The organism is Nocardiopsis nanhaiensis, from assembly GCF_054778635.1.
Window position 1 is genome coordinate 1 of record NZ_BAAGZJ010000012.1, and the last position, 57,671, is coordinate 57,671.

Sequence of the window (57,671 nt, forward strand, 5' to 3'; positions counted from 1 at the left end):
GCAGCGAAGCGGGTCAAGGTGGAGCGCCACTGACGCGCGAAGCGCTCGATGGCGACGACCTTGACGCGCGCAGCGGAGACGGCCACCATCAAGCGGCAGGAAACGGGGAAACCACCCGCACCAGCAGGGAAACCTCCACCCGAGCGGGGCAACCTCCACTCCAGGTGTGGAGCCGGTCCTGGCGGGCGGGGCCCACCGTCTGCGCTGTACTCGCCCTAGCCGGAGCCCTAGCCGGAGCCCTAGCCGGAGCCCTAGCCGGAGCCCGAGCCCGAGCCGGAGCCCTAGCCCGAGCCCTCGGCCACCTGTTCCGCTTCGACGCGGTCGGCTTCGGTGACCACGCGGCGCAGGGCGGGGACGGACAGCGCGAAGGCCACCAGGATCAGCGTCCCGGAGGCGAGGGGTACGTAGTAGAGCTCCACGCGCCCCAACAGCCCGGCCAGGAGCGCGGCGACGGGCCCGAACGCCGTCCCCGACACCGCGACGATTGACATCACCCGGCCCAGCTGGTGGCGGGGCACGATGAGCTGGATGGCGCCGAGCATGACGATGTTGGACGCGGTGATCACGAAGCCGAGAACGACCCAGGCGGCGACGGCGGCGTAGGCGTTGGGTGCCAGGCCGAAGGCGAGGAAGCACAGCCCCGTGAGGGAGAACAGGACCAGTTCCAGCCGGAAGCGGCCGACCCGCACGGCCATCGGACCCGCGGCGGCGGCGCCGAGCACGGCGCCGACCGCGGAGGAGCCGACGAACACGCCGTACAGCGAGGGCGGCACCCCGAAGTGCTCCTGGGCCAGCAGCACCATGACTGCGCTCAGCCCCATGAATCCGGCGTTCAGCGCGATGTTGGGGAGCAGGATGGGACCCAGGGAACTGCCCCGGAAGACGAAGGTGAACCCCGCGCGCAGGTCTGCCAGAGGAGAGGGCCGCGCACCGGGTCCGGCGCCGTCGCCGACGGGGGCCGCGGGGCGGCGCACCGCCAGGGGCAGGCCCAGCAGGACGAGGGCGCCCAGCAGGTAGGCGGCACTGTTGGCGGCTATCGGCAGGGCGGCCGCCACGGCGAACAGCAGACCGGCCAGAGGGCTGCCCGCGAAGTCCTGCGTGACGGTCTTGCCGCCTTCGAGGCGGCCGTTGGCGCGGTCGATGGTCCCGGCGCGGGCCACGGCCGGGAGCACCGCCCGCCCGGCGACGTCGTAGAACACCTCACCGGTCATGACGGCGAACATCACCGCGTACAGCACCCAGATGGTCGCCTGGTCGGCGGCGACGAGCGCGGCCAGCGCGACCATGGCGCCCGCGCGGACGACGTTGGCGCCCACCATCAGGCGGACGCGGTCGAGGCGGTCCGCGATCACCCCGGCGGCCAGCCCGAACAGCAGCCAGGGCAGGTAGCGGGCGGCGATGAGCCCCGACACCAGGAGCGGGTCGTTGGTGAGCATCGCGGCCACCAGAGGTAGCGCGACGATCATCATGCCGTCGGCGAGGTTGCTGGACAGGCTCCCGATCCAGAACCGGTTGAAGTCGCGCCCCATGCCGCGCCCCGTGCCCCGCGCCCAACCCTGCCCCGAGCCCTGTCCCATGCCCCGCCCTGCCGTTGTGTCGGTGCCGCAGGGAGGGACGGCGCTGCCCCTGGGGCTCACGGGTGAACCCCAGGGGTGGGTGATCCTACTGGCCCGCGGGCGCGGTGTCCCTGGAGGCCAGGAACTCCGGTCGGGCGTCGTTGGCGCTGAACGGCTTCGTGCAGGCGTTGTCCACGCTGTTGAACACCACGAACACGTTGGAGCGCGGGTACGGCGTGATGTTGCCGCCGGAGCCGTGCATGCAGTTGGAGTCGAACACGGTCGCGCCGCCGGCCCTGCCGGTGAGCACGTCGATGCCGTGCTGTTCGGCCAGCATCGTCAGGGACGGCTGGTCCGGGGTGCCCACGTGCTGGCTCTTCAGGGAGGAGCGGTAGTGGTCGTCCGGCGTCTCGCCCACGCAAGACACGAAGGTCTTGTGCGACCCCGGCATGATCATCAGGGCGCCGTTGTGGGTGAAGTTGTCGGTGAGCGCGACCGAGAAGCTGACGGCGCGCATGCGGGGCATACCGTCCTCGGCGTGCCAGGTCTCGAAGTCCGAGTGCCAGTAGAACGATCCGCCGCCGAAGCCGGGCTTGTAGTTGACCCGGCTCTGGTGCACGTACACGTCGGAGCCCAGGATCTGGCGGGCGCGGTCGACGAGGCGCGGGTCGTTCACGAGGTCGCGGAAGACCTTGCTCACCTTGTGTACCTCGAACACCGAGCGCACCTCGTCGGAGGCGGGTTCGACGACGACGCGCTCGTCGGCGCGGAGTGCGGGGTCGGTGCTCAGCCGCTTCAGTTCGGCCGTGTAGGCCTCCACCTCCTCGGGGCTGACGATCGACTCGACCTGCGTGTATCCGCGGCGGTCGTAGCCGTCGAGCTGTTCCGGGGTGAAGGGGCCGCCATCGGTGCCGTTCCAGATGACGGGGTCCCTGCGGTAGAGCAGGGCTGGCTCAGGGGCCTTGCGGGTCGGGTACTCGTCCGCGGTAGGAAGGTCCATTTGCAGAGTCATGCCGTTCCCCTCGGTGAGGGTGCTCCTCTCAGGTTCGGGTTTTCTCCGTACGACATGCGAACTTAACAAACTTACCCAGAGGGGATTTGTGGTGACCTTTTCGCCGTGTGTTTACGCGATGGCCGACTGGGTATTACTGCCATACTATATGGGGGAATTATAGGGGGATCGTGGGCGGCCTTTTCGGGTCGCCTTCTGTTGTTCTCCGTGCTCACCTGCGCGGTGTCGCCGAGGGTGACGGGTCGATAATCCAGGGCGCTCTGTTCTGTATCGTCCCAGGTCGTCCCTTTGTGGCAATGGTTAGTCAAGCCTAAGGTGCCCGGTTGGAACTTTTCCTGTGAGCTATTTCACATGAACTCGGTGCGTCCGGCGGTGCAAAGGCTGCGACCTCACAAGCGACCCCGCAGGTGGCTTTGGTGCGGTCCGCCGCACGGGACCCGCAGCCCTCCCCGTGATCCCCGTCGGTGCCCCGGGGCCGCTCTCCGCGCCTATCGCGGTATCCCCGGCTTCACGGGGAATTCTTCTTCCGGGGCTGGCGTAAAAGGGTTGATTACTACACAGTAGTCACGTCCGCTTTCCTCGACCCGCTCAAGAGGAGAAAACGTGCCCCCCTTCCCCCGCGCCCTCACGCGCACGCTGGCCGCGGCCGCCGCGGCCTCCATGGCCGTGGTGCTCGGCTGGTCCGCCCCCGCGTCGGCCGACCACGTCATGCCCCCGAACATCCCCAGCGACTCCGAGGCCCAGTCCCAGCTGGACTCGCTCACCGTCGCACCCAAGGGCCCTCAGGACGGTTACGACCGAAGCCTCTTCCCCCACTGGAACGTGGTGGACAGCCCCTGCACGTCCCGCCAGGTCGTGCTCGAACGGGACGGCCACGACGTCGTCGCCGACGACAACTGCCAGCCCACCTCCGGGAGCTGGTGGAGCGCCTTCGACGACGAGTGGGTGGAGGACGACCCGGCCGACATCAGCGTCGACCACCTGGTGGCCCTGAGTGAGGCATGGAAGACCGGCGCCGCCGACTGGTCCACCGCCCAGCGCACCGAGTTCGCCAACGACGTCAGCTCGTCCCAGCTGTGGCTGGCCACCCCGTCGAGCAACAGCGCCAAGGGCGACTTGGACCCGTCGGAGTGGATGCCCGACAACACCGGCGTGCACTGCGACTACGCCAAGTCCTGGATCGCCGTGAAGTACGACTACGACCTCACCGTCACGTCCGAGGAGGAGTCCTCCCTCCAAAGCACCCTCAGCAGCGCCTGCTAACGGGCGCCGCCTGCGGACGGACGCGGCCCGGCCCCGCAGACGGGACGGGGCCGCGTCCTGCTCCGTTCCGGTCCGTCCTGAACTCCAGCGGCCAGGTAGGCGGCCAGGTAGGCGGTCCGGTCGGAGTTCAGGAGGTGGGGGAGGGGGCCGTGCCGGTCGGGAGCTGGTCCGCGAGCTGTTCTGCGGCGCTGCGCGGTTCGCGGCCGAGAAGCTCGGGCAGGAGCGGGGCGTCTCCCGCGAGGTAGCCGCTGCGGGCGGCCTGGAACAGGGTGAGCGTGAGCCGGGCCGTGAATTCCGGGGTGCCGTTCGCGATCTCCTCGGCGAGCCAGCGCTCGTCGTCCACGACGACGCGTTCGATGGTGCGTCCGGTGAGTTCGGAGGCGATGGCGGCGAAGTCGTCGAGGGTGACGGCCGGTGCGGAGAGTGTCACGGGGCCGTCGAAGGAGCGGTCGCCCGAGAGGATGGCCGCTGTGGCCTCGGCCAGGTCGGCGCGGTCGGTCCACGGGACGGGGCCGTCAGCCGGCTTCGCGATCACGCCGGTCCTGCGCCAGGGGCCGAGCAACTGGTCGAGGCTGCCGAAGAAGCCGTGGCGCAGTGCGGTCCAGGGGACCCCCGATTCGGCGAGGAACGCCTCGGTGGCGGCGTGGACGGCCGCCGGAGGATAGGAGCTGTCTGCCGCTCCCTGCTGGCTGGTGTACAGGATCCGCCGCGCACCGGCCGCGGCGGCGGCCTCGACCGCGGTGCGGTGCTGCGCCGCCACGTCGGCCGCGAAATCGTTGGACGACACCAGGAGTACCTGGTCGGCGCCGGTGAAGCTCTCGCGCAGCGCGACCGGGTCGTCGTAGGAGCCCTGCCGCACGCGCACGCCGCGGTCGGCGAGGTGCTGCGCCTTGGAGGCGTCGCGTGCGCTGACGCCGATCCGTTCGGCGGGCACGCGCTGGAGGAGGTGCTCGACGACGGCGCCGTTGAGGGCTCCGGTGGCTCCGGTGACGACGATCATGCGTGTTCCCTTCCCTGGGCGCCCGCGTCCTTCGTGCGGACCCCGGCCCGGTAGTCCGGTCCGGTAGTGGGGCGCGAGATAAGTTGACCATGCTAGTCAGTTTCGTGTCTGCAACGACTGTAGGTAACCTGACCAGAGGGGTCAAGTTAGGGGCGGGCATAGCGACCAGGGGAGGACACATGGCCGACGCGGCACCTTCGGAACCTCGGCTGCGGGCCGACGCCAAACGCAATACCGAGCAGATCCGCCGTGCCGCGATCGACGCCTTCCGGGGCCGGGGACTGTCCGTGCCGCTGGAGGAGGTGGCCAGCGCGGCGGGGGTGAGCAAAGCCACGGTCTTCAACCGGTTCGGCGGCCGGATCGGCCTCATCGAAGCCGTCATCGAAGAGGTCGTCGCGAACGAGCTGTACGCCATCGTCGACCGCACCCGGAGCATCGACGGCACCGGGGAGCGGATCGCGTACTACATCACCGCGATCCGGGACCTCCAGTACCGCCAGCCCGCCGCCAACGACGTGATGCTGCAGGTGTACCCCCACTCGGAGCACCTCATGGGGATCTGCCGCGCTGCGGGCGCGACCAACGACGAACTCGTCGCGGAGGGCCGGGCCTCAGGCGCACTGCGCCCGGAGTTCACGGCAGACGACCTCCACGCGCTCGTCCACGACAACGCCCTCGCCCTCAAGCACGGGCCCTGTCCCGACCGGAACGACTACGACCGGCGCACCGCCTTCCTCCTCGACGGGATCCGCGGGCGCGGCGGCCCCTCCCGGGGATGACGGGAGGGACGCCGACCGGTGCCCGCACAGGGTTTCTGGCGCGCCGAAAGCCCCTCCGCTTCTCACCCCCGCACAGATGCAGCACTATGGGTGATGGCTACGGCCACAGGGCGGAACCCGTCAGCGCTGTCACGAGGAAGGGCTAGCAGATGACCGGCACCAGGGGCACCCGGGGCGCGACCCGCCTCGCCGTCCGCTACTTCGACGATCGCGTGCTCTTCAGCGACAACGAGGCCTGGGCCTACTTCCGGCTCCCCACGGTGTCCTACGAGTTCACCACCCCCGAGGAACGCCAGGCGCTCGCCACCAACATCACCATCGCGCTCGCGGCCATCCGCATGAACGACGCCGAGGTGCACCTGCGGGTCGCCCACCGCACCTACCCGGCGGCCCAGTGGGCCACCAGGCTGGACGGGACCGCCGACGGCGGGCCGGGCTGGTACGAGTACCTCGACGAGATGTACCGGCACGTGTGGGCCAAGGACTTCTGGACCAAGGAGGTCTACCTCGGCGTCCGGCTCGGCATCCGCAACGCCAGCGTCGGCATGGGCCTGTTCGCCGGGATCTTCGGCGCCTACCAGCGCACCGAGCAGGTCCTCGGGATCAACGACGACTCCATCGACGAGAAGGAGATCGCCCGCTGGACCGACCAGTCCGAGCGGCTGGGCCGCGCCCTCATGGCCAGCTCCCTGCACGCCCGGCACGCCACCTCCGACGAGGTCGCCTGGCTCATCCGGCACGCGGTCAGCGGCACCGCCGAAGAGATCCTCCCCTCCGCCGCCGGCCGCCGCACCTGGGGCCGGGGCGAGATCGAGCAGCTCGTTGACGGGGTCGTCCACAACGGGCGGTCCATGCTGCGGCTGGAGCAGCCCGCCGGGTCCACGTACGTGGCCTTCCTGTCGTTCTCCCGCTTCCCGGACCTCATGCCCTTCCCCGACGGCGAACCGTGGCTGCACCACGCGGACGCGCTGCCGTTCCCCGTCGAGCTCTCCCTCCGCATGAAGCTCGTCCCGCCGGCGAAGGCCTCCAAGGACGTGGGCCGCAAGCTCGCGCACGCCCGCGACATGGACGCCCACATCCGCGAGGCCGGGGTGGAGGCGCCCATCGCGCTGGCCGAGCAGATCGACGCCGCCCGCATGCTGGAGCACGGCATCACCAAGGAGCGCCTGCCGTTCGTGTACGGCTGGCACCGCCTCATGGTGTCGGCGCCCACCGAGCGGCTCCTGGGCCAGCACGTCGAGGCGGTCGTGGAGCACTACCGCGACATCGGCATCGACGTCATCAACTCCACCGGCGACCAGTTCTCCCTGTTCAGCGAGTCGCTGCCGGGCGACCGCATCCGCCTCAACGCCTACGCCCAGCGCCAGCCGCTGCGCACGATCGCGGGCGGGATGCCCACGGCCACCGTCGACGTCGGCGACCGGGTGGACGGCTCGGGCGGCGGCTGGGTCGGCCCCTACGTCGGCGAGACCATCGGCCGGGCCCGCTCCATCGTGCACTTCGACCCCATGGTCGCCGCGGCCCGCAACCGCCCCACCGCCATCGCCATCACGGGTGAGCCCGGCGGCGGCAAGACCACGCTCGCGCTGCTGATGATCTACCAGCTGGCCCTGCGCGGGGTGACGGTCGCCGCCATCGACCCGAAGGGCGACGCGGAGTCCCTCGTGGAGCTGCTCCAGCACCGCGGCCGCAAGGCGCGGATCATGTCCCTGGGGTCGGCGCAGCCCGGCCTCCTGGACCCCTTCGCCTTCGGCGACGACCTCTCCGCCAAGAAGACCATGGCCACCGAGACGCTGCGCCTGCTGCTGCCCCGGATGAGCGAGGAGCGCGAGTCGGCGATGATCCAGGCGGTCGCCACCGTCGCCAACCAGCCCCAGCCGTCCCTGGCCAAGGTCGTCGACCACCTCGTCTCCTCCGACGACGCCGCCTCGCGCAACCTGGGCGCGGTGCTGGGCTCGATGGCGGAGATGCGCCTGGCCTCGCTGTGCTTCGACCCCCAGGGCGAGGCGCGCATCGACACCGAGGGGTGGACCACGGTCTTCACCCTGGGCGGGCTCACCCTGCCCGACTCCGGCGTGCGCCGCGACGACTACTCCTACGAGCAGCGGCTGTCTGTGGCCCTGCTGTACCTGGTCTCCCAGTTCGCCCGGCGCCTGATGAACGGCCTGGACCGGCGCCTGCCCAAGGCGATCTTCCTCGACGAGGCCTGGGCGGTCACCTCCACCCCCGAGGGCGCCAAGCTCGTCCCCGAGGTCTCCCGGATGGGCCGCTCCCGCAACACCGCGCTCATCCTCGTGTCCCAGAACGCGGGCGACATGCTCAACGAGCAGGTCACCAACTGCCTCTCCTCGGTGTTCGCCTTCCGTTCCAGCGAGGCGCACGAGGTCGCCGACGTGATGTCGCTGCTCGGCGTGGACAGCAACGAGGACCACATGGCGGTGCTGCGCAACCTCGGCAACGGCGAGTGCCTCTACCGCGACCTCGACGGCCGCTCCGGGCGGATCGGGGTCGACCTGGTCTCCGAGGGCCTGCTGCGCTGGCTGGACACCAACCCCACCCGCGAGCGGCCCGCCAGCGAGACCCTGGTGTCCCTCGACGGCCGGGGCCGGTAGGGGCCGCTCCGGCAGGGGAGGGCCGGTGGAAGGGGGCCGGCGGTCAGGGCCGGTCCGCTATGGGCCAGACCGTTCCCGTGCAGGTCAGGTGGGATCTTGTCCGAATTTTGGGGACAACGAGGACAAAGCGGTGCTAGGAGTCAGGTTCGGGGCGCGACCAGGATGGGGATCAAGGAGGGTATCGCCTTCCGACCACCTCTCCTCGTCCGCTGACTGACCCCGCACCCCAGGACACCCACCACTCACGAGGGACGCCCATGAGTGAGGACGTCATCCGGCCGCGCCCTGTTGTCGACACCGCTCTCCCCGAGGAACTCCGTGAGGAGATACTCCGGGAGTCCGCCCCCGCCCCCTCCCCGCGCCACGCCCGCCCCGACGCGGAACCCCTGAGCCGTGCCCTGCGCCTGGGAGAGGCCGGGATCCAGTTACTCGGGGTCGGCCTCACCCTGCTCGTCGCCATGGTCATGGTGGGCTGGTACCTGGGCATGGTGGTCGCCAGCATCAGCGTGGTCGCCTATGTCACCGCACTGACCCTGCGCCGCGAGGCCAACCCCGCGGTACGGCTGTTCGGCGCCCTGTTCGGCGGCGCCACGGTCGCGACCGCACCCCTGTGGTTGTTCGACCTGTTGCCGGCCTCCCCGCCCACCGGTGCCCCCTGGCTGCTGTTCGCGCTGCTGGTCGGAACGGTCACCGCGGACACCCTCACCGTCCGGGACCGGCAGAGCCCGGCGGAGCGGTACCGGGACCGGCTCCTGCTGCCCGACGACCTCAGCGCGGCCGACCACGGCCTGCTGGTGAAGGTCCAGCAGACCATCGACCGGGTCACCGACGCCCGCGCCGAGCTGGGCGCCGCCGAGCCGGGCTGCGCCGACGCCTTGGACACCGCCCGGGGGCTGGCGGTGCTGCGGGAACAGGAGTGGCGGATCGCGTCGCTGCTGTTCCGCCAGCGGGAGCTCCGCCGCGAGTACCTCCGCCGGTGGCAGCAGGCTTCTTCGGCCCGGGTGCGGGAAGTCCTCGAACCCCAGCGCGTGCACCTCCAGGCCGCCGAGGACCACATCCGGCGCCGGGTCGGGCAGATCGAGGAGTACGGCCGGTTGGTGGACTCCGCGGCCCTGGCCCACCGCGAGTGGGAGCAGTGCCAGGAGGTGCTGGACTCGACGGGGGAGTACGCCGACCTGCGTGCGGACGCCTCGCTACTGTCCGCGCGTTCCCCGGAGGTGGCAGGGCTCGCCGACACCGCGGAGGCCGCCCGCTGTATCCGCGACGAGAGCGTGGCCAAGGTGCGGGCGGCCGTACGGGACCTGACCGCGGTCCCGGAGTCCTAGTCCCCGTTCTGGTCCGCGTCCCGGAGCTGGAGCCAGCGGGCGCGGGCCAGCACGGCGAGGGTGAGCAGGCCCAGGCAGCCCCAGGGCAGCAGGGACGCGGTGACCAGCGCCGACACACCGTAGGTGTTGAACGCGGCCGGATGGCTCGTGGCCAGGAAGGCCAGGAGCAGCAGGACGGTCAGCCACACCGCGACGGGGAGGACGGCCCCGGCGTGGGAAGCTCTCCGGTGGCGCACGGCGAGCAGCGCCGAGTAGCCGCACAGGGCGAGGGCGAACACGGACTCCAGGGACAGGAGGTTGACCGGAACGCTGAACGGGGTGAGCTGGGGAACCGCCACGGCCAGGACGAAGACGGCCCCGGCGGCGGCCACCAGCCACGGCAGGACGAGGACCCGGTGGGCGGCCAGGACGAGCAGTCCCAGCAGGGCGAGGGCGCAGCCCCACATGACGTACACGCGGATGCGGGCGGCGGTGTCGGGCGCGGCGATCGCCGGTCCCAGGAACCAGTCCAGCGAGGCCACCCGCAGCACCGCGAGGGAGGTCGCGGCGCACCACAGCTCCAGCCAGGCTCCGCGCGGCATGTGCGCCCGTTCGGCGTGCAGGAGCACCAGGACCAGGAGCAGCGAGGTCCAGATCAGCGGGCTGGGCAGGTACCAGGCCACCCGGTCGTCGGGGAGTACGGCCGACACCAGGGCGAAGACCGCGAAGCCGAGCAGCGCTGACGCCCCCAGCCGCGGGCGCGTACAGAGCACCCGTTCCGGCAGGCGGAGGGCCCGTTCGAGCAGGGGGAGGCGACGGAGCTGGAGGGTGGGCACCGTAGGTCACCGTTCAATGGGAGGGCGGCGCCCTCCGGATAGGGAGGGCACCGGCGGAGAAACGAAGGCGCCCGCTCAGTCTGGCACCTCAGCGCGCGGCCGGATACGGACACGAGAGCTTCCCCGGTTCTCCTCACATGGGCGCTGAGGTTCTGAAAGATTGGGCGAATGACTGATGACTGGGCGCGCGGCGAGCGTTCCTTCGCCGCCATCCGGGAGAAGGTGGCCGTCATGGTCGCCACCGGCAGGCTCGGGTTCCCCGAGATCCTGGAAGGTGCCTACCACGATCTCGTGGGCATGCGGGGCGACCCCGAGCAGTACCGTCTCGGAAGGGACAACCCCAGAGACCTGGGGGCCACGGAGGTCTACGACATCGTGGACCGGGCGTTCGCGGGACACCTGCGCAGACAGCGGAAGTGGCCGGTGCGCACCGACGTGGAACGGCTGGAGCGGGCGCGCCAGGCCCTGGCGGGGCTCGGGATCCCGGTGTTCGAGGCGGTCGAGTGCTGTGACGGCTGCCTGGAGCACCTCGGCGGGGAGTCCTACCTGTGGGAGCTGGCGGAGGAACAGGATCCCGAGGCCAGGACGGTGGTCTACTTCTACGACTCCGACATCGAGCTCGCCCTGCTCGGCGGCGGGCTGTGGATGGCTTTCTCGGCGGGCGGGGAGGGCCGTACGGGTGCGGCCGCCGCGGAGATACTCGAGGTGCTGCACGCGCACGGTCTGGACGCGCACTGGCCGGACGACGAGGCTCCGCGTATCCGGGTGGACATGGAGTGGTGCCGTCGCCGTCACGGCCGCCTCGCCGCGCATCCGGGCCCCTGCGCCACCCAGGAGCCGGTGGTTCGGGTGGGGTTCAGCGGTCCGCCGCTGCACACCGCGCTGCCGTGGTGGGGTGAGTTCCACGAGCTGGAGTCCTCGGTCCGGGAGTTCGCCAGGCTGGCCCTGCCCTGGCTGCCGACGGGGCTGACGGTGGCGGTGACCAGTCTGATCACCGGTTCGTCGATCTGCCTGCAGCGCGATTTCGACCGGATCCGCGTGTTGGGGACCGGGCGGCTCCTGCCGAGGAGGCACCTGGACGAGATCCTCAGCCGCTGGGCGGTGGACGGTTCGCTGCCGTCGGAGGACGCGCCCGCGGAGCCGCACGGGCTGCTCGACGTCAGCCACGACGATGTGCACAGCAGGGGGATCGGCAGCTCCGACCTGCCGGTTCTGCTGGAGTTGGCGGAGTGCCGGGCACTCCTGCGGCGTACGACCCCGGCGCCGGGCACCTTCGTGGTGGTCCGTGCGTTCAACGGGGTGTGCGTGCAGATGCTGTGGCAGGAGGATCACACGGTGTGGATGGAGACCCCGGACCCGGTGGCCCGGGTCTCCTACGGTCGCTTCGGCACGCTCGCCGAGGCGGAGGCCCTGATCTGCCAGCTCGCCGAGGAGGGGAGTTCGGGCCTGCCCGACCATCCCGGGGCGCACACGGTGCACTGGCACTGAAGGACCGGGCCTGCTGAAGCCCTCCGGGGCTCTCGGACCCAGCGGGCCGCACCCGGAACCCCCTCCGGCCCCTCTGACCGACCGACCAGCCACGACCGACCAGCCACGCAGCACGGAACCGCTGAGGACCACCACTGGACAGCCCGGGCGTCGACCGTCCCGTCGCCCGGGCCCTGGGGAAGCCGGTGGGGTTGAGGGGGACCGGAATCCCCGGGCGGACTCGGCGGGCCCGGTTGCTGTCGGCGTGCCCGTAGCCCCGAGGTTGTCCACGGTCCCGAGGTTGTCCACAGCCAGGGGAACAGCCGCTCGCTCAGGAAGCCGGATCCGGCTTACCGTCGATATCGGGGGCACCTCCACCCCCACCCGCTTCGTGCTGCCCGGAACCGACCGGGAGGGGACGGATAGCACGGAAACGGTCGTGCCGCGCGCTCCGGGGAATGGTCGGCAGTGAATAACGCCCGGTCAGCCGGAAAAGCGAAACACGGGGCCAAGCCCTCACCTTGGAACCCGCCGAAGACGTGCAGTCCACAAGGCAGATGCGGTGAACCCGCTGTGCCCGCCCCGGGACGCAGGGGATTTTCGCGATGCTGTAGAACGGGACGCGGTAAAGATCGGGTGTCAGCCGAGTCTGAGGAGAGACCATCACCGTCACCACCAAGTCCCCCGCCCCTCTGGCGGCTGCGAGCCTGGCCGTAGTGTTCGCCCTGACCGCGTGCTCGTCCGCCGAGGACTTCGATTTCACCGACACCTTGAGGGAACCGGCCGAGAGCATCGAATTCTCTGTTCCGGACGATCTCGTCGATCTGGACGAGGAATACGCGGAGAACCGCTTGTTCGAATCTATGACCCTCACCGCGGTCGAGTCCGACGACCCGTCCGAGTGCGCTGTGGAATACGAGTTCGATTACGCCGACGACGGCCTCGAGCGCCTCATCCAGTTCGTCGAGGACACCCCCAATGACGACCGGTCGGGGGAAGAGCGCATGGCTTCCCTCCTGACCGGCAGCAGCGAGAGCGAGATGGCCGAGGACTACACCTCGGGTGTGCGGACCCAGTCGTGCGCCACCTCTCCGACCGACGATGAGAACACCGTGGGCGCGTCCCTCGGTCACATCGTGGAGGAGGACGGGGACGACCCGGAGCGGGTCACCTTCGCCAGTGCCCGAGTCGCCATCATGCAGGGCGGTGAACTGTACGTCCAGGAGCCCGAGGTCGCGGAGGAGTGGGAGCTCGACTCCAACGGCAACTGGCTCCGGGTGGGGGACTAAGGGCCGTCGGTACCCGCTTCCGGACCTTCCGCCCCTGCCCCCGGCGTCAGCCCAGGCCGAAGTGGGCGCGCGCCCGCTTCGGGGCGACCAGCAGCCCCACGGTGGTCAGGGTGTAGAGCAGCATCATCGAGAAGAGGGTGAGCAGCGCCGGTGTGTAGAGGAGCACCGCGACCATGATGAGGGCCAGGGACGCCGCGGCGACGCCCTGCATGGCCAGGACCAGCGCGTAGACCAGGCGGGAGCGGCTGAGCAGCCCGAAGGTCGCGCAGGCCGACATCAGTCCCCAGGCGCCGGGGACGAGCACGGTGCCCCAGCCGGAGACGAAGCCGCCGCTGCCCAGCTGCACCAGGGCCAGGACGGTGATGAGGAACAGGATCAGGGCGTTGAGGCCCAGCATCACCACGGCGGTGAGCACGCTCGCGGGCCGCTCCGTGTCCGCCCGGGAGCCGTAGCCGCTCTGGGCGGGCGGGGAGTCCGGGTTCCGGCCGGTGTGGCCGACCCCGTGCAGGAACCGCATCCCGGCGTCGGCGGGCAGGGCTTCGGGCGCTCCTGGAGACCCGGGTGATCCGGGGTTCCCTGGGGCTCCGGGGGCTCCTGGGGATCCGACCGGCATCCGCGCGTTCCCGCCGGGGTCGGGCCGCCCGTCCATCGCGTACGGGGGCGCCTGGGCGTACCCGCCGGCCTGGGGCCCGCTCGGGTGGCGCTGCGCCTGCTGCGGGGCCTGCTGACCCTGCCGGGGGTGCGCGGGTGGTGGCGGCTGCTGGGGCCCGCTCGGCGGCCGCTGGCCCTTGGCCGGGGTACCGGGGCCCGGGATCACGTAGGGGTTGGGGGCGTCGCCCCCGGACCGGGGACCCGCTGCCCCAGCGGGGGCGTCCGCCGGGAGCTGACTGCCCTGGCCGCCCTGACCGCCCCCTGCCGACTGTTCAGCCTGGTTCGGGCCGCTGGGGGAGCGGCGCACGGGTGTCCCGCCCTGCCCTGGAGCCTCGGCTTCCGCGGATCTCTCCGCCTTCCCGGGCGCTTCCGCCTGCCCGGGCGTCCTGGCCTGGGGGGCGGCCGGGGCGCTGTCGGCCGCGTCCGCCTTCCCGGCCTGCTCAGCCTCTTCCGCCCCGGACTTGCCGGGTTGGCCGGGACCGTTCCCGGCCAGGTCGATCCGCTCCGTCGGGATCTCCGAAAGGTCGGGCAGCGGGGCCTTCTGCGTCCGCACGTGCTTCTGTGCCGACTGGCGCTCCCGCTCCAGCAGGTCAAGGGCCTCGCGCGGGCCCGGCCGGGCCGACACGTCCCTGGTGAGCAGCGCCCCGATCAGCGCCCGCAGGGCCGCGCCCTGCGGGGTCTTGGCGTGCTCGTTCCGGGTGAGCTCGGGCGGTACCGGCGCGGTCAGCACGGCGCTCATCATCCCAGTGATGCTGTCGCGCTTGAACGGCGAGACCCCTTCCAGCAGCGTGTACAGCGTCACCCCGAGGCTCCACAGGTCCGAGGCGGGCAGCGCCCGGTCGCCCTCGAACCGTTCCGGGGCCATGAACTCGGGCGAGCCGACGTACACCCCGGTCTGCGTGATCGCGGCGCCCCCGTCCACGTTCGCGATCCCGAAGTCCGTCAGTACGGTCTCGTCGTCCTCGGTGAGCATGATGTTGGCGGGCTTGACGTCGCGGTGCGTCACGCCCACCGCGTGCGCGGCCTTCAGCCCGCCCAGCAGCGCCCGGGCGGCCTCCTCGACCCGGTCGACCGTCATCCGGCCCTCGGCGTCGATGTGCTCCTGCAGTGACGCGCCGGTGAGCAGCTCCATCACGATCCACGGGCTGGAGTCGTGCTCCAGTACGTCGTGGATGGTGACCACGGCGCGGTGGCTGATCCGGGCGGTCGCCTGGGCTTCGCGGAGCGTCCGGGCGTGCGCGTCGGAGCGGTCGTCGTCGCTCATGCCTTCGGGCAGGAGGACTTCCTTGACCGCCACGTCCCTCTGCAGGGCGGGGTCCCAGGCGTGCCAGACGGTTCCCATACCGCCGATGCCCAGCCGTCGCCTCAGTTCGTAGCGGCCGACGGAGGTGCGCCCGGTGGTCGACATGGGGCTTCCCTTCTGGCGGTGCGGGTGGCCGCGCAGGCCGATTGGCCCGGAAATCGGCTCTGAGGGGAGCCGTGCTTCCGGGGGAGGCCCGTCAGTTCTGCGCGGGCGGTGGGGTGTACCGCCGTTTCGTGGACTGTCTCAACCGACTTCTCACTGTAAGCCTGTATGCCGCTCCTGACTGCGGGGGCAACGGAAGGTGACCGAAAGTGGTCAGAGCCAGAACCTCGCGTTTCAGGTGCTTTCCGGTGCCCGAACCGCCTTTCGCGGGGCTGGTCGGTCCGGGTCCTTCGGGCGGCCGGTTCCGGTGAAGGCACAGGCGGGAGCGGGTTCCGGTGGGTTGGAAAATACCTTTTGTGGCCAGAGTCAGGAAGGGCGGGTGGCATTTCGCCCTTGGTGCTCAATCTATGTACAAATGTCGCTCCGGATTCCGTGGAGAGCACTGGGGGATGGGCGGTCGCGACGCACGGTGACCGCCCATGGCGCTCAGCCGACGGACGCGTCCGACTGCTTTCTACTCTCCTCCTCTCGGACAGCCGACCCCCCGCACTGCTCTCGGCACGGCAGTCGGTGTCCGCCCCTAACCGGCGAACTCCACCAGGGCACCGGGGCGCCCGCAGCCGTCATCGCCTTCCCAGCCGATGAGGCCGTCCGGTTCGGCCTGGACCAGGGCGCCGCAGAACCGGCCCTCCTCGGCCGTGTCCAGCGTGGCGACGCCAAGGTGGCCGTCCCACACGTCGACCCGCCCGGGGTGGGTGGCCACCAAGCCGGTCCCGGGGTGGTGGAACAGGGAGCCCTGGTTGAAGGGGTGCGTGTCCGCGAGGTGCGGCGGTTCGAAGGAACGGCTCTCGTCCTCCATGACGATCTCGGCGTTGCCCCACGCGTCGACGTCCCAGATCCGGGAGACCGCGGCGCCGCTGGCGGCGACGTAGCGGGTTCCGTCCGGTGCCGCAGCGATGCCGTACCGCCGCGCTTCGTCGGAGACAGCAGAGTCATCGGAGCTGTCGGAGATACGGACCTCGGTGGTGAGTGCGGTGGCTTCTCCGGCCCGGTAGGAGACCTGGTACAGGCTTCCGCTGCTTTCCGCCAGGGCGATGACGGCGTCACCGTCGACGGTCGTGTCGTGCACGGCGAAGCTGCCGTTGCCTTCGGACCCCGCATGGTCGTCGTCTTCGTGATCGCCGGAGAAAGCTACCCGCTCCCAGGACTGGCCGTCCAGCGAGAGCACGAGGAAGTCGTCCGTCCGCGGGACGTTCCCGACGACGACGATGTGCCCGTCGACGTATTCCGCGCGGGCGGCCGCGCGGCCTTCGGGGGCGTCCGGCAGCGCGGCCCACTCGTCGTCATCGGGGTGGTACAGGGCACCTTCGGCTGAGAAGTCGCTCCGTTCGTCCGCGGGCCCCGAGGCGACGGCGTAGCCGCCCCACACGAAGAGGGCGTCCCCGGTCCACACGCTGGCATGGTGGCTGCGCGCACTGAGCACGGAGTCGTCCATCGACCGCCAGGTGCCGTCCGCGGGGTGGAAGACGGCGCCGTCGGAGTGGTACCTGCTCTGGTTGGGGGATCCCCCGCCCCAGATGATCAGCTCTTCGCCGGTCCAGGCCTGCGCATGGAATTCGCGGCTCTCGAGCTGGGCGCCGTCGATAGGTTCGACGCTCGCGCCGATGGGTCCGTCCGCTTGGTCGGGTGCTGAGCACGCGGCAGCGATGATGACGGCGGCAAGGAGGCCCGAAGCCGTCCGCGGATGCGGGCTCATGCGCTTATCCAAGAGATGCGGCCGTCCGCCGGACTGCTGAGGCGGGGGACGAGTGTCTCTCCGGCATCGTGACCCTCTTCTCGTGGGGGATTCGTGTGGGGAAGCCTTGCGCCGAGGCCGCGAGGAACGCTAGCAGGAATATGTTCTGCGCCCAGGGGGTCGGGCGTGGGAGCGGCCGGTGCGTACTCATCATGCGTGAGCCATGCGCACCTCAATGCCAGTCTCTTCGCCGCTGGTGATGAAGATGTCTTCGAGGACTTTCTTTTCTTCCTCTTGGCTGTGGCCGTCAGGTTCGGTGGGGCAGATGAAGGTGAAGTGGTATTCGCCTTCGGGGAGTGAGACTCGAAAGGTTCCGTCGGCGCTGCTCCTGTACCCTTTTTCGGGTATGGGATCGTCGGGAATATCCAAGGGCTCGGGTGAGATGGAACATTCACCGATAGGGTGACCGTCGGCGGATAATATTTTCCCCGTTAGCGCCCCCCGGGGATCGCTCGGCCCGGATATGCCGCATCCAGAGCAAAGCACGATGCCGAGCCAGGCGACCACTGCACACAGAAATCTACCGATATCGAATCAACTCCGCACCTCCGTCAGACATCCACTCCGCGTAGTTCTCAAGGACCCGCGGCACAAATCTCACTCCATGGTTGTGGTCACGCGGGTTCATCGGACCGGAGGAGTGGATGGCGATTGCGCAGTGGTAGTCGCAGTCAAGAGCGGGATTGCCGATGCGCACCGGGCTCCCGCTCTGGCCGGGTGTGGTGTCGATTCTATCCCGTCCTCGTTTTCCTCTTCGACTACGAGGTCTTCGATGTCCTCATCGTCAAAGAGCGGAGGCCGGCCTTGGATGGAATCAACAGTTCTGGAGGGTCCTGTGTGTGGTTCCTCGATTCCGTCCGGGGTAACTGGCGTGTCCGGGGGGTCTCGTCAGCACCGGCAGCCGAGGGCATGGCCACGACGGAGGAAGACGTCAATCGAAGCACGGAAAGGCGCGAGGATGTCTTCATCAGGTCCCGTCCCATCTATCCAATTTTCGGGGTGCTCACAGCCTAAGGAGCCGGGTTCGGTTTTCAGCATGATGGCCGCATCCGGCCATCTCGGCTCGCCTGAGACCATGCTGTTGCTTTTTCAGAGAAAGGCATATCCAACCTGGTCAGGCCGGGGTGTCAGAGGCGGATTCGGGTCACGCTGGACAGTTTCAGGTGGGGAAGCAGGTGAGAATACCGATCGGGGATGCCAGGGGCCGATCGTTGGCGTTCCACTGCGTGGTATTAATACTCTCGCGGTGCCAGTGACCTGCTCTTACCCTGCTCCTCAGGGCTTCGGCACCGGCGCCGCCCGAATGAACTCTCCTGCTCACGGTAGGCGGCAGCGCAGGCCGCGCAGGAGGTCCCCGTTTCTGCGTGAGCGATGCCCTTGTCAGGTGCAGTTGTGCGCAGTGCGCGGCGCTGTTTCTCTTCGAGTTCTCTTCGAGTTCTCTTCGAGGGTGGGCGCCGAAGGGGTCCGCCCGCCCCTGGCCGGGGCTCCGGAGGACTAGGTGCGGTACGCACCCGCTTCCCCGGCCCCTTGAGGGCCGAGCCCGGGGAGGCAGACCACGGCCTCCCGGGCTTTTCGTGCTTTTCTTGAGCCCTGTGCGGGCCCGCTCCGTCAGCGGGGTCTGCCCGGAGTGCAGTGCTGTCCGCACCACGGTCGCCGGGTCGCCGGGGGCACCGGTCCCCAGGATTTCGATTCTGACCGTGGTGGTGTAAAACGGGCAGCGGTAAGAGCCGGTTTTCAGTCGTGTGTGAGGAGATCATCTCTGTGCCCTCCAAGCATCTCACTCGCCTGGCGGCGGCGAGTCTGGCGGCGGTGTTCGCCCTGACCGCGTGCTCGACTTCTGAAGCGTTCGATTTCACCGAGTCCTCGACGGGACCGGCCGAGAGTATCGAGTTCCGTGTTCCTGATGAGCTCATCGACCTTGCTGGGGAGTACGCCGAGAGGCGCGTGTACGAATCCGTCACCCTCACCGCGGTTGAGTCCGATGACGTGTCGGAGTGCGCCGTGGAGTACGAGTTCGACTACTACGACGACGGCCGCGAGCGCCTCATTGCGTACGTCGAAGAGAACCCCGACGATATCGACCGGGCAGGGGACGAGTTCATGTCGCTCATCCTGACCGGCCGGGAACTGGACGATATCGAGGTCGACGACAGCTACACCTCGGCCGTGGTTCCTGTGGCCTGCGCAGCTTCGCCGACTGACGATGAGGAGACCGCGAGCGTAACCTTCGCGTCGATGAGTGAGCACGGGGACGGGCATGCGGGTACGCGTTCCTTTGCTACCGCGGAAGTCGCCGTCATGCAGGGCGGCGAACTGCACGTTCAGGAGAGCGAACTCAACCATGGCTGGGAACTCGACTCGAATGACAACTGGATCAGGAGAGAGGACTAGGTGCGTTCCGTACTTGTCCCCCGGCTCTGCGGGGTCCGAGCCCGGAGAGGCCGACCCGCCGCCTCCCGGGCCCTCCTTTTTCCGCGCTCATCGGGTCCTGTGCGGGATCGGCTCCGGCGACCGCATGATCCGTCCGAGGGGGCGGCAGTCCAGCTGGTGGCTCACTGTGGCGGGGCCAGTCGGTTGCTCCGGGCTTCTCATGCGATTGCGTCTGAGCCGTCCCGCGGATGTGCGCCCGTCCTACCGGCCCCCGTTCGACGGCTGCCCCGGCGTGCGGAGTGTGTGCCGCACCGTTTCGGCCCTACGGCAATAGGGGCTGTGGTTGCAGCGGAAGACCGTACTGGTACGGGGTGCCGGTCCGGTTGGTTGCGGTATGTCCAATTTTCGCGACAGAAAGTTCTGTGACGCCGCTCATAGTCCGAGTCAGGTCAGGAAATTGTGGCCTTGACGTTTTTGGGCGTTCCGGTCGCCCGTTCAAGCCTGCTACCAGCACAAACGTGCAGAACCCCCTGCTTTGTCCACCACGTCCCCGCCACTTCCCGGGTGAGAACAGGAAAACCGGTCGCGTTGTACCCAACCCCCAACCCGGTGATGGCGCACCATAGAGGATGGGGTAAAGACAAGCGGGGGCCTTGTGGTCGCGTACGTTCGCGCGCGTGAAGCTTGCGTGCGGGGGTGTGTGGCCGGGGTCCCAGCTGTCTGCCATCGATACCTCGCCCGAACCACGACGCAGGAGCTCAGCAGATGACGCATCAGCACGTCCACCGGCGGGGTTGGCGACGCCTACTGATGACGTTCCTGATGCTGAGCGGGTTCATCCTGATCCCGCTGACCGCGGCGCAGGCCAACCCGATGTGTCCCGGTGATCCTGTGCCCCTGCCGGAGTCTGCGGGTAGTGGTTCGGACGGCCTTTTGGTCCCGCCGCAGTCCCAGTCGGCAATCGAGGGTGCTCCTGACTCAATGCCACCCGATTCGAGCATGTACGGCCAGTACGGAACGGCCGGACAGCAGTGGCATATGATCACCGAATCCTGCGTCGACAAAATGAGCTCGGGCCCTCAAGCGACCCTCGCAAATTCTGCTTGGGATCTCTCTAAGACCATCAACCAGTCGACTATCACCGTCTATCAGGCGGCTACTTCGGATGGGCTACTTTCCAGTTTCACCGAAACCGTTGAGCAGGTTATTGTTGCACTCAGGGAAGGTATTTGGCGTCCGCTAATCCCCACCATGGTGATTCTGAGTGCAGTCTGGCTTGGGTGGTATGGGCTTATTCGCAAGCGGATGACACTCACACTTGAATCATCAGTGTGGATGGTTGCCGCGACAGCGCTCGGTATTTGGATTCTCGTCAATCCGGCTCAGGTTATGGGCTTGGGGAACACACTCGTGAATTCTGGTACTCAGCTGGTCACCAGTGCTGTTGGTCAAGTTCCCTATGGAGGAGGTTCGGGCACTTGTCCGGCTGGCGCAGAGCCTCCCGAGCGCGCTGATTGGGAATCAGAATCTGATTTCCAGGTACGGCGTAATGCTGACATGATGTGGTCGAGTTTGGTTTGTCAGCCATGGGTGGCAGGGCAATTTGGCAGTACGGGTCTTGCTGAAGACGCTTCCATTGACCACTCGATGGACTTGATCGAAGCTCAGGGGATTAGCCGAATTGAACAGCAGCAGATTGCTGATGGCGATATTGACGCGAATGCACTCGTTTCAGAGAAGCAAGAGTCCTATGAGGAAATTGCTGCAGACGTAGAGTCAACATACCCGAGCATCTATCCACTTTTCTCTGGCGATGACCAAGGAAGTCGTCTAGGGGTTGCCACTCTTGCACTTTTTGCTTCTATTTTTGCTGGTGGTCTGATTCTCGCTGGATCTGTGGCGCTTATTGTACTCAAGATTGCCTTCATGCTGCTCTTTATGCTATCGCCGATCTTCCTGCTCATAGGCATCCATCCAGGATATGGGCGTATGGTCCTACTCAGGTGGGTTGAGCTAATGGTCGGTTTCCTGCTTAAGCAGATCTTCGTTGTGCTGCTAATCGCGTTGTTGGTCATGAGCTACGGAATCGTCATGTCGACCAATCTAGGGTGGGGTCTGCAGATGATTCTGTTGGCCCTGTTCACGTTGGCTATTTTCATCTACCGGAAAACCCTGACCTACCTCTTCGCATCGGTGAATGCCCAGACCTTTGCCTCGCGCGTTATCAGTGACGCTGCTCGGACGCAGGCTCTGGACAAGAGCGCGGCGGTTCTGCCGCCGGTTGCCTACCTCAAGGGCCAGAACTGGGGTCGGCGTCGTGCAGCCATGATTGCGGGGACGGCTGGTGGGGTGCCTGCCAGTGGTGGTGTACCAGCCGGTGCTGCGGATGGTGGCGAGGAGGTCCCGGAGGGCGGGACCACACGCGGCGATGGTGCCCGTGTTCGGGGCGCGGCTGGCTACGGTCGTGTCCGAGACAACGATGCTGCGCCGCCGCTCAACGTCAACAGGAAGAGTCCTAGTGCCACCGGGCGACCCAGCGGTGGTAACCGTTCCTCTGACCAAGCCCCGAGCCTGAGTAGCAAGGGCACCGGTGGCGGGGGTGAAGGCGGTGGTTCATCCATTCCGCCTCGTCCGACCGGGGGTTACACCGGAACCGGGGATAGCGGTTGGGCTGCGGTCTTCGGTACCGGAGGTGGCGGCAACAACTCGGACCGAAGGGACAGCGGCGGTTCCGGGTCGGGTGGTGCGGACAGCGGGGTGTTCGGCGGAGCTTCGGGCAACTCCCGCGCTGCCAGTTCAGAGCGGCCGCAGCCCAGTACCGGGCGCGGTATTTTCAGCGGTCGCGAGGACACCCCGGCCCAGGGCAACGTGGGAAACCGCGGCTCCCGTTGGGGAGGTGCGCGGGAGAAGCGCGACCGGCCCGCACCGCAGCGACCGCCTCGCCCCGCCCCTGCAGACCGGGGTAGGCGCGGTGACGGTGAGGGCAGCTGGTTGAGCGGTTCCGGAAAGAAGAACGACAACGCCCCCATCACTCCCTTCTGGGGCGAGGGTGGATCATCGAGCACCAGGGACCGGAAACGCGATGTCCCCTTCTGGCTGAACGACGACTGACCGAAGACGAGGCACCCCGGGAACCATGCCAAACCCTCTCCCCGAACGCACCCAGCGACTGGTCATCGTCGGCCTGATCGTTGCCCTGGCCGGGTTCGGGATCTACATCAGCCTCGGCGGGTTCGGAGGCGACGAAGCAGAAGAGCCCACCGGTCCGCCCCGCGAACCTGGGACGGCGCAGAGCGAGACCGAGGAGCCCACCGGAACGGACGGGCTTGCCACGGCACCGCCCAGCCCGATCCCGACCACCGGGGCCGAGGACCTGGACGTCCTCGAATGGTTCCCGTTCAGCGAGGCAGAGTTCCAGGCTGCGGGCGCGACAGCGCAGGCCTTCGCCGAGGCCTACGGCACCATCGACTACACCGAGGACCCCGAGACCTACTACGCCTCCATGGAGGCCTTGGCGACCGAGGAGTACGCGGAAGTGCTCTCCGATGCGACTCGGGCCGGGGCCTTCTGGGAGGAAATGACCGAGGCGGAGGCGGTCGCCGAAGGACGGGCCTCGGTGGACACGATTCGGACCTTCGGCGAGGACTCGATCACTTTCGAGGTCACGGCTCAGTCCATCACCGAGACGGGCGACGCCGGATTCGACGAGGACCTCGGGGAGTTCGCCATCACCGTGACCCACGAAGGTGATTCCTGGGAGGTCTTCGACTTCCAGCCCGCGGAATCAGGACAATTCGGGGAGGAGTGACCGCTTGATCTCCGCTTTCCGAACCCCCGCCCCCGATGAGCAGCGAAGCGGATCATGCTTGACCCGGGCCGCCGTGGCGGCCGCTGTCGGTGTGGCCGGACTGGTTTTCCTGACCCTGATGGTGATCCCGGCGATCACGAACAACTCCCAAGTGGGCTCCTGGCTCGCCTCCGGGGTGATCTGCGAACCCAACGCCGACGCCGACCAGCCGGGGACCAGCGAATACGCCATGGACTCCATCCCGGAGAACTACCTGGAGCTGTACCAGGAAGCCGGGGACGACCGGGGGGTGCCGTGGAACATCCTGGCGGGCATCGGCCAGGTGGAGTCGCACCACGGGCGCTGGGACGGCCCGGGGATCACTGAAGGCCATAACGACTGGGGTGCGGCCGGTCCCATGCAGTTCGGTTCGCTGGACGGTTCGGCGGCCGGGAACAGCTGGGGCGGTGAGCCGGTACAGGCGGTCGAGGACCGGCCGGAGGAGGGCTACGGGGTCGACGGTGACGGGGACGGGATCGTCGATGTCTACAACCCCGCCGACGCGATCCCCGCCGCCGCTGACTACCTGCTCGCCCACGGCTTGGAGGACGACGTCCGACAGGCGATCTACGGCTACAACCACGCCTGGTGGTACGTGGACGACGTGATGGAGTGGGCTGAACGCTATGCGGAAGGCGAATACGACACCACGGACTCCGTGCGCAGCGCTGTCCTCTGTGAGCTGGATGAGGAAGGCGGACCGATCGGTCAGGCCCCGGACGAGCTGACCCAGGCGGTTGTCGACTGGGCCCTCGACCAGCGCGGGCTCCCGTATGTCTGGGGTGGCACCGGTCCGGACGGCTATGACTGTTCCGGATTGACCATGAAGGCCTACGAGAGCATCGGCGTGACAGTGCCTCGGATTTCCCAAGACCAGTGGGACTTCGGTCCGGAGGTTCCGATGGGTGAGGAACAACCGGGTGACCTGGTCTTCTTCGATGTGACCCGTGCTGGAGAACCCCCGGGGCCCGGCCATATGGGAATGGTGGTCGACGACGGGTTGATGGTTGAAGCCTGGTGCACCAACTGTGGACCTATCGCCGTGCGCGAGTACGATGACCCCAATCGTGCGGACATCGTGGGTTTCACCCGTCCGCTTGAGCACCCCGAAGTGAAGGCTCAGCTGGAGGCGCAGGCGTAACCGTGGCGGACACGAAAGAAACGGATCGGGAGCGCAAGGAACCGGCGACGAAGGGCCTACACGGCTGGAAGGCTGCTGCGACGATTTTCGGCTGTGGAACGCTCGCGGCTTTCAGTGTATTCGGTGTCCTTGTGGGTGTACTGAGCCTGTTCGTCAGCACAGCATCATCCGGAGTCCCAGGGGCCAGTGAAGAGCCTCCTGGGCTCGTTGAGCAGACTGGCCAGCCGAGGGAAGTTATGGAGCCCGGAGGGCTCGACCTCTGTAATGATTATATTTCTCTTGATGAAATGACAGCCATCTCGATTGAAGATGAGATTTCTAGTAGTCACTCAGATGCTGCTGAGGATTCTGGCTATGATCCCTCAAGTCAGCGAATGGCGTCGGGGGAGTGTAGTTACACTGTGAAACCGCAGGTGGGGACGACGGCGCTCTGGTACATGGACTTCAGCTTTGAGGCAATCATCCATGATCCGAATGGGGATCGGGATCTAATAGCGTCAGAAATATATCAACAGGAAATTTCAGTGGTTTCCGAAGAATTTTCTGTGATTGATTCTGAAGAGGCGTTGTCTTGGGCTGACGATGTGCAAGCCTACTACGGTGAAAATGAGGAAGGCGTCTCTCAGTACCTAGCTGTCGCTCAGTCACGAAGTGCCGTATACAAGATTAACCTTTCCGGTGACCCCACGGGGGCGGAAAGCGGTCAAGTTCCGGAGAACGATTTCAAGAGACAGGCCGAAGATCTCGGCGATCGCCTGGATGGTCGCTTCTTTACTATTATCCCTGAGTAGTGGCGGTCACCGGTTGGACTACGCCACGCCTGCCATGAAGTGGTGCCTGCACAGGGTCGTGTACGACTCCGTACCCCCGATGTGGACCTGTTCGCCCACGTACACCATCACCCCGTCGACCACGCGGGCGTTATGCGTAGCGCGGTTGCCGCACCAGCATCGCGCATAGACCGGCAGGATCTCTATCTTGTCTGCTAGCTCCACCAGGCGCTGGGAGCCCGGGAACAGGGCGCCCTGGAAATCCGTGAGGATCCCGTAGCAGTACACGTCGATGCCCATGCCGTCGACGACCCCCGCCAGCTGACCGACCTGCTTGAACGACAGGAACTGGGCCTCGTCGCAGATGACGTAGGGGGCCTTGCGGTCCGCGATGTCGTCGTAGAGGTCGAGGGCGTCGCCGACCTCGAGAGCTGGCGACTTCAGGCCCAGGCGCGAGGAGATGATCCCGGAGCCCGCGCGGTCCTGCTTGGTGTACAGAACACCTTCGCCGCCGCGGGAGTGGTGCTCTTGGAGAGCCATCGTGCTCTTGCCCGAGTTCATCGAACCGGTGAAGTACTTCAGCTCCGCCATGTCTCTTCCTCGGTCGCGGGCGCTGTACTGGGGGCGGCGCCCGGTAGCTGCCGAAAGCCGCCGAGGCCAGCGACGAACATACCAGCGGGGTACGACGTTTCAGGCACGGGCTCGCCCTGGGCAGGATGCTCGTACCTGCGGCTCGGTGCCGGTTCCAGTGGGTGGTCGGGGATGGATCGGTCGGGGCCGAAACCGAGAACCGCCGGCGTGTGGGAAGAGGCACGTGCCGAACCCGGGTGCGGTTATCCCCTCGTGACACTACTGTCGTCTGGTCGTCGTGCCTTCTCCGGTCGGTGGGGCCCGCCCGGCCGGGTGCCGACCGCCGGACCCGTCCTGTCGGGCTGGACGTGCGCTGAACGGTGGGAACTATGACGCGCTCCGGGGTGTCCGGAAGTGCTTCGATACATTTGGCTGCGCCTTGTCTGAATTCAGGGCGTGAGCGCGAGGGGGTTTGTGGCGTTGCGGCGTGATCAGGTCACTCGATTGGTCGAGAACCGCTGGTTCTCCAACACGATGCTCACCGTGATCCTGCTCAATGCCGTGATATTGGGTTGGGCCACTTATGGGGGTTCTGTACTTCCGTATCTCATTGTGGCCGAACGTTTCGTGGTCGGCCTGTTCGTGGTCGAGATGCTCCTGAAGCTCTACGCCTGGCGGTGGAACTTCTGGAAGGACCCGTGGAACTGGTTCGACTTCTCCGTGGTCGCGGTGTCGCTGATCCCTGCGACCGGCCCGTTCGCTGTGCTGCGCATCCTGCGGGTGCTCCGCGTCCTACGGCTCATCACTGCGGTCCCGCAGATGCGTCAGATCATCGGCGCGCTCTTCCAAGCCGTGCCGGGAATGGGCACGGTCATCGGGTTGCTGCTGATCGTCATCTACACGTCGGCGGTCCTCGCGCAGCAGCTGTTCGGGGAGGCCGTCCCGGAGTACTTCGGCAACCTGGGCACGACGCTCTACACGATGTTCCTGCTGATCACTACGGAGGACTGGCCGGACGTCTCGGACGCCGTGCTCGCCCACCACCCGTACGGCTGGATCTTCTTCGTCCTCTACATCGTGCTGACCGCGTTCATCATGCTGAACCTGGTGATCGGCGTGATCGTGACCTCGATGGAGGAGGAGTTCGGCAAGAGCCGCTGGGAAGAGGACCAGCAGATGGAGCTGGTGCAGCACACCGCGGTAATGGACCGGCTGGAGGAACTGAGCCGTCAGGTGCGCCAGCTGGAGTCCCAGCTCCAGGGGCAGGACGGTTCCGGGCAAGCGAGTAGCGGCGGAAACCAGAGCGTAGAAGTTACCGCCGCTAAGAACTCCGCGTCCGATAGTGAGGCGGACGTTGAATCGGAGCCCCGAGAGGGTGGGTCGGACGGAACAAGCACCCGCCGGAGGTGAGTAGAAGAACCCCCGGCGGGACCTGCTTCCTACCCTCTGTGATTAGTATGGCGCACTCCGCAGGGTGCTGGGAACGGAATCCCGGGTTTTTCTTGAAGTTTTTTTGGCACGATGCAGCGGCCCATTGTGACTAATGGGTGAAAATCGATCTTAGTTGCGAGCTAGGACGAAAGCGCCTTTCCCGTTCACAATGCGGACATAACCGAGCTCCGCTAGGTAGGCGGTCGTCTTGCGGACGGTTCCGCGCGCCAGTCCGAACTCCTGGACGAGCCCCGCGATGCTGGGGATCGGTCTCTTGGGTGGATAGTCGCCCCGCTCGATTCTCGCGATCAGTACTGCGGCCAGCTGTAGCCAGACCGGGTCGGGGCCTTCGTAGTCAAGCTCGCTGTCAGGGCCGTAACCAGCGGGGATGCTCGCATCTGCCATGCAATCGAGACTGGCATGCGGTGGTCTAGTGAATTAATCTGAGACAGGCCATAGCTAGCTATGACAAGGTAAAGGTATAGTTACTCAACCCAACTAGGGAACCCCGGCGACGTGCGGACACACGCCCCGGGGCCATGGCCGACCTGAATAGGACAGGACGACATGCAAATCCTACTGGCCCTCATTGCCGTGCTCGCAGTGCCTGTGCGCCTCGCGCGCCCCACCCGCGGGCTGCACGCCTCCGCCTACGGCTACATCCACGGGCTCGCCGCCGAACTCCGCCGCCGCTCCCGCCGGGTGCGCCGGTACGCGACCCACCTCCCCGAGGCCGTGAGGGTGTGCTGCGCATGAACTCCCACCCCAACACCCCGCGACGTCGCACCCACACCACCCAGTGGCCCGGTACCCAGAAGCAGTCCGGCGCCGCTCTGACCCACCGGACCGACGAGTTGGTCGCGGAGATCGGTGCGATCCTCCGCCACCCTGGCCGGTCCGCGCACGCCGTGCGCACCCTCGCCCGGGCGGACCGGCTGTTCTCCGAACTCGACCGCCGCATCAGGTCCGGCGAACCGCTGCCCACCACCTGGCGCGCCGCGCTGCGCCCCGCACCGCCCGCGTCCCGGCGCGGGATCGCCTACGAGTACGCCACCCAGTGCTACGACGCGGTGAGCGAAGCGCTCCGGGAGGTCGGGGGAGTGGTCGTCGCCTGGCGTGCGCTCCGCGAGGCCGCCCGCTGCTGGGAGCGCCTGGACCGCGCCCTCACCGAACGCTCCCCGCTCCCGGAGCCCTGGCTCCGCGAGTAGCCCGAGCCCTGGAGTGCCGGGCAACCGGGAATCCGGACGGTCGCGTAGCCGGGTAACCCGGAGCGCCCGCAACCGTGAGCTGTCCGGGACCCCGCCGGGCGGGCGGTCCCAGCCAGGGTCCGCTCACCCGGTCGCCGTGGTCGGCTGCCGGCCAACCGCCACGCACCCATGTGGCGAAGCAGACGTTGTCGAGGGTGACGAGCTCACCAATGCGCACTGCCTCGCCCGCTCCCACCCGGTTCAGCGCGCACAGCGCCCGGTACTCCGAGAGCGGCCCGGGAGCCTATGCGTTCCGCGCATACCGCAAACGTTCCTCGCCCGGCCCAGGCTCACATCGGGATCCCTGACCACTCTCGGCCACGGGGTGGTTCTGCTCTGTTCTGCCGCCCGGAACCGGGATAGGAACGACCCAGAACCCCGAGCCCCCTGGGAGAGCCGAGCCTCATGAGCGACGACCGCAGCGTCGAGGAGCAGGAGCGCGACCGCGCACAGCGCGCGCACATCGCCACGATCAAACGCCGGGAACGCCTCGACGGCTGCATCGAAAGCGTGTGGTTGAAATACCAGCTGCTCGCCCATTTCGCTCAGGAGGGCTCCGCTGAACAGCGGGAGTTCGAGAGGCTGCGGCGCCACCATGCCGACGTTCAGAAGCGCATCGATGAGCTCTCAACGGAGGAGCAGGAACAGATCCTGGCGGAGTACCCGAAGCTTGCTGCGCGCCTGCGAGCGGAGCACGACCCAGCGGCCCGGGACCGGTCGCTCGCCCCTGAGCAGCTGGAGCGCGCGGTCCAAGCGCGCATCGCCGATCTCACTCCGACAGAGGTCCCGGTCCGGTCACCCGGGGAGAGGCCAAGGGTCGCTTTCCTGGCCGGTCAACCCGGCATCGGGAAAACCAGCGCCCAGAAGTTCGCTCGAGGCGGGCTCGGCGGATCCCGCATCGCCCTCTACGACGGTGATGACAACGCGAAGGTGCACCCGCACTACGAGGCGATCGCCCGGGAGTACGAGCACGACGGGCACCACATCGCCGACCGCCAACTCCCCGGCGATGCCCGGCAACGCTACCTGCACCACCTGCGGGGCGGCGCGACGAAGTACGACGTCATCGTCAGCCATCCCCTGGGCAACAAGGAAATCGCCGAGAACTGGGTCAGGGGATTCGCGGACGAGGGCTACAACGTTGCCGTCGCGTTCATGGCTGCCCACGAGTCCCTCAGCCTCCAGGGGATCGCCGAGCGTTACCAAGTAAGCCGGGACGAGTACGGCTACGGCCGATGGGTCGAGCGGGCAACACACGACCGCTTCTACGCCGCGATCCCCGACGTCGCCCACCACCTGGAGTCACATGGACTGGTCGACTCCATGCACGTCGCCACTCGCGACGGCGACCGCCTCTACGAGAACCACAGGGGCGCCGACGGGCGGATGGCCGACCCCCTCGGTGCACGTGAGGCCATCGTCGCGGAGCGCTCCCGACCGCTGACCCGGGCTGAGGCCGAGTACTTCGACTCACGTGCCGCCTACCTGGACGGCTGAGTCCGGCACGGCCCGACATAGAACAGGAGGCCCCCATCCGGAGCTGCCCGGCCGAGTCTGAACACGGAGAGGGAGAACAAGCCGTGCACTCGGCGGATCGAACAGGGCGAAGACGGCCTGAGCACGGGAAGGCGGCCGCCGGGCACACCGGCGGACGTGGCAGGACCCCGTACCGGCCCGCCCCCGCCCCTTGCTCTGACCGGAGGAACCGCCAGTGCCCACCAACCCGGAGAACGGCCGACCACTTGAGGAAGCACCGGGCGCAACCCCCGGGAACCCACCCGGCGGACCCCCCGAAGGCATGCCCGGCCGACCTCCCGAGGGGGTGCCAGGCACACCTGTAGGGACACCCGTGGTGCTGACCGACAGCCTCCTGCGGCAGAGCGCCCGGTTCTGCGCGTTGATCGGCGCGGTCCTCTACGGCCTGAACGCCGCCTCCACCATGCTGACGATGTCCCGGTTCCCGGGCGGATCGAGGTTCCTGGCGGACCTGTTCAGCGCCGCGGTCTTCCTGGGCGCGGCGGCAGCCCTGGCGTTCGGGGTCCACCGGTCGAGGCGGAGGGGCGACGCGCTGCCCGTCGTGCACATGTGCCTGCTGGCCGCCGCCGTGATCGGTGCGTACTGGCTGATGGGAGGCCCAGCGTCCCCGTACCAGGAGACCGTTTTCATGTACGCGCTGGCCGTCGCTCCGGCACTGCTCAGCGGCGGACTCGGTACCGCGGCCTGGCTGTCGGAGAAGGCCCTGGGGACGCCGCTCCGGCGGGTTGCCGGAGTCCCCGCGAACCCCTACCCCTGGATGTCGACCGTGTTCGCGGTCGCCCTGTACGCTCCCGTCTGCCTTGTCGCGGCCCTGGCCTTCGCCTTCATGAGTGACGGCACCACGCTGTTGCCGGGCCAGCCGGACCCGGCCCCGGCCTATGTCCAGGCCGGGGTGCTCGGGCTGTGCCTGCCGTTCGTGCTGGTGACCATCGGATTCGCCGCATCCCTGTCCGGCCGGGTCCGGACCAGCGCCCCGATATTCGCCACAGGGGCGATATCCCTGGTCACGGTACTGGTCGCGACGCCCCAGGCGTTCCAGGGGATCATCGAACCCTGGCCGGTCCGGTGGATGTTCGCACTGCTCCTGGCCACGCCTCTGGTCTGGCCGGTCCTGCACGCCTGGAAGGGGACGGGCGAGCAGCAGAAGAGGCGCTGGTTCGGGTACTGACCCCTGCCGTGCCCGGTGACCTGCTGCGCCGAATCTGCTCCTGGCCGTTCCCCGGCCCCGGAACGACGGGTGGGCTCTGACCACCCCCCAGCTACGAGGCGGACCCGTCCGTCGCGGTTGGATGACAGTTCCGCACGCCGCCATCCGTCCGAACGAGACTGTGAGAACGAGGGAATCCATGCGCACTTCCGCGCGAAAGAGGGGCATGCTCATTGCAGCCGTCTGCGTGTCTCTTCTTGTGCTGGGGTTCGGGCGCAACTACGCGACCGGGGCGCGAATCAACCTCGGTGAGCCCGTGTACGTGATGGAAGTCGGCGAGCAGGTGAACTACCATACGGCGCCGAATCGCTACATGCCGTCAAACTACGTCAGAATTGACAGAATGACATGGTTCTCCTGGGGAGGGGAGTCCTCATGGGGGTTCGGTCGATTGTCCGAGGTGCGGCCCGGCGAGGTTTTCGGGGCCGACTCCGCGTGGGCAAGGATTGAAGTCTCCTGCCCCATGGAGTCCGACGGGGAGGTTTTTTACAGCAAGTATGAAATGGAATGGGTGGGCGGTGGAGAAAACCGCAGCATGGACGGCTGGGAGGACGGCGAAGTGAAGCTCGTGGAAGGCGAGTGCCTGGAATGAACCCCGGCTCCACCGATCCCCGACCGGTGGAGCCGCGTATTCAGCGCACGTCGTAGAGGCGGCAGACGTGGACCTGCCCGCATCGGCCGGAGTCCTCCGCGTCCGTGTCCCCATCCGCTGAGTACACCGGGTGCAGGTGGGCCTTCGCGTGCCACAGGTGCCCAGTGACACTGGGGCCGCTGCCAGGAAACAGGAAATCAACGGCCCCTCAGGCGGGGCGGGCCTCAGACCCTCAGTCCTCGCCGGCCCCCAAGGACCCGTGGTTGATGGGGACGAAGCCGCCGTCGGCCAGGCACTCCTCGTCGGGGATCTCGACCGCGGAGGGCAGTGATTCCGTTGCCCCAGGGGAGCCTCCAGCGGTGAAGGACTCACCGTCCACTAGCCGCCCGTAGTCCGGGTCGACCACGCCCACGTCGCCGTCCTTGTTCAGGGGCTGCACGTTCTCCGGCCAGACCGGGGCACCCGAGTACTCCACCGACTGGGTCTCCGGGTTCACCCCGTGCACCACCAGGCAGTCGTGATCGGGCAGGTACTCGAGTTCCAGGTGCAGGAGGGCTTCGGGGCCCGCGGAGAAGTCGTGCACGATGATCCACGGGTCCTCGCCGATCACGATGGCCTCGTCCGTCCCGGGCGAGTCCCTGGACACGTCCGTGCCTTGCTGGCCCGTCCCGGGAGCGTCGTCGTTTCCGCAACCGGTCACCATCAGGGCCGTCGCGGCCACCAGGCCGATCGTCGTCTCGGTGCGCGGCAGGGGCATCGTCCTCACCCTTCCCATGCGTGTGGGGTTACCCGGTTGGACGCCGTCCGACCCCACTTGGGTTTCATCGTCCCCCGGCCCGAGTTCCGGGAGTGCCCGGCGCGCCGCGTGCGGGCCGCACGGGTGAAAGGATGGGCGCCATGGCAGGAAACACCCGTTCACCCGGTGCGACGGTCACCGGCCGGGTCATGGCGATCCTGGGGGCGTTCGACGACCGCCACCCGCAGCTGCCGCTCTCCGGGATCGCGCGGCGCGCGGAGCTGCCGCTCACGACCGTCCACAGGATCGTCGCGGAGCTCGTCGAACACGGAGCCCTCGTACGGAGGGGCCAGGACTACGCGGTCGGGCGCCGGCTGTGGGAGATCGGGCTGCTCGCACCGGTCCAGTCACGGCTCCGCGAGGCGGCGTCGCCGTTCCTGCACGACATCTACGCCGCCACACTCGCCACGGTGCACCTCGCGGTCCGCGACGGCACCGAGGCCCTCTACATCGAGCGCCTGGCCGGGCGGGCCTCGGTCCCGGCGGTGAGCGGCGTCGGGGCGACCCTGCCCCTGCACGCGACCGGTGTGGGCAAGGTGCTCCTGGCGCACGCCCCGCAGGACGTGCGCCGCCGGGTGCTGGCCTCGCTGAGCCCGGTCACCCCGCACACCGTCCGGGAGCCGAAGGTCCTGAGCGGGCAACTGGAGCGGGTCCGGCGGGAGGGCTACGCCACCACGGCCGAGGAGATGACCCTCGGGGCGTGCTCGGTCGCGGTGCCGGTGCGGTCCCAGGACGAGGTCGTGGCCGCGATCGGGGTGGTCGTGCCGAGTCTGGAACGGGAGACCGGCCGGTTGGTCGCGGCCCTGCAGGTCGCCTCCCGCGGGATCTCGAGGATGCTGGGCGGGGAACGCACCTGAGCGGTCGCGGGTGCTCGTGAGTGCCCGCGTCGCCTGCCGGACCTCGACAATTCTTCCGCTGAGCGAAAGGGTGGCCCACGCCGCACCCCGGCCCCGCTCTACCTTCGGACCACCGAACGGCCGCGCTTGCCGGAAGACCGGTCCCTCCGGAGGGCCGGACCAGCGGAAGGAAGGATCGCCCCCATGCCCGAGCCCGCCAGCAGGACCCGCACCCGCGTCGCCATCGTCGGCGGCGGACCGGCCGGGCTCCTGCTCTCCCACCTGCTCCACCTGGCCGACATCCCGAGCGTGGTCGTCGACCACCGCACCCAGGAGGACATCGAGACCACCCACCGCGCGGGCATCCTGGAGCGCGACAGCGTCCGGCTGCTCGACGAGAGCGGGGCCAGCGACCGCGTCCTCAGCGAAGGCGACCGGCACGGCGGCATCGACCTGCGCTTCGGCGGGGTGAGCCACCGCCTGGACTTCGAGAAGCTCGTGGGCGCCTCGGTCTGGCTGTACCCGCAGACATCCGTGTTCAAGGACCTGGCCCGGGCCAGGGCCCGGGACGGCGGCGACGTGCGGTTCGGCGTCCGGGAGGTCGGCGTCGCCGACGTCGTCACCGAGCCGCGGGTCGGCTACCTGGACGACGAGGGGCGCCGGCACGAGATCACCGCCGAGATCGTGGTGGGCGCGGACGGCTCGCGCAGCATCTGCCGCGAGCTCGTCGAGGACCGCCAGCAGTACTTCCGGGAGTACCCCTACGCCTGGTTCGGCATCCTGTGCGAGGCCCCCAAGAGCGCCTCGGAACTCATCTACACGCGCTCGGACCGGGGTTTCGCGCTCATCAGCCAGCGCAGCGACCGGGTGCAGCGCATGTACTTCCAGTGCGACCCGGGCGAGGACGCCTCGCAGTGGTCGGAGGCGCGCATCTGGGACGAACTCCAGGCGCGCCTGGCCGGGGAGGACGGCTTCTCCCTCGCGGAGGGCCCGGTCATCGAGCGCTCGGTCCTGCCCTTCCGGAGCTTCGTGCAGACGCCGCTGCGGCACGGGCGCCTGCTCCTGGCGGGGGACGCCGGCCACACGGTGCCCCCGACGGGCGCCAAGGGGCTCAACCTCGCGCTGGCCGACGTCCGCGTGCTCGCGGAGGTACTGGAGAGCGCGCTCAATGGCGGCCGGGAGGAGGCCCTGGACACCTACACCGACCGCGCGCTGGCGCGGGTGTGGCGCGCCCAGCACTTCTCGTACTGGATGACCACGCTCCTGCACCGGGCGCCGGAGAGCACGCCCTTCGACCGGGAGCGCCAGCTCGGTGAGCTGTCCTCCATCACCTCCTCCGAAGCGGGCTCCGCCTACCTCGCCGAGGCCTACACCGGCTGGCCGCTCTAAGCCGCCCCCACCGCGATGATCTTGCTACCAGAGGCGAAATCGGCGCCGAAATTGCTACCAGGAGCAAGATCATCGGGGGAAAGCGGGGAAAGCGGGGAAAGCGGGGGCTCAGCCCCAGGAGTGGTTGAGCGCTTGGGGTCCGGTGGGTTCGTCGTTGGGGTCCACCTCGTGGGTGCCGCCGTTGCCGTTGGCGCCGCTCTCGCGCGCCCCGCTGTCGTCCGAAGCGCGCTCGTTGGGTGCCTCCCGGGCGCGGGCACGGGACTCGCGGCGGAGGCGTTCGAGCTGGCGCAGGCTGCTCAGGGTGTCCGGGTGCTCGGGCCCCTGAACCCGGCGCCGGTCCGCCACCAAGGCCTCCAACGCCCGGATGGCGCCCTCCCCGTCGTGGGCGCGGGCCCGCCAGCAGGCGAGGTTGTGCCTGCTCACCAGGGTGCTCGGGTGGTGTGCGCCCAGAACCTCCTCCTGGGCGGCGACCAGCTCGCGGAGTTCGGCCACCGCGCCCTCCGGATCGCCCGCGACTCCGCGCCAGTGGGCGAGGTTGTGCAGCGTGTTGAGGGTGTTGGGGTGGTCGGGCCCCAGGTACTCGTGCTGGTCGGCGAGGAGCGCCTGCGCGGACCGGATCGCCGTCGCGAGGTCCCCGGCCGCGGCCCGGCAGACCGCCAGGTTGCCCCGGGTGCTCAGGGTCTCCACGCGGTCCGGGCCCACCACGCGGTCCAGGTCGGAGAGCAGGTCCCGGTACCGGACGATCGCGCCCGTGGTGTCCCCGGCCTCGGAGCGCAGGTAGGCCAGCCCGTGCCGGGTCCGGAGCGTGTCGAGGTGGTCGGGTCCGAGCACCCGCAGCTGGCGTTCGTACAGCTCCTCGAAGGCCCGCTGCGCCTCCGACAGGTCGCCGGAAGCCCCGATCAACCGGGCCGGGTGGTCGCCGCCGACACTCGTTCCGGAGGTGCCGGAGGAGCCCGGGAGGTCCGGCCGGTCGGGGGCCAGGGTCTGGCCGACCGCCTCGGCCAACACCTCCCAGTAGGTCACCGCCCACTCCGTCCGGCGGGCGGAGCGCGGTCCGCGGCCCGCCCGGAACAGCACCGGGTGGATGCTCTCCTCCCACAGCCAGCTCCACACCCGGACCCGGCCGTCGGTCCGCTCGCGCAGCACGGCGGCGTTGGAGCGCAGCCTCCGTCCCAGGGCCGAGTCGCGCGCGGTCTCCGGCCATACGTCCACGAGCGCGTCGGCGATGGCGCGGACCCCCTCCCGGTTGGGGCGGGTGCGGGTGTGTTCGCGGGTGGCGCGCTGGGTGAGGCGGTGGGCGCCGATCACCAGAGGGGTGTCGCGGGTGACCAGGTTGAGGCGCTCCAGGGCGGCCAGTGCCAGCCGGACCTCGTTCCGGGCGAGGATGCGCGCGGGGTAGGTGCGGCGGCCCAGGTAGTTGCGGAACGGGCGGGAGACGATGACCTGCTCGGGGGCGGCGGTCGAGTCCAGGAGCCCGATCAGCCCCATGAGGGGGCGGGCCACGCTCTCGGGGCGGTGGGAGTCGGCCTGTTCGAGCGCCAGCTCCCAGGTGGCGGCGAGCGGGCTGCGCGTGTCCCAGCGGGGGAAGCTCTCGCTGAGCGCGGCCATCCGGCGGTGGAACAGCTCCAGGTAGGCGGCGGGGGTGAGCTGGCGGTCGGCCGTGTACGCCGCGGCCTGGGCGAGGGCGAGGGGCAGGTTCCCCAGGGCGGCGGCGAGGGAGGCGAGTTCGTCACCGGTGTGCGGGATCCCGGCCTCCGCGAGCGCGCAGCGCAGGTAGGCGCGGGCCTCGGCGTCGGAGAACGCACCGACCGGGACCAGGCGGCGGCCGGCGGGACCGTCCGGACCGTTCCTGGTCGTGACGATCATCCGGCCGTGCTCCCGGTCCGAGGGCGGCCACAGGTCCCCGACCTCCACCGGGTCGGCCAGGTCGTCCCACACCACCAGCCAGCGGCGGCCCCGCGCGTCCACGGGTTCGTGCAGCCAGGACAGGAACTGCCCCGCGGCGAGTTCGGGGTCGTTGGGGACCGAGGCGAAGAGCCGCCTCGCCGCCTGGGCGTAGGCGAAGACCACCCCGTCTCGGGTGGCGGCGTCCGCCCACACGAGGACCTCGGGGCGCTGGCCGGGCGACGGGCGGGCGCGGAGGAGCGCCGTGTGCCGGGCGGCCAGCTGGGTCTTGCCGACCCCGCTCTCCCCGGACAGCACCTGGTGCGCGGCCGGGGCCCCGAAAGCGGCGAGGGCCTCGTCGAGGGCGCCGGAGATCTCACGCCGCTGGAAGTGCGCGGCGGGCTCCGGGACCAGGCCCACCACGACTGGCCAGTTCACCGGGTTTCGGCCGGTGTGGAAGTCGTGCCCGTGCGTCGATCCTTCTGCCGGAGCGGAGGGGCCGCCCCCTGGTTTGCGGGGGTTGCCCTCCGCCGACGTGCCGTTGCCTCGTTCCTGGCCAGAACTCAACAGCTACACCCTTCCCGGGGTCTGAGGGAGTCGCGCGCCCACCGGTGCTCGTACGTGTCGTATGCCCCGACCAAAGATCGGGAACCCCAGGAGTAAAGGGGTTTCGGACGATCCAGTTCCCCTTACTGAGTGGAGTCAATCCCATCGTTTGCGCAACCGCAGGTCAGTGCTGCGAGGTTGACGTGAACACTCAGGAAGCCTGTGGGGCAGGGGAGTGGTGACGGCACAGAACCCGGCACGGCTCTGACCCGGTGCTGTCCGGACCCGGCCACGGCGGCGGGACTCTGGCCCCTGGAACACCCGCCGCGGCTCGGATAGGAAGGTCCGACGAGGTCCGGACGACGGGTTCCGGTTCGGGAGAGGGCGGCATGGGCGGCGACCGGCGAGAGGGCGATCGGCGCGCGGGGACGGGACCGGAGGTCCGCGGAGGCCTCGCGGACCAGGAGCGGCTCCGCGGGTACCGGGAGCACTTCGGTGACGCCTACGCCCAAGAGCGCGTCCGCGGCGCGGTACGCCGGGTGCGCATCCTCTACCAGCAGCTCGCCGCCGCGGCCGAGGACCGCTCCTTGGAAGAGGCCGAGTACGAACAGGGCGCCCGCTTCTACCTGCGCGTCGAACGGCGCGCACACCTCCTCGGCGCCCGGGGCCGCCGGACCGTCACGGAGGAGTACCCCGAGCTCGCCGACGAGCTCGCCGAACTGGTCCGCCCCCGAGGGGACCGCTCCCTCACGCCGCGCGAACACGCACTCGTGTCCGCCCGCCGCCGCATCGCGCTCACCCCGCCCAGGCCGGCCGGACGACCGGCCGGACGCATACCCGGGGAGCGGCCCCAAGCGGTCTTCCTCGCCGGCCAGCCCGGCGCGGGCAAGACCTCGCTCCTGGAGACCGTCCGCTCGGTGGTCGGCGCGGGCACCACCACCGTCTACCACCGGGACGACAACGCCGAGGCGCATCCCGCCTACGCGGAGATCTTCGAGGACGACCCCTTCAACGCCCTCACCGAGGCGGCCCGGCACCTCGCCCCCGACCTGGAACGGCGCTGCCTGGAACACGTGCGCGCGGGACCCCACGACGTCGTGGTGGTCGACCCGCTCGGCGACCCGGACGACGCCGAGGACCTCCTCGGCGGCTTCACCGGCGCCGGGTACCGGGTGAGCGTCACCTTCGTGGCCGCCCACCACAGCGACAGCCTGCTGGGCATCGCCGACCGGTTCCAGAGCGGCCTGGACCACGAGGGCATCGGCCGCTGGGCGGACGCCGGGGAACACCAGCGGATCTACGACGCGCTCCCCGAGGTCGCCCACCACGTGGAGAGCGGGGGACTGGCCGACTCGGTGTACGTGGTCGACCGCCGGGGCGGGGTCCTCCACGAGAACCACCGCTCCGCCTCCGGATCCTCCCGCGCGTCTGCGGGCGCGCGCGAGACCCTCCGGGCGCACCGGGCCGGTCCGATCAGCGAGGAGGAGGCCGCCCACTTCCGGGACCGGCTCGCCTACCTCAGGAAACGGTCCCCGGGGGTCGGTTGAAGGGCCCGCCCAGCGGTTCGGCAGAGGGGCCCGCCCGGCGTGTTCAGTCCTGGAGGACGGTCTGGGCCAGGGCGTGGCGTTCGCCGTGCCGCTCCGCCCGCAGCGCACGGGCGACGGTGAGCAGTTGGTCGGCGGGGGAGGCCTCGGCGGGCAGGACACTCGCGACGGTTCCGTCGCCGACCCGGACGCGCACCTCGCGGGGGCGGCCGTCGTGCGGCCCGTTGTCGCCGCCGCGGTGGACGATCACCAGCCCTTCGGCGTCCACACACCGCACGCTGGGGAAACCGCAGCCGCTGTGGATCCCCTCGGCGGCGCGCCCTTGGGACCAGCTCAGCACGTGGACGCTGGTGGCCTGGGCCGGGCGGGCGCCGCTCGCGGTCACCCCCGGGCCCGAGGTCGCCTCCGCGTCCGGGGCGGCGAGGGTGTAGGTCATGCGCAGCCCGCCGTGCACCTCGTGGACCCGCACCGGATCCCAGTCGGGGTGGTCGACGACGGCGATGGTGTGCTCGAACCCGTTGATCTGGGTGAGCGAGCGCTGTTCCTCGGAGCGGTCCCGCATCTGTTCGGAGGCCAGCGGCAGGACCAGCAGGGCGGCGGCCCCGACCGCCACACCGGGGAGGACACCGGGCCGCCAGCGGCCCGGTGAGAGGCCGGCCAGCACGCACGCGCCCATCGCCGCCGCGGCCACCAGGGCGCTCACCACCGCGATGTTCGGGACGGTGCCGCCGGGAAAGGGCGTGAAGGCGGGCGCCAGGTAGGCCAGGATGACCGGCGTGGCCATCGACGTCCCGGTCACCAGGGCCGCGGACGAGGTGGGGTGGTGCACCCCAGCCGATCTCAGCCAGACCATCGCCAGCAGGAACATCAGCAGTATGCCGCCGGCGGCCACCGGTGCGAGCAGCATGACCCCCAGCTCCGCGCCGCTCAGCATCAGGGCCTGGGCCTTGTCCCACAGACCGACGGGGAACAGGGACATCAGCGGCGCGCCCACCAGGCACAGCGCGAGTATCGCGCCGACCGCTGCGACCCGAGGCCGGCCCCTGGGCGTTCGAGACAACACGCCGTCCATGACACGTTCCTCCTGGCGGGAAGGACACGTTACGCCTGTTGGGGCTTGGGCGCCAGATGCGCAAACGGGGATTCGCTGTTGACCCGGCCCTGACCCGGCCCTGACCCGCCCCGGGAATGACCTGCGGAAAACCCTTACCGTCAGGCGGGGGCGCTATCCGCCCAATTTGCGGACGTAAGGGCGGCGGGCCGAGTGGAATTGTTGCCACTTGGGGTCCAGCTGGGTGCGCAGCTGCGCCTTGCCCTCGGGCCAGTCCTTGAGCGCGTTCTCGAACTCCGGCAGCACACCCGAGTCCGGGTCCAGGTAATAGATGTACATCCGCTGCCCGGCCACGGTCTGCTGCATGAACATCGTGCCGTTCTCCCCGAGGATCCCCGCCAGCTGGGCCTCCAGGTCGGACAGCGCGGCCACCGAGCTCTCCTTCGGCATCCGGTCGGCGTCCTTGTCCGCGTAGGGCACCAGGACCTGCACGAACAGGGACAGCGCGGGGTAGTCGCGGCGGGTCACCGGGTGGCGGAGCAGGATCTCCACCGGGCCCTGCAGCGGCAGCCTGCCGTGCAGCGTCACCCAGCCGTCGGACCCGCCGAGCAGGTCGCCCATCTGCTTGGCCACCGCGGGCATGGACGTCGGCGGGAGCGGGTCCAAGGGGCGCTCGTCCAGCGAGCCGACCTTCCCGATCCAGCGCACGACCTGGTCCTCACCCAGCGCCAGCAGCGTGACGTGCTCGGCCACGCCCTGCCGGGTCTCCTCGGAAAGGAACATGTTGTCGGGGTGGTAGACGCCCACCTCGATCTTGCCGCTGCCCTGGTCGACCCGCATCGACACCGAAACGTGCGACAGGTCCAGCTCGTGGTCGTCCCAGCGCACCGTGCCGCTCAGCTGCTCGTGGTCGGCGGGGCGGACCGGGCGGAACCGCCACTCGCCGTCCTCAGGGGCCGCACGCGACCAGCGCTCCGACTGCACGCGCGCCTCCTCGGAGGCGCCGGGGCGCATCGTCATGGCGTAGGAGGGCGCGTCGGTGAGCGAGGACGGGTCGTCCAGCGCGGCGAGCTGCTCCAGGAGCTTGGCGGGGTCCACGTCCGGCGACAGGTCGAGGCCGTCCAGCCCGCCCTGCGTCTGCTGGGGCATACGGCCCACCTCCCAGTCGAGATCGGGGTGGATCGCCTTGACCAGCGCGGAGACCCGCTCGGACATCTCGGCGGGGACCGGGGTGTCGGACTGCACTGACTCCGACAGCGCGGAGCGCACATCGGGCCAGGCGTCCCAGAAGGCGGCCACGGCGGCCGTGGATTCATCGGAGTCTGAAGAGCCGGCGGAGCGGCGACGACGGAACAGAGCCATATCCCGATTTTCGCAGAACCCAGGGACCACCCCCGCCCGGGCCGCTCCCGGTGTCCCGCCCGGGCCGCTCCCGGTGTCCCGCCCGGTCCGGTCACCGGGTTGTCCCAAAGCACACCGCGGAGCGGACAAACACGTAGCCCGCCCCTCGGAGGGGCGCATAGGCTGGACAGCGTTATGACTTTGCGTGTACTGGCCGCCATGTCCGGCGGGGTCGATTCCGCGGTAGCCGCGGCCCGTGTGGCCGAGGCGGGGTACGACGTCACCGGAGTGCACCTGGCCCTCTCCAAGAACCCGCAGTCCTACCGCACGGGAGCGCGCGGCTGCTGCACCGTCGAGGACTCCCACGACGCCCGCCGAGCCGCGGACGTCATCGGCATCCCCTTCTACGTGTGGGACATGTCCGAGGAGTTCGACCGCGAGGTGGTCCAGGACTTCGTCGCGGAGTACGAGGCGGGCAACACCCCCAACCCGTGCCTGCGCTGCAACGAGAAGATCAAGTTCGAGGCGGTCCTGGACCGCGCGATCGCGCTCGGCTTCGACGCCGTCGTGACCGGGCACCACGTCCGCAAGATCGACAACCGCCTCGTGCGCAGCGTCGACGAGGGCAAGGACCAGTCCTACGTCCTGGGCGTGCTCAACGCCGAGCAGCTGGAGCACGCGATGTTCCCGCTCGGTGACTGCACCAAGGACGAGGTGCGCGCGGAGGCCGACCGGCGCGGGCTCTCCGTGGCGGACAAGCCCGACAGCCACGACATCTGCTTCATCGCCGACGGCGACACCGCCGGGTTCCTCAACAACCGGCTCGGTGAGAAGCCGGGGCCGATCCAGGACGAGGACGGCAACGTCGTGGGCAGCCACAACGGGTCGCACGCGTTCACCATCGGCCAGCGCAAGGGCCTGGGCCTGGGCGGGGCGCCCAACCCGCGCTACGTGCTGTCCATCGAGCCGGTGGAGAACACGGTGACGGTGGGACCGCGCGAGTCGCTGCGGGTGGACGAGATCGTCGGTGTCCGGCCGGTGTGGAGCGGCAGCGAGCCGCTGGCCGAGCCCACCGAGTGCCACGTGCAGCTGCGCGCGCACGGCGAGGTGTACCCGGCAACGGTCGTGCAGCGCGACACCGCCGACGGCCCCGAGCTCCGGGTCCGGCTGGCGGAGCCCGCCAAGGGCGTGGCCGCGGGGCAGGCCGTGGTGGTCTACGACGGCGACTCCGTGCTGGGGTCGGCGACGATCAGCTCCACCGCGCGCAGCGCCGAACCCGCCGAGGCCGGGGCGGAATCGGCCCCGGCCTGATCCGGGTCCGGGGAGCGCGGGTGTTCGGGGACCACGGCCCCCGAGCCCCGGGGGCCGAGCCGGTCAATGTAGGACAGATAACCCTTGTTTTCCGCCACTGGGGCTTGCCGAGGTTAGGTAAGGCAATGCAAAGTTGTGGGGTCAAGGTGTAAGGGGTCGGTCCATGCCGCAGTTCGCGTTCCTCGAGGGGCAGCCCTTCTGGGTGATCTACTTCACCTTGCTCGTGGTGATCCTCCTGCGCGCCCCCGCCACCTACTGGCTCGGCAGGGGACTGGGCGCCGGTGTGGCCCGCAGCCGCGTGGGCCAGCGGCTCGGCCCCAAGCTGGACGCGGCCAAGCAGCGCATCGACCGCTTCGGCGCGCCCGTGGTCACCCTCAGCTTCTTCACCGTGGGCATGCAGACCGCCATCAACTTCGCCGCCGGCGCCGTGCGGATGCGCTTCCCCGTGTACTTCGCCGCCGTGTTCGTCGGCGGCCTGGCCTGGGCCGGCCTGTGGGGAGTGGTCATCTCCGGGGTGGTCGGGGCCTGGCTGGCGCTCTTCCTCAACTCGCCCTGGACAGCGGTCGGGGTCGTGGTGCTCGCGGCGCTGGCCGTCGCCGGCCTCGTCGTGCGCTCCCGCCTGGCCCAGTGCGGCCAGCCCGATTCCGGGGCCCGGCCGCACACCGAGTCCGAGTCGCACTCCGCGGTCCGGTCCGGTCCCGAGTCCGATACCGCTCCCCACCTCCGATGATCTTGCCCCTGTCTCCACCCTCGGCGCGCGGGGGTGGAGATCAGGAGCAAGATCATCCGGGGGAGTCCCGCCCCGGGTGCAGCACCTCTAGCCTGGACGGCATGCGCATCTCTGTTGACGCCGTCCTGTTCGACATCGACGGCACGCTCGTGGACTCCACCGGTGCCGTGGAACGGACCTGGCGCGCGTGGGCCGAGGCCCACGGCACCGACCCGGAGGAGATCCTGAAGGTCTCCCACGGAAGGCGGACCGAGGACACGGTGGCGATGTTCCTGCCCGCGGACCGGGTCGACGAGGCCACGGCCGAGCTCGAGGAGCTCGAACTCGGCGACCTCGACGGTGTGACCGCCCTGCCCGCCACCGCCGGACTCCTCTCCGCGCTGCCCCCCGAGCGGTGGGCCGCCGTCACCTCGGGCCCGCGCAGGCTCATGCAAACCCGCCTGGACGCCGCCGGGCTGCCCGTGCCCGACGTCCTCGTCACCGCGGAGGACGTCACCGTCGGCAAGCCGGACCCCCAGGGATACCTCAAGGCCGCCGCCGCGCTCGGCCACGACCCCGCCCGCTGCCTGATCGTCGAGGACGCCCCGGCCGGGATCCGCGCCGGCCTGGCCGCCGGGGGTCCCGTCCTGGCCGTGGCCACCTCGCACTACCGCGCCGAGCTCGAAGGGCTCGGTGCCACCGGGGTCGTCGACAACCTCACCTTCTGCACGATGGAGACCACCCCCGACGGGCTCATCGTCAGCAGCCCCTGACCGCGAGCAGCCCCCGACCGCCAGCAGCCCCTGGCCAGGTCCACGGGCGAGTAGGCCCCCGGGCGCGGCCTCCGGCCCCGGGGCCGGAGAGATGCGTGCCGGCCGCTGACCCCGCATCCGCCTGGGCGCGTGTCGGCCGCAGCGCCGACCCGCCCCGGTTGCTCTAACCTTGGGCAACGTGAGTGAACAGCAGCCCTACCCCTGGCCCGTAGCGTCCTCAACCGGTGTCGGATCGTGGCCTGAGGAGGATCCGGACGAGGCGATGCGCGTCATCGCCGGTGAACTCCCCGATCTCCCGCACCTGCCCGAGCTCCCCGCACGGGGGGCCGGGGCCGACATGATCGGGCGGACCGGAGGCCTCCTCGTGGACTTCCCGATCGAGGTCCAGCCCACCGGCTGGCGGGTCGTGGACAGCCCGGGGCGCGACCTCGCCCGCGCCGGGAGCTTCCTCTCCTACGACCTCGACGCCCTCACCGAGCACGCACACGACTACGAGGGCACGTTCAAGGTCCAGCTCGCCGGCCCCTGGACCATGGCGGCGTCGGTCGAGCTCCGCAACGGCCAGCGCCTGGTCTCCGACCCCGGTGCCCACCGCGACCTCGCCGAGTCGCACCTGGAGGGCGCCCTCGCCCACCTCGCCGAAGTGCGCAGACGGGTTCCGGGCGCCCGGATCATCGTCCAGGTCGACGAACCCTCGCTGCCCTCCGTCCTGCTCGGATCCCTGCCCACGGCCAGCGGCTTCGGTGTCCTGCCCGCCGTCGACCGGATCCAGGTGGAGGCGGTCCTGCGCACCCTCTTCGCCGCGCTCACGGAGGCCGGGGCTGTGCCCGCCGCGCACTGCTGCGCGCCCGGTGCCCCCGTCGACCTCCTGCGCCGCAGCGGCGCGCGCGCCCTCAGCATGAACGCGCTCCTGTTGGACCGCGCCCACGACACCATGGTGGGCGAAGCCGTGGAAGCGGGCGTCGGGCTCCTCCTCGGGGTCGTCCCGTCCACGGACCCGCCCGCCCCCGCGGCCGGCGGAGAGCGTTCCGGAAGGGCCCGGGGAAACGCCCGGAAGAGCGCCTCCGGCGGGTCCGCTGAGGCCCCCGGAATGTCGGACCCGGCGACTATCGTCGACCCTGTTAGGGACCTGTGGAACCGGCTCGGTTTCAGCCCTGACCTGCTGTCCCGTGCCGTCGTCACCACACCCACCTGCGGGATGGCCGGTGCCTCGCCCCAGCACGCCAGAGCAGCCCTCAAGGCCGCCCGGGACGGTGCCCGGGTCCTCCGCGACGAGCCCCGCAGATAGAGCGGGGGCGCCCGGCCGGGCACCTCCGCAGAGCGGGCACACTCCCGGCGCAGTCCCGTCCACCCAGTAGCCCCCCACCCAGTCCCCCGCGAGTACAACCAGAAAGGCAGGCCGCGTGAGCGCGCCCGACAACACCACCGTCCCCGACGAGGTACGCGCCCGCCACGCCGAGTTGTGTCGTGAGCTGGACGACCACAGCTACCGGTACTACCTGGGCAACCCGATCGTCTCCGACGCCGAGTACGACACCCTCATGGGCGAACTCCGCGACATCGAGGACCGCTTTCCCCTGCTCATCACGCAGGACTCGCCCACACAGAAGGTCGGCGCGCCGATCAGCGTCGACTTCGCCGAGGTCGAGCACCTCGTGCGGATGGAGAGCCTGGGCAACGCCTTCGACGTCGACGAGCTGAACGCCTGGGCCGACCGTGCCTCCGCCGAGGTCCCGGTCGGCCAGTACCTGTGCGAACTCAAGATCGACGGCCTGGCGGTGGACCTGGTCTACGAGCGGGGCCGCCTCATCCGGGCCGCCACCCGCGGCGACGGCCGGGTCGGCGAGGACATCACGCTCAACGTCCGCACCATCGGGGTCGTCCCTGTGCAGCTCGACGAGAGCGTCCGCCCCGCCCCCGAGCTGCTGGAGGTCCGCGGCGAGGTCTTCCTGCCGGTCGAGGACTTCGAGCAGCTCAACGCGCGCATCGCCGACGACGGCAGCCACGCGCCGTTCGCCAACCCGCGCAACGCCGCCGCCGGTTCGCTGCGCCAGAAGGACCCGAGGGTCACCGCGACCCGGCCGCTGTCGATGATCGTGCACGGTGTCGGCGCCTACACCCCGGCGGCCGGCGGCACTGGTGACAGCGGCGGCAGCAGCGGCGACAGCGGAGGCGGGGACGCGGCCTTCACCAGTCAGTCGCAGGCCTACACGCTCCTCGGCGAGTGGGGGCTGCCGCTCAGCGACCGCTACAAGACGGTCACCACCATGGACGAGGTCCGCGAGTACGTCTCGTACTACCAGGCGCACCGCCACGACCCCGCCTACGAGATCGACGGCATCGTCATCAAGGTGGACGACTTCGCCCTGCAGCGCCGCCTGGGTTCGACCAGCCGCGCGCCCCGGTGGGCGATCGCGTACAAGTACCCGCCGGAGGAGGTCACCACCAAGCTCACCGAAATCAAGGTGGGCGTGGGCCGCACCGGCCGCGTCACCCCCTACGGCGTGATGGAGCCGGTCGTGGTGGCCGGTTCGGAGGTCGAGTTCGCCACCCTGCACAACGCCCAGGAGGTCGCCCGCAAGGGTGTGCTCATCGGTGACACCGTCTTCCTGCGCAAGGCGGGCGACGTCATCCCGGAGATCCTCGGGCCGGTACTGGACCGCCGCGACGGCACCGAGCGCGAGTTCGTCATGCCCGAACACTGCCCCGAGTGCGGAACCGGGCTCGGCCAGCAGAAGGAGGGCGACGTCGACCTGCGCTGCCCGAACGCCCGCTCCTGCCCGGGACAGCTGCGCGAGCGCGTCGCCTTCATCGCCGGGCGCAAGGCCCTGGACATCGAGGCGCTCGGCTACGTGGCCGCCACCGCGCTCGTCCAGCCGCTGGAGCCGGCCGAACCGCCGCTGAAGGACGAGGGCGACCTGTTCGACCTCACCGTCGAGCAGCTGCTGCCCATCCGCACCCACGTCCTGGACCCGGACACCACCGAGCCCAAGACCGTCCCCGAGACCGGGGAGCCCAAGGTCGTCTCCTTCTTCGCCAACAAGGAGGGCGAGCCGAAGAAGACGGTCGAGAAGCTGTTCGAGCAGCTGGAGGAGGCCAAGGACAAGCCGCTCTGGCGGGTGCTGGTCTCCCTGTCCATCCGCCACGTCGGCCCGCGCGCCGCCGAGGACCTGGCCCGCCACTTCCGTTCCATGGACGCGATCCGGGACGCGACCGAAGAGGAACTGGCGTCGGTGGACGGGATCGGCCCGACCATCGCCACGTCCATCCGCGAGTGGTTCGCCGTGGACTGGCACAGCGACATCGTCCGAAAGTGGGCCGCCGCGGGTGTCCGTATGGAGGACGAAGGACAGGAGCTCGGTTCGCGGGTTCTGGAGGGCGTCACCGTCGTCGTGACCGGTTCCCTGGAGGGCTTCACGCGCGACGGGGCCAAGGAGGCGATCGCCGAGCGCGGCGGTCGCGCCACCGCCTCGGTGTCCAAGAAGACGGGTTTCGTGGTGGTCGGCGACGCACCCGGATCCAAGTACGACAAGGCCGTGAAGCTCGGTGTCCCCGTCCTTGAAGAGGCAGGATTCCGGGTCCTGCTGGAGGACGGCCCCGATACCGCGTACCACCTCCGGATCAACCCCACGGAGGAGGCTCCGGAAGGGTAGGCTCCGGCGCACACCCTCACCCGGTTGTGCGAAACACGCCGTAGGCGTCCGCCTTTCGGCCGGGATGCGGGCAGGGATCCATGGATCCCTGCCCTTTTTCGCATCCGGAACCTTTCACTGATAGTTCTTGTTAGGCGACACTTGGTGACGAAGCCGCGTAAGATGGGCGGTCATACCCTCGGATATGGACAGATCCATATCCCGGATAACGGTCATGAGCCTCGAGGACACGGATGAAGGACCCCATCGGTACCCGGGACATCGGCCCCCGGGTCGGGACACCGCTCTGGCTCTACATGGGAGCCGCGACGGTGGCCGGAGCGGCCCTGCTCGGGGTCTCCAGCCTCGAACTCGGCCCCGACCAGCTGCTCAGGCTGGCGACGGAACCCCTGATCTGGGTTCTGCTGTGCATGGTGATCCTCGGTGAGCTGAGACCCATCGCCCTGCCCGGCCAAGCACCGGGCAGCGGCGCACCCACCTCACTGCCCTTCACCTTCGCGCTCGTCATCTTCTACGGGCTGCCCGTCGCCGCCCTCATCCAGTGCGTCGCCACCGTCGTCGCCGGGGTCGCCCGCCGCCACGCGACCCACCGCACCGCCTTCAACGCCGCCCAGTACGTCCTCTCCCTGGGCGTCGCCGACGCCATCCTGCGCCTGTCCCTCCCCGGGATCGTCAGCACCCCCTGGGTCCCCGCCGGGGGAGAGCTCGTCGCCGTGGCCCTCGCCGGAACCGGGTCGTTCCTGACCAACCGGATCCTGGTGCTGTGCGCCGTGGCCATGCACGAACGTGCTCCCCTCAGGCAGGTCATGTTCAAGGGCCTGGGCCAGCAGGTCTACGTCACCGGGGTCCTGCTCAGCCTGGCCCCGCTCATCGTCCTCGCGATGACCCACTCCGCGCTGTACGTCCCGCTGTTCGCCTTCCCCCTCGGCGCCCTCTACGCCAGCGCCCAGCTGTCGGTCAACCGCGAACACCAGGCCAACCACGACGAACTCACCGGGCTGGCCAACCGCAAGTTCCTCACCGTCCGGGCCCGCCAGGAGATCGACCAGGCCTGCCAGCGCGGTGCCCGGGTGGGCCTCCTCCTGCTCGACCTGGACCGGTTCAAGGAGGTCAACGACACCCTCGGCCACCCGACCGGCGACCGGCTCCTGGAGACCCTCGCCCGCCGCCTCACCCACAGCGTGCGCCCGGGCGACCTGGTGGCCCGGCTCGGCGGCGACGAGTTCGCGATCCTGCTTCCCCAAGTGCGCGACACCGACTCCGCCCGCGAGGTGGCCCTGCGGCTCAAGGGCGCCCTGTCCGAACCCGTCCGGATGGACGGCATGGACTTCGACCTCCAGGTCAGCACCGGCATCGCCCTGTACCCGGACGACGCACCCGACTTCGAACTCCTCCTGCAACGCGCCGACGTCGCCATGTACGTCGCCAAGGCCGACCGGACCGGCGTGGAGAGCTACGACCCCGGCAAGGACCGCAACTCCACCGCCCGCCTCAGCATGTACAGCGAGCTGCGCCGCGGCCTCGCCGAGGGCGCCCTGGAGATGCACTACCAGCCCAAGGTCGACCTCGCCGGGGGCCGGACCGTCGGGCTGGAGGCGCTCGCCCGCTGGCGCCACCCGATCCGCGGCCTGCTCACCCCGGACGAGTTCATGCCGGTGGTCGAGCACTCCAACCTGTTCCGCGCCTTCACCGGGCAGGTCCTGGACATCTCCCTCGCGCGGGCGTCCCAGTGGCGCTCCGAGGGCCTCACCCTGCCGGTGGCGGTCAACCTCGGCCTGCGCGAACTCCTCGACCCCGACCTGCCCGACGCCGTCGCCGGCGCCCTGCGCGAGCACGGCGTCCCGGCCGACCAGCTGGTCCTGGAGATCAGCGAACGCACCCTCATCACCGACCCCGACGCCGCCACCGAGGCGGTGCAACGCCTGCGCGGACTGGGTGTCGGCCTGGCCCTCGACGACTTCGGCACCGGCCACTTCACCCTCGCCCAGCTGGCCGGGCTGCCCCTGGACGAGGTCAAGATCCACGAGACCTTCACCGCACGCCTGGTCGACGGCACCGACAACGGCCACACCGTGGTGCGCGGCGCGATCGCCCTGGTCCGCGCCCTGGGGATGAAGGCCACCGCCGAGGGGGTGCAGAGCCGGGCCCTCGCCGAGGCGGCCCGCGAGACCGGCTGCCACACCGCCCAGGGCCATTTCTTCTCCCCGCCCATGCACGCCCGCGACGTCTCCGCCTGGGTGTCCGCCCACGACACCGGCACCCCGGTCTGACGGTCCCGCGCGCTCTCCAGCGAAACGGGAAGAAGAGGGTGGCTGGTGGCCGAACGGCACCGGGACCGGCGTCGGGCCAATAGGATTGGGCTGTTCACCCGTCCGCCGAAGAAACGGTTCTCACCTGATGACCGCCATCACCCGCGATGAGGTCGCGCACCTCGCACGGTTGTCGCGGCTGGCGCTCGACGAGAGCGAGCTCGACACGCTCGCCGCCCAGCTCGGTGACATCCTCACCGCCATGGCCACGGTGCAGGAGGTCGCCCAGGGCGACATCCCGCCGAGCTCGCACGCCCTGCCGCTGACCAACGTTTACCGCCCCGACGAGGCCAGGACCGGCCTGACACCCGAGCAGGCCCTGGCCGGTGCCCCCGCGGTGGAGGACCAGCGCTTCCGGGTCCCGCGGATCCTTGGGGAGGAAGAGTAGATGAGCGAGATCATCGGCCTCAGCGCCGCCGGCCTCGGCGCGGCCATCAAGGCGGGTGAGGTCTCTTCGGAGGAGGCCACCAACGCCTACCTCGACCGGATCGAGTCGGTCGACGGCACCATCGGCGCCTTCCTGCACGTGGGCCGCGAGGAAGCGCTCGCCCAGGCCCGCGACGCGGACGCCAAGCGGGCCTCCGGGGCGGAGCAGGGACCGCTCGCGGGTGTGCCGATCGCGCACAAGGACGTGTTCACCACCAAGGACATGCCCACCACCGCGGCCTCCAAGATCCTCGAGGGCTGGCAGCCGCCCTACGACGCCACCGTCACCGCACGCCTGCGCGAGGCCGGCCTGGTCATCCTGGGCAAGACCAACATGGACGAGTTCGCCATGGGCTCGTCCACGGAGAACTCCGCCTACCAGGTCACCCGCAACCCGTGGGACACCGACCGCATCCCCGGCGGCTCCTCCGGCGGCTCCTCCGCGGCCGTGTCCGCGTTCGAGGCGCCGCTGGCCACGGGTACCGACACCGGCGGCTCCATCCGCCAGCCCGCGGCGGTGTGCGGCCTGGTCGGCGCCAAGCCCACCTACGGCGGCTCCTCCCGCTACGGGATGATCGCGTTCGCCTCGTCCCTGGACACCGCGGGCCCGTTCGCGCGCAACGTGCTGGACGCCGCCCTGCTCCACGAGGCCTTCTCCGGCCACGACACGCGCGACTCCACCTCCATCGACGCCCCCGTCCCGCCGGTGGTCGAGGCCGCCCGGAGCGGCGACGTCGACGGCCTGCGCGTCGGGGTGATCGGCCAGCTCGACAGCGACGGCTTCCAGCCGGGTGTCTACCAGCGCTTCCACGAGACCCTGGAGCTCCTGGAGTCCCTGGGCGCCAAGATCGTCGACGTCTCCTGCCCCAGCTTCGAGGCGGCCCTGTCGGCGTACTACCTCATCGCACCCAGCGAGTGCTCCTCCAACCTGGCCCGCTTCGACGCCATGCGCTACGGCCTGCGGGTCGGCGACGACGGCACGCGCAGTGCCGAGGAGGTCATGGCGCTGACCCGCGCGGAGGGCTTCGGAGACGAGGTCAAGCGCCGGATCATGCTGGGCACCTACGCCCTGTCGAGCGGCTACTACGACGCCTACTACGGCAAGGCGCAGCAGGTGCGCACGCTGATCAAGCGCGACTTCGACGCCGCCTTCGAGAACGTGGACGTGATGGTCTCGCCGACCACCCCGACCACCGCGTTCCCCATCGGTGAGCGCTCCGACGACCCGATGGCCATGTACCAGGCCGACCTGTGCACCATCCCGTCCAACCTGGCCGGGAACGCCTCGCTGTCGGTGCCGTGCGGCCTGGCCCCCGAGGACGGCCTGCCGGTCGGCTTCCAGGTGATGGCCCCGGCCCTGTCCGACGACCGCACCTACCGGGTCGCGGCCGCCATCGAGCGGGCCCTGACCGAGCGGGACGGCGCGCTGATCTCCCGCAGCCCGTACGCGGTCGCCTGACCGGCGTACCGGGCAGAACGTGGCCCTCCGGTTCCCGGCCCGGGAACCGGAGGGCCTTCGTGTGCGCTCAGAGGGCGTCGAGGAACAGCCCGATGTCGTCGTGCACGTTCTCGGGGAGGGTGAACCCCCACCGCTCGGCGGCCTCCCAGCACAGGTCGCGGCTCAGCGCCCAGCTGCTCCGTGCCGCCCGGCGCACCTCCTCCGGCTCGACCCGGCCGGTCGTGTCCGCGTAGCGCGCCACGTCCTCCTCGGACAGGTCCGCCTCCAGGGCGCGGCTGGGCGTGAGCCAGTGCGCCGTGGACCCGCGCAGCATCCGCAGCAGCTTGAGCTGGTGCGGAGCGACCATCGCTGCGAGGGCGGCGTGCGCGCGTGCGTACTCGCCCCGGGCCAGGACGTGGCCGACCATGAGCGTCCAGTTGGCGAGTTCCCCGGTGAGCTGTTCGGCGGCGGCAGCGGACTCCGGCGGCACGAAGTCGGAGAGCGGGCGCACGGCCTCGGTGAGGCGGCCGGTGCGGTCCAGCAGCACGGCGGCCTCGGGCTTGGGCAGGTGGACCGTGCCGTACCAGGACGGGATCTCCGGGATCGCCTCACCGGCGGGCTCGAAGTGGAACTCGCCGCGCATGAGGTCCTGGAAGACGACGGCGAGGATGCCGAACAGGTTGGTGTAGGCCAGGCCGACCGGGGCGAGGCGCGAGACGAACTCGCGGCCGTCGAAGTGGGCGGCGTGCTCGTCGGCGACGAACACGTAGGCGTCCAGGTCGGAGAAGCTGTCCGCCTCCCCCTGGGTCCAGGAGCCGTAGAGCAGAACCCCCTCCAACCGGGAATCGGCTTCGGCGACCTTGCGCAGGCGTTCGATGCGCTGGTCCAGGGCGGTGGGGAGTAGGGGCATCGGGGCGGCTCCGGGTAGGTTTCGTGTGTCGTCGCAGGTCCGAGCGTTCGGGCCGGGTCCAGGGTGCCAGACCCGCGGCGGTCCCGCACCCGCTTTCCGAGGGGCAACCGGGGGCTGGGGAGCGGACCTGGGGGCGCCGGACCTGAGAGTGCGGGGGCAGGGAGCGCCGGGGCCGGACGGCGCGGAGGGCCCGTCCCCAAGCGGAGCGGGCCCTCCGGGCGTTACGGTACTTCGGCTCGCCGGGTGCTACCCGGTGGCGTCGGTCCCCGCGGCCTCCGACTTCCGGCGGCGGCTCAGGTAGACGGCGGCGCCACCGCCGATGATCGCGACCGCGGCGGCGGCGACCAGCGCGATCACCGCGTTGCCGGTGAGCGCCAGTCCGCGCTCGTCGGCAACGGCTGCCTCGTCGGCCACCGGTGACGGGCTCGGGTCCTCGGTGGGTGTCACCTCGGGCGGGGTGCCGCCCGCCTCGTCCCACGCCACCGTGAAGACCTCGGAGACCGGAATCTCGCTGTCCTGGGCGGTGATGAGAGTCTGGGTGGGTTCGTCGTCGTCCTCACCCTTGAACAGGCGGCCGGTCTCCACGTCGGCGTACGACTCCAGGAGAACCGTGGCCTCATCCGCCTCGGCGTCGTCCGGGACGGAGACGGCCACGGTGTCGCCGCTGGTGACCTCGTCGACGGCCTCGCCGCTTTCCGCGTCGACCAGTTCCACACCGTCCGGGCCGTTGAGCTCGACCGGGATGGATTCGGCACTGGTCTCGACGGTGAACTCGCCGATGTCCTCTCCGGCCAGCCCGGACTCCTCGCCGGAGGACACGGTGAGCGCGGAGCCGGGCTCGTTGGGCAGGTCCTCGGCGCTGTCGATCAGATGGTTGTACAGGTGGGTGACGTTGCCCGCGTTGACGTTGTCGTCGAGGTCCGGGCTCTGGTCGACCCGCTCGAGGTCGATGCCGTTGCTGTAGTGCCAGATCGCCGCCTGGGTGGCGGTGAGCGCCTCGGATTCGCTGAGGCGGGCCATTTCGGCGTCGGACTCGAGGGTCTCGACGTCGACCACGGGATAGGAGTTCTGCAGGATCCAGTGGACCTTGCCCGGTTCGGCGAAGTCGCCCTGGCCCGGGTAGCTCTCCCACAGGTCCTCGCGGTACCAGGCGTCCTCGATGAGCCCCGTCCGGACGTCGATGCAGTAGGTGGTGAGCGTCTGGTCGCTGTCTTCCAGGTGGACGTTGAACGTGGCCGTGGTGGAGAGGGGCTCGCCTTCCATGGTCACGGAGTGTCCGTGTTCGGCGACGCCGGTGTACTGGCCGCGGACGGTCCCTTGGTAGGGCGCTGGGTCCGCGGAGGCGGCGGTGGCCGGTCCGAGCACGAGCAGAGCGGAGGTTGCTACGGCGAGGGTCATGCGCCCCGGGGGGTGGGGGAGGGACAAGTGCGTCACGGTCTCTTCCTGAGGTGTGCTACCCGGTGGCGGCGGGAAACCGGCGTGGACGGTGCGCCACTAATGCGGGAATGCCCTATATGAGCGTCGTGTCGTACCGCTGAGGTTTTCACGGCGGGTAGGCACAGTACAACGGAAGTTTTGTTTCTGGCCGATATCAGCCATCTGTCATGTCCTATGTAAACCCCGACGGGTCATCGGCGTACTCAGTTGGCCCGCACTATCGGCGTGCCCTACCGGGAACGCGCACTGCCCGGAAAAGGACTTCGGACCCTTGCCCCAGAAATCCGAATGACAAAGGGCCCGTCCCGCGAAGGTTCGCGGGACGGGCCCCGGGGCGGATCGAACGCCCAGGCGCTAGGAAACTAGACGTCCTGGTCCGGGACGATGCCGCTCTTGCGCTTGCGGCTCAGGTAGAGGGCGCCGCCACCGGCACCCAGGGCGGCCACGCCGGCGGCCACCAGGCCGACCAGCGCGCCACCGGTCACGGGCAGCGTGGGCTCGTCCTCTTCCTTCGGAGCGGGCTTCTCCTCCTCGGGCTCGTCGGACGGGGTCGGCTTCGGGTCCGGCTCCTCGGTCGGCGTGGGGTCCGGGTCCGGCGTGGGGTCGGGGTCCGGGGTCGGCTCCGGCTCTTCGGCCTTGGCCCACTCCACGGAGGCGTCCGCGTCGGCGGTCACCTCGCCGTCCTCGGCGGTGATCAGGGTCTGGGTCGCCTTCTCCGTGTGCTCGCCCCTGAACAGGCGGCCCTGCTGGACCGTGGCGGTGGTCTCCAGGGAGAAGGAGGCCTCGCCGGCGTCAGCGTCCTCGGGGACCGCGAAGCCGACCTTGTCACCGTCGTTCACGTGGTCGACGGCCTCGCCGGTCCCCACGTCCACCAGCTCCACGCCGTCCGGAGCTTCGAGGGCGACCGGAACCTCGGCGGCGTTGGTCGAGACCTCGAACTCGCCCACGGTGCCACCGGCCTGGCCCGCGGCGCTGCCCGGGGTCACGCTCAGGGTCGGGGCGGGCTCCTGGGCCAGCTCCTCGGCCTCCTCGACCAGGTACTCGTAGATGCCCTTGACGTTGGGGTTGGGCCGGGTCGTGTCCAGGGTGGCGCCGTTGCTGTAGTGCCAGATGGCGGCCTGGGTGGCGGCCAGCGCCTCCTGCTCCGTGACCCGGGCGGAGTTGACGCCGGAACCGGCCTTGTCAGCGAGGTCGGCGGGGGACACCGAGGGGTAGCCCTCCTGGAGGATCCAGTGGACCTTGCCGGGCTCGGCGAAGTTCCCCTTGCCGTCGTACTCGTTCCAGTCGTCTTCCTTGTACCAGGCGCCGCCGCGGATGCCGGTCTCGATGTCGATGCAGTACGCGGTCAGCTCGCTGCCGTCTTCGAGGCGCAGCGTGAAGAGGTTGGTGCCGATGGTGCCCGTGCTCATAGTCACGGACTCGCCAGCCTGGTTGAGGCTGCTGTCGTACTGGGCGCGCACGGAGCCGTCGTTGGTCTCCACGGGGTCGGCGGCGGCCGGGGCGGCTAGGCCGAAGGCCAGCAGCGCAGCCGCGGAGACCGCGATACCGGCGCGGACCGGGGTCCGGAGAACGGGGGAATGCTTCACGTCGTGTCCTGTCATGAGGTGCTGTGCCACAGGCCCGGGGGGCGTGGCAGCGGGGAGGAGATGAGGAGGACGCGCCCGGGAGGGGCCGGAGCGGCTTCGGTACTCGAGTGAGTCCGGTGGCACAGCAGAAGTGATTGTGCCTGACCGATATTAGCGATGTGTGCTGTCGACTCCAAGTCGGATCGGCCGAAAACTCCTCAACGAGCGGATCTTGAGCCTTCCGACCAGGAAGAAGGGCCTTTGGACCCACGGTCCCCACAGGCGGCGAAAAGGGGCAGAGGGCACCCGCACCACCGCGCCCGGCCCCGAACACGCCGGAGGGCCCGCCCCCGCGGTCTCTCACGGGGACGGGCCCTCACGCGCTACCCGCCGGGCGGGAGGCCGGACTCGGGGAAGAACCCCTTACTCGTCCGACTCGTCGTCGGCGGCCGCCTTGCGCTTGCGGCTCAGGTAGAGGGCGCCGCCACCGGCACCCAGAGCGGCCACACCGGCCGCGACCAGACCGGCGAGCGCGCCACCGGTCACCGGCAGGGTGGGCTCGTCCTCCTCGGGCGGCGCGGGCTTGTCGTCGCCCGGGTCGCTCGGCTTGTCGGACGGCTCGCTGGGCTCGTCAGAGGGCTCCTCCGGCTCGGAGGGCTCGTCGGTCGGGGGCGGCTCCTCCTCGTCCTTGCCCGGGGTCCAGGACGCGGAGGCCTCGGCCGTGGCGGTGGTCGGACCGCCTTCGGCGGTGATCAGCGTCTGCGTGTCCGGCTGGTCCTTCTTGCCCTTGAACAGGCGGCCCTGCTCGACGGTCGACGTGGTCTCCAAGGAGAAGGAGGCCTCACCCGCGTCGGCGTCGGTCGGAACACCGAAGCCGACGGTGTCGCCGTCCGTAACGGCGTCGACGGCCTCGCCGGACTCGATGTCCACCAGTTCGACGCCCTCGGGGGTGCCCTCGTCGAAGACGACGTCGATCGGCTCGGAGGCGTTGGTCTCGATGGCGAACTCGCCGATGATGTCACCGGCCTCACCGGAGGCGGGCTCGTCCGGGGAGATGTTCAGCGCGGGCTTGGGCTCGTCGGTCTGCGGAAGCTCCTCGGCGTCCCCGACCAGGTAGTCGTAGACGGCGACGACGTCCTCGCCGTTGGCCTCGGGGTCGAGGTCCATGTCGTTGCTGAAGTGCCAGATGGCGGCCTGGGTGCCGGAGAGGGCGTCCTCGCTGCTGAGCCCTTCGACGCCCGCCTCAGCGCCCAGGGCGGCCTCATCCAACTCCGGGTAGCCGTGCTGCAGGACCCAGTGGACCTTGCCGGGCTGGGCGAAGTCGCCCTGGCCCGGGTAGTTGGCCCAGTCGTCCTCCTTGTACCAGGCGTTGTGCACGATGTTGGTGCGGAAGTCGATGCAGTACGCGGTGAGGACGTCCTCGGAGCCCTTGAGGTCCAGGTTGAACAGGCTCGCGGGGGCCGAACCGTCCGTCATGTGAACCTGCGGGCCGGTCTCGGCGTTGCCGGTGTACTGGCCGACGGTGGAGCCGTCACGGGTCTCCACCTCGTCGGCGGTGGCGGGGGCAGCGAGGCCGAGGGCGAGGAGCGCCGCGGCGGAGGTCGCGAGGCCCGCGCGTCCCGCGGTGCGGGGGAGGGAGAAGTTACTCAAGTTGTGTCCCGGTGTCTGCTAGGGGTAACCGGATGGGATCCGCCCAGGTCGAAGGAGAACCTTCAGCGGCGGATGCGGTCGCCACGGATCAGCACCCGATGAAGAGAGAAGTTAGGGGGTGCTGCTGCGATCGCCCGGTTCGGTGTGCACCGCGTTCGGGGCAAGGGGGCGCGGTGTCCGTCGGGAGGGGCAGGAACTTTCCGGTGGGGGCTCGGCGGGAGCGGGCCGCGTGCGCCGTGGAAAAGCCGACCGCCCGCTAGATACTAGCGACCCGATTCGCCACTTCCAACCCGGTTCGCGAAAAATGTGATCCGTTACGGGCGGGGATAATTCCCGACAGGCAGCAGCCGCATTATGAACAGGTGTTATGGAACAGTGCCCCGGTTAAGGGTGTGCTCCGCTGTTCTCAGTCGCGCCGTTTCC

General features: G+C 69.6%; 46 protein-coding genes (1 of these 46 running past the window's edge). 28 read left to right on the plus strand and 18 right to left on the minus strand.

The features are described 5' to 3' along the window. Positions 1-281: 281 nt before the first annotated feature. The gene (locus ACYVD1_RS07935) at positions 282-1,577 is read right to left on the minus strand and encodes an MFS transporter (protein ID WP_460769695.1); all 1,296 of its coding nucleotides are present in this window, start codon (positions 1,575-1,577) and stop codon (positions 282-284) included. Between the two features lie 85 nt (positions 1,578-1,662). Continuing rightward, entirely contained in the window at positions 1,663-2,568 is a 906-nt protein-coding gene (gene thpD, locus ACYVD1_RS07940) for an ectoine hydroxylase (RefSeq protein WP_460769697.1), read from the minus strand. Positions 2,569-3,171: 603 nt separating this feature from the next. Between thpD and ACYVD1_RS07945 the strand changes: the two genes are divergently transcribed. After that, positions 3,172-3,831: a GmrSD restriction endonuclease domain-containing protein gene (locus ACYVD1_RS07945; RefSeq protein ID WP_460769700.1), complete on the plus strand. Its 660-nt coding sequence runs from the start codon at positions 3,172-3,174 to the stop codon at positions 3,829-3,831. 127 nt (positions 3,832-3,958) lie between these two features. Here ACYVD1_RS07945 and ACYVD1_RS07950 read toward each other — a convergent pair whose 3' ends face one another. Beyond that, the gene (locus ACYVD1_RS07950; RefSeq protein ID WP_460769702.1) at positions 3,959-4,831 is read right to left on the minus strand and encodes an NmrA family NAD(P)-binding protein; all 873 of its coding nucleotides are present in this window, start codon (positions 4,829-4,831) and stop codon (positions 3,959-3,961) included. Positions 4,832-5,010: 179 nt separating this feature from the next. Here ACYVD1_RS07950 and ACYVD1_RS07955 point away from each other — a divergent pair, with 179 nt between their 5' ends. From ACYVD1_RS07955 to ACYVD1_RS07965, 3 genes are all read left to right on the plus strand, one after another. Further along, complete coding sequence (locus tag ACYVD1_RS07955) at positions 5,011-5,610, plus strand: TetR/AcrR family transcriptional regulator (protein WP_460769706.1); 600 nt, start codon at positions 5,011-5,013, stop codon at positions 5,608-5,610. Between the two features lie 149 nt (positions 5,611-5,759). Beyond that, positions 5,760-8,222, plus strand: a complete 2,463-nt coding sequence (locus tag ACYVD1_RS07960) for an ATP-binding protein (protein WP_460769710.1) — start codon at positions 5,760-5,762, stop codon at positions 8,220-8,222. 257 nt (positions 8,223-8,479) lie between these two features. Continuing rightward, positions 8,480-9,547, plus strand: coding sequence for a hypothetical protein (locus ACYVD1_RS07965; RefSeq protein WP_460769713.1), 1,068 nt, complete (start codon positions 8,480-8,482; stop codon positions 9,545-9,547). On the opposite strand, the gene ACYVD1_RS07970 is transcribed toward ACYVD1_RS07965, so the two are convergent. Beyond that, the gene (locus ACYVD1_RS07970; RefSeq protein WP_460769715.1) at positions 9,544-10,362 is read right to left on the minus strand and encodes a hypothetical protein; all 819 of its coding nucleotides are present in this window, start codon (positions 10,360-10,362) and stop codon (positions 9,544-9,546) included. The two genes, ACYVD1_RS07965 and ACYVD1_RS07970, sit on opposite strands and share 4 nt — an antisense overlap. 168 nt (positions 10,363-10,530) lie before the next feature. Here ACYVD1_RS07970 and ACYVD1_RS07975 point away from each other — a divergent pair, with 168 nt between their 5' ends. Next, positions 10,531-11,850 carry a DUF6891 domain-containing protein gene (locus tag ACYVD1_RS07975; protein WP_460769718.1) on the plus strand — a complete coding sequence of 440 codons (1,320 nt, stop codon included), beginning with the start codon at positions 10,531-10,533 and terminating at the stop codon, positions 11,848-11,850. A gap of 695 nt (positions 11,851-12,545) precedes the next feature. Further along, the gene (locus ACYVD1_RS07980) at positions 12,546-13,118 is read left to right on the plus strand and encodes a hypothetical protein (RefSeq protein ID WP_460769720.1); all 573 of its coding nucleotides are present in this window, start codon (positions 12,546-12,548) and stop codon (positions 13,116-13,118) included. Positions 13,119-13,164: 46 nt separating this feature from the next. On the opposite strand, the gene ACYVD1_RS07985 is transcribed toward ACYVD1_RS07980, so the two are convergent. The 3 genes from ACYVD1_RS07985 to ACYVD1_RS07995 form a co-directional block, all read right to left on the minus strand. Further along, entirely contained in the window at positions 13,165-15,177 is a 2,013-nt protein-coding gene (locus ACYVD1_RS07985) for a serine/threonine-protein kinase (protein ID WP_460769723.1), read from the minus strand. A 577-nt stretch (positions 15,178-15,754) separates the two neighbouring features. Beyond that, positions 15,755-16,930 carry a Kelch repeat-containing protein gene (locus ACYVD1_RS07990; RefSeq protein ID WP_460769725.1) on the minus strand — a complete coding sequence of 392 codons (1,176 nt, stop codon included), beginning with the start codon at positions 16,928-16,930 and terminating at the stop codon, positions 15,755-15,757. A 189-nt stretch (positions 16,931-17,119) separates the two neighbouring features. Beyond that, the gene (locus tag ACYVD1_RS07995) at positions 17,120-17,338 is read right to left on the minus strand and encodes a hypothetical protein (RefSeq protein ID WP_460769727.1); all 219 of its coding nucleotides are present in this window, start codon (positions 17,336-17,338) and stop codon (positions 17,120-17,122) included. 1,392 nt (positions 17,339-18,730) lie between these two features. Here ACYVD1_RS07995 and ACYVD1_RS08000 point away from each other — a divergent pair. The 5 genes from ACYVD1_RS08000 to ACYVD1_RS08020 all read left to right on the plus strand — a co-directional run bounded on the left by ACYVD1_RS08000 (position 18,731) and on the right by ACYVD1_RS08020 (position 25,118). After that, entirely contained in the window at positions 18,731-19,360 is a 630-nt protein-coding gene (locus ACYVD1_RS08000; RefSeq protein WP_460769729.1) for a hypothetical protein, read from the plus strand. A gap of 744 nt (positions 19,361-20,104) precedes the next feature. Next, positions 20,105-22,450, plus strand: coding sequence for a TrbL/VirB6 family protein (locus ACYVD1_RS08005; RefSeq protein WP_460769731.1), 2,346 nt, complete (start codon positions 20,105-20,107; stop codon positions 22,448-22,450). Positions 22,451-22,475: 25 nt separating this feature from the next. Continuing rightward, a complete protein-coding gene (locus ACYVD1_RS08010; RefSeq protein WP_460769735.1) occupies positions 22,476-23,147 on the plus strand; it encodes a hypothetical protein in 672 nt (223 codons plus the stop codon). A gap of 4 nt (positions 23,148-23,151) precedes the next feature. Further along, entirely contained in the window at positions 23,152-24,327 is a 1,176-nt protein-coding gene (locus tag ACYVD1_RS08015) for a C40 family peptidase (RefSeq protein WP_460769739.1), read from the plus strand. Between the two features lie 2 nt (positions 24,328-24,329). Beyond that, positions 24,330-25,118, plus strand: coding sequence for a hypothetical protein (locus tag ACYVD1_RS08020; RefSeq protein ID WP_460769741.1), 789 nt, complete (start codon positions 24,330-24,332; stop codon positions 25,116-25,118). 18 nt (positions 25,119-25,136) lie between these two features. Here ACYVD1_RS08020 and ACYVD1_RS08025 read toward each other — a convergent pair whose 3' ends face one another. Then, positions 25,137-25,688, minus strand: coding sequence for a thymidine kinase (locus ACYVD1_RS08025; RefSeq protein ID WP_460769745.1), 552 nt, complete (start codon positions 25,686-25,688; stop codon positions 25,137-25,139). Positions 25,689-26,201: 513 nt separating this feature from the next. On the opposite strand from ACYVD1_RS08025, the gene ACYVD1_RS08030 reads away from it, so the two are divergent. Further along, positions 26,202-27,077, plus strand: coding sequence for an ion transporter (locus ACYVD1_RS08030; RefSeq protein WP_460769931.1), 876 nt, complete (start codon positions 26,202-26,204; stop codon positions 27,075-27,077). A 150-nt stretch (positions 27,078-27,227) separates the two neighbouring features. Here ACYVD1_RS08030 and ACYVD1_RS08035 read toward each other — a convergent pair whose 3' ends face one another. Further along, positions 27,228-27,503: a GntR family transcriptional regulator gene (locus tag ACYVD1_RS08035; RefSeq protein WP_460769749.1), complete on the minus strand. Its 276-nt coding sequence runs from the start codon at positions 27,501-27,503 to the stop codon at positions 27,228-27,230. Between the two features lie 162 nt (positions 27,504-27,665). Here ACYVD1_RS08035 and ACYVD1_RS08040 point away from each other — a divergent pair, with 162 nt between their 5' ends. From ACYVD1_RS08040 to ACYVD1_RS08060, 5 genes are all read left to right on the plus strand, one after another. Next, on the plus strand, positions 27,666-27,854 hold the full coding sequence (locus ACYVD1_RS08040; RefSeq protein WP_460769753.1) for a hypothetical protein: 189 nt from the start codon (positions 27,666-27,668) through the stop codon (positions 27,852-27,854). Then, positions 27,851-28,306, plus strand: coding sequence for a hypothetical protein (locus tag ACYVD1_RS08045; protein WP_460769755.1), 456 nt, complete (start codon positions 27,851-27,853; stop codon positions 28,304-28,306). The genes ACYVD1_RS08040 and ACYVD1_RS08045 overlap by 4 nt, the downstream gene beginning before the upstream one ends. Before the next feature lie 444 nt (positions 28,307-28,750). Next, positions 28,751-29,842, plus strand: coding sequence for a zeta toxin family protein (locus ACYVD1_RS08050; protein WP_460769757.1), 1,092 nt, complete (start codon positions 28,751-28,753; stop codon positions 29,840-29,842). A 352-nt stretch (positions 29,843-30,194) separates the two neighbouring features. Further along, complete coding sequence (locus ACYVD1_RS08055) at positions 30,195-31,049, plus strand: hypothetical protein (RefSeq protein ID WP_460769759.1); 855 nt, start codon at positions 30,195-30,197, stop codon at positions 31,047-31,049. A 205-nt stretch (positions 31,050-31,254) separates the two neighbouring features. After that, complete coding sequence (locus ACYVD1_RS08060) at positions 31,255-31,680, plus strand: hypothetical protein (protein WP_460769762.1); 426 nt, start codon at positions 31,255-31,257, stop codon at positions 31,678-31,680. A 232-nt stretch (positions 31,681-31,912) separates the two neighbouring features. Here ACYVD1_RS08060 and ACYVD1_RS08065 read toward each other — a convergent pair whose 3' ends face one another. Continuing rightward, a complete protein-coding gene (locus tag ACYVD1_RS08065) occupies positions 31,913-32,437 on the minus strand; it encodes a hypothetical protein (RefSeq protein ID WP_460769764.1) in 525 nt (174 codons plus the stop codon). Between the two features lie 140 nt (positions 32,438-32,577). On the opposite strand from ACYVD1_RS08065, the gene ACYVD1_RS08070 reads away from it, so the two are divergent. Further along, positions 32,578-33,333: an IclR family transcriptional regulator gene (locus ACYVD1_RS08070; protein WP_460769767.1), complete on the plus strand. Its 756-nt coding sequence runs from the start codon at positions 32,578-32,580 to the stop codon at positions 33,331-33,333. A 183-nt stretch (positions 33,334-33,516) separates the two neighbouring features. Continuing rightward, positions 33,517-34,701: a 4-hydroxybenzoate 3-monooxygenase gene (locus tag ACYVD1_RS08075; protein ID WP_460769770.1), complete on the plus strand. Its 1,185-nt coding sequence runs from the start codon at positions 33,517-33,519 to the stop codon at positions 34,699-34,701. A 108-nt stretch (positions 34,702-34,809) separates the two neighbouring features. Here the strand turns inward: ACYVD1_RS08075 and ACYVD1_RS08080 are convergent, their stop codons facing one another. Continuing rightward, on the minus strand, positions 34,810-37,152 hold the full coding sequence (locus ACYVD1_RS08080) for a tetratricopeptide repeat protein (RefSeq protein ID WP_460769773.1): 2,343 nt from the start codon (positions 37,150-37,152) through the stop codon (positions 34,810-34,812). Positions 37,153-37,520: 368 nt separating this feature from the next. On the opposite strand from ACYVD1_RS08080, the gene ACYVD1_RS08085 reads away from it, so the two are divergent. Beyond that, positions 37,521-38,678 (plus strand): zeta toxin family protein, encoded by a 1,158-nt coding sequence (locus ACYVD1_RS08085; RefSeq protein ID WP_460769776.1) that lies wholly within the window; start codon positions 37,521-37,523, stop codon positions 38,676-38,678. Between the two features lie 43 nt (positions 38,679-38,721). Here ACYVD1_RS08085 and ACYVD1_RS08090 read toward each other — a convergent pair whose 3' ends face one another. Together ACYVD1_RS08090 and ACYVD1_RS08095 are read right to left on the minus strand one after the other, a co-directional pair. Continuing rightward, a complete protein-coding gene (locus tag ACYVD1_RS08090) occupies positions 38,722-39,747 on the minus strand; it encodes a hypothetical protein (RefSeq protein ID WP_460769778.1) in 1,026 nt (341 codons plus the stop codon). Positions 39,748-39,900: 153 nt separating this feature from the next. Continuing rightward, positions 39,901-41,088, minus strand: coding sequence for a DUF695 domain-containing protein (locus ACYVD1_RS08095; RefSeq protein WP_460769782.1), 1,188 nt, complete (start codon positions 41,086-41,088; stop codon positions 39,901-39,903). Positions 41,089-41,262: 174 nt separating this feature from the next. On the opposite strand from ACYVD1_RS08095, the gene mnmA reads away from it, so the two are divergent. From mnmA to gatA, 8 genes are all read left to right on the plus strand, one after another. Beyond that, positions 41,263-42,378 carry a tRNA 2-thiouridine(34) synthase MnmA gene (gene mnmA, locus ACYVD1_RS08100; protein ID WP_460745562.1) on the plus strand — a complete coding sequence of 372 codons (1,116 nt, stop codon included), beginning with the start codon at positions 41,263-41,265 and terminating at the stop codon, positions 42,376-42,378. A 163-nt stretch (positions 42,379-42,541) separates the two neighbouring features. After that, positions 42,542-43,108 (plus strand): DedA family protein, encoded by a 567-nt coding sequence (locus tag ACYVD1_RS08105; RefSeq protein WP_460769784.1) that lies wholly within the window; start codon positions 42,542-42,544, stop codon positions 43,106-43,108. 101 nt (positions 43,109-43,209) lie between these two features. After that, positions 43,210-43,860, plus strand: a complete 651-nt coding sequence (locus ACYVD1_RS08110; protein WP_460769786.1) for an HAD family hydrolase — start codon at positions 43,210-43,212, stop codon at positions 43,858-43,860. 178 nt (positions 43,861-44,038) lie between these two features. Then, positions 44,039-45,148 carry a methionine synthase gene (locus ACYVD1_RS08115; RefSeq protein ID WP_460769788.1) on the plus strand — a complete coding sequence of 370 codons (1,110 nt, stop codon included), beginning with the start codon at positions 44,039-44,041 and terminating at the stop codon, positions 45,146-45,148. Positions 45,149-45,263: 115 nt separating this feature from the next. Further along, the gene (ligA, locus tag ACYVD1_RS08120) at positions 45,264-47,513 is read left to right on the plus strand and encodes an NAD-dependent DNA ligase LigA (protein WP_460769790.1); all 2,250 of its coding nucleotides are present in this window, start codon (positions 45,264-45,266) and stop codon (positions 47,511-47,513) included. A 233-nt stretch (positions 47,514-47,746) separates the two neighbouring features. After that, entirely contained in the window at positions 47,747-49,783 is a 2,037-nt protein-coding gene (locus tag ACYVD1_RS08125; RefSeq protein WP_460769792.1) for a putative bifunctional diguanylate cyclase/phosphodiesterase, read from the plus strand. Positions 49,784-49,910: 127 nt separating this feature from the next. Next, positions 49,911-50,210 carry an Asp-tRNA(Asn)/Glu-tRNA(Gln) amidotransferase subunit GatC gene (gatC, locus tag ACYVD1_RS08130; RefSeq protein WP_460769795.1) on the plus strand — a complete coding sequence of 100 codons (300 nt, stop codon included), beginning with the start codon at positions 49,911-49,913 and terminating at the stop codon, positions 50,208-50,210. Continuing rightward, complete coding sequence (gene gatA, locus ACYVD1_RS08135) at positions 50,211-51,707, plus strand: Asp-tRNA(Asn)/Glu-tRNA(Gln) amidotransferase subunit GatA (protein ID WP_460769799.1); 1,497 nt, start codon at positions 50,211-50,213, stop codon at positions 51,705-51,707. Between the two features lie 67 nt (positions 51,708-51,774). Here the strand turns inward: gatA and ACYVD1_RS08140 are convergent, their stop codons facing one another. The 5 genes from ACYVD1_RS08140 to ACYVD1_RS08160 all read right to left on the minus strand — a co-directional run. Then, positions 51,775-52,596: an aminoglycoside 6-adenylyltransferase gene (locus ACYVD1_RS08140; RefSeq protein ID WP_460769802.1), complete on the minus strand. Its 822-nt coding sequence runs from the start codon at positions 52,594-52,596 to the stop codon at positions 51,775-51,777. 246 nt (positions 52,597-52,842) lie between these two features. Further along, the gene (locus ACYVD1_RS08145; protein ID WP_460769806.1) at positions 52,843-54,030 is read right to left on the minus strand and encodes a thioester domain-containing protein; all 1,188 of its coding nucleotides are present in this window, start codon (positions 54,028-54,030) and stop codon (positions 52,843-52,845) included. Between the two features lie 365 nt (positions 54,031-54,395). Continuing rightward, complete coding sequence (locus ACYVD1_RS08150; RefSeq protein ID WP_460769809.1) at positions 54,396-55,619, minus strand: thioester domain-containing protein; 1,224 nt, start codon at positions 55,617-55,619, stop codon at positions 54,396-54,398. 402 nt (positions 55,620-56,021) lie between these two features. Then, positions 56,022-57,248 (minus strand): thioester domain-containing protein, encoded by a 1,227-nt coding sequence (locus ACYVD1_RS08155; RefSeq protein WP_460769812.1) that lies wholly within the window; start codon positions 57,246-57,248, stop codon positions 56,022-56,024. A 406-nt stretch (positions 57,249-57,654) separates the two neighbouring features. Then, positions 57,655-57,671 carry the final stretch of a thioester domain-containing protein gene (locus ACYVD1_RS08160; RefSeq protein ID WP_460769816.1) on the minus strand. The gene runs 1,153 nt beyond the window's last position, so 17 of the gene's 1,170 nt are visible here — the last part of the coding sequence; the start codon falls outside the window, past its right edge; the stop codon is at positions 57,655-57,657.

Bases quoted from the DNA above. Each gene is read 5' to 3' on its own strand.
- ACYVD1_RS08090 (WP_460769778.1), bottom strand. From the start codon at position 39,747: ATGGACGGCGTGTTGTCTCGAACGCCCAGGGGCCGGCCTCGGGTCGCA.
- ACYVD1_RS08110 (WP_460769786.1), top strand. From the start codon at position 43,210: ATGCGCATCTCTGTTGACGCCGTCCTGTTCGACATCGACGGCACGCTC.
- ACYVD1_RS08085 (WP_460769776.1), top strand. From the start codon at position 37,521: ATGGGCGGCGACCGGCGAGAGGGCGATCGGCGCGCGGGGACGGGACCG.
- ACYVD1_RS08105 (WP_460769784.1), top strand. From the start codon at position 42,542: ATGCCGCAGTTCGCGTTCCTCGAGGGGCAGCCCTTCTGGGTGATCTAC.
- ACYVD1_RS07955 (WP_460769706.1), top strand. From the start codon at position 5,011: ATGGCCGACGCGGCACCTTCGGAACCTCGGCTGCGGGCCGACGCCAAA.
- ACYVD1_RS07935 (WP_460769695.1), bottom strand. From the start codon at position 1,577: ATGGGACAGGGCTCGGGGCAGGGTTGGGCGCGGGGCACGGGGCGCGGC.
- ACYVD1_RS07990 (WP_460769725.1), bottom strand. From the start codon at position 16,930: ATGAGCCCGCATCCGCGGACGGCTTCGGGCCTCCTTGCCGCCGTCATC.
- ACYVD1_RS08025 (WP_460769745.1), bottom strand. From the start codon at position 25,688: ATGGCGGAGCTGAAGTACTTCACCGGTTCGATGAACTCGGGCAAGAGC.
- ACYVD1_RS08030 (WP_460769931.1), top strand. From the start codon at position 26,202: ATGCTCACCGTGATCCTGCTCAATGCCGTGATATTGGGTTGGGCCACT.
- ACYVD1_RS08065 (WP_460769764.1), bottom strand. From the start codon at position 32,437: ATGCCCCTGCCGCGCACCGAGACGACGATCGGCCTGGTGGCCGCGACG.
- gatC (WP_460769795.1), top strand. From the start codon at position 49,911: ATGACCGCCATCACCCGCGATGAGGTCGCGCACCTCGCACGGTTGTCG.
- ACYVD1_RS08040 (WP_460769753.1), top strand. From the start codon at position 27,666: ATGCAAATCCTACTGGCCCTCATTGCCGTGCTCGCAGTGCCTGTGCGC.
- ACYVD1_RS07950 (WP_460769702.1), bottom strand. From the start codon at position 4,831: ATGATCGTCGTCACCGGAGCCACCGGAGCCCTCAACGGCGCCGTCGTC.
- ACYVD1_RS07975 (WP_460769718.1), top strand. From the start codon at position 10,531: ATGACTGATGACTGGGCGCGCGGCGAGCGTTCCTTCGCCGCCATCCGG.
- ACYVD1_RS08075 (WP_460769770.1), top strand. From the start codon at position 33,517: ATGCCCGAGCCCGCCAGCAGGACCCGCACCCGCGTCGCCATCGTCGGC.
- ACYVD1_RS08035 (WP_460769749.1), bottom strand. From the start codon at position 27,503: ATGGCAGATGCGAGCATCCCCGCTGGTTACGGCCCTGACAGCGAGCTT.
- ACYVD1_RS07960 (WP_460769710.1), top strand. From the start codon at position 5,760: ATGACCGGCACCAGGGGCACCCGGGGCGCGACCCGCCTCGCCGTCCGC.
- ACYVD1_RS08010 (WP_460769735.1), top strand. From the start codon at position 22,476: ATGCCAAACCCTCTCCCCGAACGCACCCAGCGACTGGTCATCGTCGGC.
- ACYVD1_RS08060 (WP_460769762.1), top strand. From the start codon at position 31,255: ATGCTCATTGCAGCCGTCTGCGTGTCTCTTCTTGTGCTGGGGTTCGGG.
- ACYVD1_RS07985 (WP_460769723.1), bottom strand. From the start codon at position 15,177: ATGTCGACCACCGGGCGCACCTCCGTCGGCCGCTACGAACTGAGGCGA.
- ACYVD1_RS07965 (WP_460769713.1), top strand. From the start codon at position 8,480: ATGAGTGAGGACGTCATCCGGCCGCGCCCTGTTGTCGACACCGCTCTC.
- ACYVD1_RS08005 (WP_460769731.1), top strand. From the start codon at position 20,105: ATGACGCATCAGCACGTCCACCGGCGGGGTTGGCGACGCCTACTGATG.
- thpD (WP_460769697.1), bottom strand. From the start codon at position 2,568: ATGACTCTGCAAATGGACCTTCCTACCGCGGACGAGTACCCGACCCGC.
- ACYVD1_RS08125 (WP_460769792.1), top strand. From the start codon at position 47,747: ATGAAGGACCCCATCGGTACCCGGGACATCGGCCCCCGGGTCGGGACA.
- ACYVD1_RS08140 (WP_460769802.1), bottom strand. From the start codon at position 52,596: ATGCCCCTACTCCCCACCGCCCTGGACCAGCGCATCGAACGCCTGCGC.
- ACYVD1_RS08095 (WP_460769782.1), bottom strand. From the start codon at position 41,088: ATGGCTCTGTTCCGTCGTCGCCGCTCCGCCGGCTCTTCAGACTCCGAT.
- ACYVD1_RS08045 (WP_460769755.1), top strand. From the start codon at position 27,851: ATGAACTCCCACCCCAACACCCCGCGACGTCGCACCCACACCACCCAG.
- mnmA (WP_460745562.1), top strand. From the start codon at position 41,263: ATGACTTTGCGTGTACTGGCCGCCATGTCCGGCGGGGTCGATTCCGCG.
- ACYVD1_RS08070 (WP_460769767.1), top strand. From the start codon at position 32,578: ATGGCAGGAAACACCCGTTCACCCGGTGCGACGGTCACCGGCCGGGTC.
- ACYVD1_RS08050 (WP_460769757.1), top strand. From the start codon at position 28,751: ATGAGCGACGACCGCAGCGTCGAGGAGCAGGAGCGCGACCGCGCACAG.
- gatA (WP_460769799.1), top strand. From the start codon at position 50,211: ATGAGCGAGATCATCGGCCTCAGCGCCGCCGGCCTCGGCGCGGCCATC.